This window comes from Peribacillus deserti (assembly GCF_002863585.1).
GTDB lineage: Bacteria > Bacillota > Bacilli > Bacillales > DSM-1321 > Paraperibacillus > Paraperibacillus deserti_A.
Genome location: NZ_PGUY01000051.1, coordinates 1 through 57,671 on the forward strand (window position 1 = coordinate 1; position 57,671 = coordinate 57,671).

Here is a 57,671-nt window from a genome sequence, read left to right on the forward strand (position 1 = left end):
GAACAATAATAAACAGTTGAAAACGAAGGTAGAGTATTTTACACAATATTGAGGACTTGACTTTTATTTCCAGAAAGATCAGCACTAAATCATGTTTATTAGCCTAATTCCAGTGAGATTAGCCAAAGTTCTTTAGCATAACTCCAGTGAGAACTGCATTAGCCAATGTTCTTTAGTATAACTCCAGCGAGATCAGCATAAATCAAATTACTTAAGATAACTCCTGTGTGATCAGCATAAACCAAATTTCTTAAGCATAACTCAAGGGATATCAGCATAACTAACCTTCCATAAGCATAACTCCTGTGGAATCAGCATTGCTCTTTTTCCCTTAAGCATAAACTTCTTATACTTAAGCATAAGTTCCTAAATCATAAGCATAAACGTTTAAAACTCAAGCATAAAACTCTAAAAGATAATCATAAAGCTTTCTTCACTAGTGTGGTTTTGATATTTCAAGCTGTTAATCGGTATAATTAGCATATTTCTCTAGTTTTTTGCAGCTATCGAGTAATCAGCTTCATAAAAGTATCTTCTCAGGGGCTAAAATCCACGAAAAGAAGCAAATTTTTCTGCTAGTCCTTATTCTTCAGAATCGACTGCCGGCACGTATGCCTTGTAACCTTCGAAAGCTCATAAATTTGAATTCCTTAAGTATCCCGCTCCCATAACAAGCAGCTTATTTCCATTCTAGCACAACACCTTCAAAGTTTTACAAATACTCAGATAATATAAGCTGTCACTTTGAAAACTGGCACAGGACAAAAACCGCAGCTGATCTTATGATTACTGCGGTTCCAATAATTTATTTATTGGATAAGGCTACATCATCCACATATACGGAGGCTTTTCCGTTGCCGTTTACAGCTTCACCTTGATTCCGATGGATTTCATCTGTCAAGGCCCCAAGAGGAGTCCATTCCCAAGGAGCTTTTCTTAACCCCGCTGGAGTCCGCCACTGTCACCCCGCTGTCATGACATTCCCAATTGTTCCCTGTCTTAATGTACAAGCGCACATTCGCGGTTCCTAAAGATAGCTTTACCTTTGTGCTGATTGTATCAGCTGCAGAGAGATCGGCCGCCTGTACCTTTATTAATTCAAAGCCGGCTGTTTTCGTTTTCGAATGTGGATTGAAGTGACGCTATTGCCTCGGCGGCTTCCTCAGAAGAAATGATAGGTGCCGAAGCCCCAGCCTGATTCTGCTCGAGTACCCATCCTATCTTATCATTAATTAATATTAAACTATTTCTTTCACCTGCTATCCCGGCCCTATTTAGGCGCTGAAATAATTATAACTTTAAAATATAACTATTAAATTTCACCACTAATTACTCCTGTAATAGACCCATATTACTTAACTTATAAATTTATTTAACTTATAAACTCTCAGTATTAAAGTAAATGATTTTTCTCAATTATAATTTTAGAAATGGTGTAATCTAACGATTGTTTCGATATAATTAGACATTTAAATAGAATGTTTAGGAAAGCAGGTTTCATGTGAGAATCCAGAAATACATGAGTGAAATAGGATACTATTCAAGGAATGAAACAGATAGATTAATCAAGAATCATAGAATTTTGGTAAACGGTTCAATATGTGAGCATAATACGCTTGTAAATCCAGGTGACTCTGTATTAATAGATAATCATCCCCTGCCTGAAAAAGAAAGACCAGTGTATCTCGCACTGAATAAGCCAATCGGAATAACCTGTACAGCTGCAAAGGAAGTTTCAAACAATATCATAGATTTCGTAAACTATCCCACACGTATTTTCCCGGTTGGAAGATTAGATAAAGCATCTGAAGGATTAATTCTCATGACAAATAATGGTGATATCGTAAATAAGATCCTGCGTTCAGAAAATGGCCATGAAAAGGAATACCTGGTGACAGTAGACAGGCCTGTTACAGAGGAGTTTATTCAAAGGATGGCAAATGGGGTTGATATCCTGGGAATAACAACTAAGAGATGTGAAGTTTCTCAAATAAACGAATACGAGTTTCGAATAATTTTAAAACAAGGACTTAACCGCCAAATTCGCAGGATGTCCAAGGCACTGGGGTACAGAGTGGTAAGACTCGAGCGTGTCAGGATCATGAATATTATGCTTCAAGGAATTGCTAAGGGCGATTGGAGGGAGCTTTCTAAAGGTGAACTTGAGGAGTTGCTTACACAATTGAAGTAGTTTTTCCTCCTCTTTACGCTAGAAGGAGGTGCCTTCCTGGCGCAAAAAGCCGATAGGATCTCCCATGATTTATGATGGGACTTTTATATGCGGTTGAAATACTTTAATAAAAATATAAAAAACAAACGGCTTTCACATGGAAGCCGCTTGTATCCGGAGCAGCCCTGCTGCTCTTTATTTAATTGACCCGTTTAAGATTTCTTCAATACTTCGCAATTCTTCATCTGTAAATTCCAGGTTATTTAACGCTGCCACGTTTTCTTCAATCTGACTGACTTTGCTTGCACCTATTAGGGCTGAAGTTACCCGGCCGCCTCGCAGTACCCAGGCTAGGGCCATTTGCGGCAGGCTTTGTCCTCTTTCGGCTGCGATTTTGTTTAACTTTTGGACCCGTTCAATTACTTCAGGTGTTACCCGCTCTTCCCCAAGAGCTCCGGTTGATTTGGCAGCTCTTGAATCTGCAGGTACGCCTCCCGCATATTTATTTGTCAGCAAGCCCTGCTCTAATGGGCAGAAGGCAATAGAGCCGACACCATTGTCCTCTAATACGTCCTGGAGACCGTCTTCGATCCAGCGGTTCAGCATGGAGTAGCTTGGCTGATGGATCACAAGCGGGGTGCCTAAACGGTTGAGGATTTCAACTGCTTTTGCCGTTTGTCCAGCACTATAGCTGGATATTCCTACATAAAGGGCTTTTCCCTGGCGGACAATTGAATCAAGTGCTCCCATTGTTTCTTCAAGAGGTGTATTTGGATCGGGACGGTGTGAGTAGAAGATGTCTACATAATCCAGCCCCATACGTTTAAGGCTCTGATCAAGGCTCGCTGTTAAGTATTTTTTAGAACCCCATTCCCCGTATGGACCGGGCCACATATAGTATCCTGCTTTGGTAGATATAATCATTTCATCCCGGTATGGAGCAAAATCCGTTTTTAACATTTCCCCAAACATCCGTTCAGCGGAGCCTGCCGGAGGTCCATAATTATTAGCCAGGTCAAAATGGGTTATTCCCAAATCAAAAGCTTTTCTTAACATGGCGCGGCCATTTTCAAACGTGTCCACACCGCCAAAATTATGCCAGAGCCCAAGAGAAATGGCTGGCAGCTGCAGTCCTGAGCGCCCGCTTCTATTATACTTCATTGTTTTATAACGATTATCAGCTGCTAGATAAACCATATAGATTTCCCCATTTCCAATCATTTTTACCTGCGAGAATTTTGCCTACACCTCAAAATGCTTTTCATTTGAATTCCTGGTTCCCGTTTCTAACCCGTGCCAGCCATTCAGACCTTCAGTATGACTTACATGTTCCACCCGCAGAAGCTGCAGGCCATTACCCTCCTAAACACTCATACCTTTATTCTTTGAATCTCCCAGTCTTTCTTTACCGTAGACAGCTATGAATAAGCAGCCAATGGCAGCAAAAATGGTGTAGATTGTAATAAGCTGTCCGTAACTGATCATGGATGATATGAATCCGAAAAGCAGATAACCGGTGGTCGATCCGATTTGTGTAGTATTCATATAGAGTGTTGTTGCGGTACCGGGTGCTTCAGGGATGAAATCTTGAAAATAAGCGATGGCGATCCCTGCTGTAATAGATATTTGAGCAGCACTTAGGATCTGCAGCGGATAAATCTGCCACGGTTCAGACACGAATCCGAATATTAAAAAGTAAATAAAGGCCAGGAAGTAGCCCACTTTTATTAATACGGAATTGTCCATTCTGGTTGCCAATATCCCAATGATTATCATCATGGGCACTTCAAAGATCGGTGCCACACTGAAGATGATCCCCACTTGCATTTCTGTTCCGTCAAGAACTTTGGTTACAAATTGAGGAACGTTCAGCATGTGAATGGATGACGCGGAGTATAGAAGAAAAGCAGCGGCCAGATTTGCAAGTATATGCGGCTTACCGATATACTTTTTAACCTTAATGGCTTCTTGACTGGGCAGTTCCTGCCGCGCAATATCTTTTAGTAGAAAAATAGCCGTTATGGAGCCGAGCAAATAACAGGCCGCCACAAAAAAGAATAAACCTTTGAAATCAAACACCATCACAAGCCAGGCTCCAAGTGCCGGCCCCCCAACCCATGAAAGAGCAAAAAACATCCGGAAAATATTCATGATCAGCGGTGTTTCTTCGTTGGGAACTTTAGCATGAGTAAGTGCATCCCTTGCATAGGCCCATAGCTGCGGAACGGTCGCTGCGGCACTGCCCAGCACGAAAAATCCCGTTAATGCAAGCGCATAGTAATTCCGCAGATAGGCAAAAAGGATATAGCCGATGGCTCCGGCTAGTGACGAATAAATCAGGATCTTTCTCCTGCTGAGCGTCGTATCAGACTTCTTAGCGATATAGCTGCTGATCACCACTCCGCCGACCGCCATGATTGTCATGAATAGACCAAATCCCATATTGCTCATCCCTACTTCATCGATGCCAAAGATTGAAGAAAAAGGGGCAAAGAAAGACATGCCAAGACCATAAATGATATTTAACAGAAACAGGACCGGAAGGGTGGGGATCCTCCAGATAAAAAGCAGTCTTTCTTTGAGAGCTGACAGGACATTTTTATTTTTCATTTTTTATCAATCCTAACTTTTTGGTAATCTATGAAATCCAGTCGCATAAATAGTAACATCGGTCATCCCGGTTAACATGGAAGCCTTTTTAGTGTGCAGGAATTCAATAGTTCCCAATATCCCCGAACCCTTTAATGCTAGGGCGATTGATTTTTTTCACGTTTTTAGAACCTACCGTTTCTCGCCATTCGTTTCAATTACTTCTTTATACCAGTAAAAGCTTTTCTTCTTTATTCGTCGGAGATCATGGTCTCCTTCTTCATGCTGGTTGACATAAACGAATCCATAACGTTTCTGGAAACCATTGAGCCAGCTGAGCAGATCAGTGAATGACCATACACAATACCCCATCAGTTCTACCCCGTCAGAAATCGCTTCCTGCATAGCTTCAACGTGAGAGCGGATAAAGTTGATCCGGTAATCATCATTCACTGTATCATTTTCTTCTAATTTGTCATATTCCCCTAAACCATTCTCACTGATCAGTATAGGAAGATTATAACGGCCGGTAATTCTGCGCAGGGCAATTCTGAGCCCTTCCGGATCGATATTCCAATCCCAGTTTGTTTTTTCAAGATTCGGATTCGACACCGTCTTGAATACTCCAGGAATTCCCCCATCCTTCGAAGTCCCTTTTTTTCCGGATGTATTCATTTCTCCGGAAGTTACGCCGCCTTCTAAAGGGTTTACTTCGAATGTAGTGGTCTGATAGTAATTCAGCCCCATGAAATCCGGTTTTCCTTCTTTTAATAACTCGAAATCCCCTTCTGCTACAACTGGTGCCAGATTGTTTTTTTCCAGGTAGCTCCATGCAGCCCGCGGATATTTGCCCCATGCATAGATATCCATCCACCAGTGGCTGTTCAGTTCTTCTGCATTTTCAGCCGCGATGATATCTTTTGGATTGGAAGATGCAGCATAAGCAGGTGAATACGCAAAGCTCGGTCCGATCTTCCCGTCTGGCACATACTTGCGGAATTCTTTTATAACACTTGCATTTGCTAAATTCGCATGATGGTTTACCTGGTAAAACAGTTTGTCATCTTTAACTCCTGGCGGGTGGGCTGCCATGCGGTAGCCGAGTCCTGTAAAAATATTCTGCTCATTTAAGCTGACCCAATATTTGACTCTGTCACCAAACTGTTTGAATAATTCCACACTGTAGTTCGTGAAGTCTTCGATGATGTTCCTGGATTCCCAGCCGCCGTATTCTTCCTGAAGCGCCTGTGGAAGATCCCAGTGATAAAGCGTAAGAATCGGCTCCACATTATTTGCCTTTAGCTCATCAATTAAAGAATGATAAAACTCGAGGCCTTTTTGATTGATTTCTCCTTTTCCATTCGGGAAGATCCGTGTCCAGGCAACTGAAAAACGATAAGCCTTCATCCCCATTTCAGCCATTAAACGTACATCTTCCTTGTAGCGGTGATAATGATCAACAGCCACATCCCCTGTTGTACCTTTAAAGGTTTTACCGGGAATCCGTACAAACCGGTCCCAGTTTGACACCCCTTTTCCATCTTCATTCCAGGCTCCTTCTACCTGATAGGCTGCAGAAGCTGCCCCCCATAAAAAATCACTTGGGAATGGGGTAAGTTTGTTATGTATCATATGTATCTCTCCTTAAATTTTAGTACCAAGGTATGCTGTCCTGCACTTTTTAGTTTAAGATTCAAAATATCTGACATCGTTTTCAAAAGGGAGCTGTCTAAGCGCTTCCACAAATAATTATATATGTTTAGTTTTAAATGCATATACATTTAATTTACAAGATAAAGAAAATACTTTATCCTTTTTCTCCAAATGGCCTGCGATAAACCTTATTTGTATATTTCATCATTTTTAACGGACATTTCTCGTTTGTGGTTGATTTCTTTATACCAATAAGCGGATTTTTTCATTCTGCGGTTCCTTCCTTCCTCCAAATCAATTTCGACCAGACCGTATCTATTTTTAAAAGCATTCATCGGGGATACATTATCCGTAAATGCCCACAGCATGTAACCAGTGCAATTTGAGCCCTCTTCCACCCCTTTTAGCAGCCATTTCAAATGCTCACTGATGAACTCAATCCTGTAATCATCCTGGATGATTCCTTCTTCATCTTTATTCGTGAATTCATTTTCTACTCCCATTCCATTTTCGGCGATAAACCATTCAATATTTCCGTATTCACCCCTCATGCGAAGGGCCATATCCAGCATGATCTGAGGATAGATCTCCCAGCCGCGGAAAGGATTCATTTTTCTCCCTGGGAGTTCGAACATTTCATAATAATAAGCGGGATGGAAAGGTACCGAATCATTCCAGGCTGTTGTTCTTGCCTTTACCCGGTGCGGGAAGTATAAATTAAGTCCTACATAATCTACCGTATGTTCTTTAATGATCTGCAGCTCCGAATCTGCAGCATCAAACGCTATGTCATGTTTCTCCATTAACTCGAAAAGCTCGGAAGGATATTCCCCTTTTATAGAGGGATCTAAGAACATTTTGTTAAAGAACAAATCATGTTTCCGTGCAGCATCCTGATCGTGCTTAGCACTTGAACGCGCATAAGTGACTTCAGGGTTTAAAATCACGCCAATCTTTGAGCCGGACTTTTCTTTGTATCCTTTTTTTCTAAACAACTGTACAACCTTTGCTGTTGCAAGCGCTTTGTTGAAGTTCCACTGCATCCACTTTTGAGTATTCTGTTCAAACGGATATCGGATGGCATCTAAGTACATCCTTGTTTGTACAACAATCGGCTCGTTAAAGGTAAACCAGTTCTTTACACGGTCACCATAACGCTCAAATACCTTTTCTGCATATTTTACAAACAATTCAATTACATGCTTCGATCCCCAGCCGCCGTATGTTTCAAACAAAACGGCCGGCAGCTCGTAGTGCTCCAGACAGATCATCGGCTCGACACCGTTTTGGATCAATTCATCGATCAAGGAGTCCAAGTAGGCTGCATATTCTTCATCGACTATTGCATCTTCATAGTCCGTAAGAAATCGGGACCAGTTAATAGAAGTCCGGTAATGCGTCAAGCCTATTTCTTTCATTAAAGCCACGTCCTCTTTATAGCGATTGTAAAAATCAGTCGCTATAGCAGGACCATACCCGTTATGCCAGACATGTTTATTGTTTTTGTACCAGAGATCGATATATGAATCCTGTGTTTCTTTCTTGCCGCTCCACCCTTCAGTCTGCCAGGCGGAAGAAGCGGCTCCCAGAATAAAATCGTTTGGCAAAGCCATTTTACGTGTTTCCACTAACTTTCCTCCACTTCTAAAACTATGCTCTTTTAAACCTGCCTGTTAGTTCTGCGAGAGGCACTCGCTTTCCCCGTGCGGTCCGGGCTTCTCTGTGCGAGAAGATGCAAGGTCTTCCTTAATAGAAAAGCAAGGGAATAGCCAAAATAAAAAATGGAGATTAGGTGTAATACTAATCTCCATTTCTATCTATACCTATACCCAAAGATTAGCCTGCATGAAATTATTTAACAGAAATACTTTCCTTGTATGAAAGATCGGCTCCGTTTGTGGCAATCACGTTCTTATACCAGTCAAAGCTCTTTTTCTTATATCTCTTCAAATCTCTCAAATCAGTTTCGCCCCTGTTAACAAACACGAAACCGTAGCGCTTTTCAAAAGACCCTCCAGAGCTGATAAGATCGGTTGAACCCCATGTAAGGTAGCCGAAGACATTTACGCCCTCTTCAATCGCAATCTTCACTTGTTTAATGTGTTCACTTAGATATTCAATGCGGTAGTCATCTTCAACCGTATTATTTTCATTTAATACTTCACGTACACCAATGCCATTTTCGGTAATGAAAATCGGGAGTCTGTAACGGGCATACATATCCTTCAGGCATACCCTTAATCCGATTGGGTCGATTGCCCAGCCCCATTCATTTGTCTTTAGTCCCGGATTAGGCGTAACTCCCGAGATCAGCCAATTACCATCCGCTTTTTCCGCGCTGACTGTCTGGCTCTGATAGTAGCTGATGCTTAAATAATCCACTGTATTATCTTTTAACAGTTCAGCATCTCCTTCTTCGAATACAGGCATAATCCCTTTTCGCTTCAGATCACTCGTTATATAGGAAGGATATTCGCCGTGTGCAAAAACATCAAAATAGAAATCTACTAAAAGTTCCTTAGCTTTCATGTTTGCGATGGCGTCCTCTGGCTTGCACGTATTTGGGTATGTCGCCATGTAAGTAACCATTCCAGCCATCTGCCCGCCTGGAACTAGTTCATGAAGGGATTTAACCGCCTTCGCATGGGCAACAAACGCATTATGGGTAACCTGATATCTTAAAGCCTCTTCATTTTCCGCACCCTCAAGCTTTACTCCCCAGAAATCCGGATTTGTCAGTACTAAATTCTGTTCATTAAATGTCAGCCAATATTTAACCTTATGGCCATAGCGCTTGAAAACCGTCCTTGCATACCGGTCAAATAAATCAATCACTTCACGTGAAGCAAAACCATTGTATTTCTCCCTTAAAGCAAGCGGTAAATCGAAATGATAAAGAGTTATTACAGGCTGAATTCCATTAGCAATCATTTCATCAAATAAATCATCATAGAACTGAAGGCCTTCTTCATTTACTTCCCCTTCACCATCAGGGAAAATTCTTGACCAGGAAATGCTTGTCCGATATGCATTAAAACCCATCTCTTTAAACAGAGCGATGTCTTCCTTATAACGATGATAAAAATCAACGGCTGTTTTCCAGTCAGACTGACCTTCCTTTACTGGCCGGGCATCAACAATAGATGGACCTTTTCCGCCTTCGTTCCAGGCACCCTCTGTTTGGAATGAAGTTACAGCCCCTCCCCGGAAAAATCCTTCTGGAAATGCCTTTTCATTATTCTTTACCATGATTTATTCCCCTCTCGCTTTTTAGGTTAGTGTATAAATTTTAGGGTTTTCACCCTGAATACCCATTTCCAAGATTTCCATAACGGTAAGAATTTCTTGATCGCTTACCAGCTTCTTTTTGCCATATATGACAGCGTCGTAGAGATGATCATATACACGTCCATAATTACCGATGGGAGTTGGAATGATCTCTTCAACATGTTTTCCATCATCGTCTTCAAATTGAACTTGTCCATAAGACTCTTCAGAATCCATCCCAAACCCCTTCTGATCTGGAGTCATCCCGGCTTTCAGGCATTCTTCCTGCCTGTCGATTCCATATTTAATGAAGCTTCCTTTTGTTCCGTGGAGAGTGAACTTCGGGTACGGAATCTTGACTAAGTGATTTGTTTTCACAATGGCTTTGAAATTAGGATAAAATAGCTCTACATGATAATAATCATCCGGATTATTAGGATTTCGAACCGGTCTGATATCTGTGTAAACCTTATCCGGTCTGCCGAATAATGATATGATCTGGTCGATGGTGTGAACACCAAGGCCATAAAAAGCCCCGTCCGTTTTCTTTCCGTGATTATCCGGATAATCCGGCCTGAAGTAATCGAAATGGGATTCCATTTCAACTATGTCCCCGATATCCCCGCTTGAAAGCACTTGTTTCAAAGCGAGAAAATCGCTGTCAAATCTTCTATTTTGAAAAGGCATAATAATTAAGCCCTTTTCGTTTGCAAGATTGATTAGATCCCGCGCCTCAGCCAGTGTTGTGACAAATGGTTTCTCCACCAATACATGTTTATTGTTCTCAAGGCTCCTTCTGGCAAACTCGTAATGGGACGCATGTGATGTGCAAATGGATACAAGCTGTATATCCGGATCATGCAGTACGTCGTTTATCTCAGAAGTGAATTCAATGCCATATGGCTTATACTGTTCCTCTAACTCTGGTTTTCTGGTTCTTGAGTAAATTTTACAGACCTCAAGCTTTTCCCACTGCCATACATAGGGAAGGTGATACCGATTTGTGCTCTTTCCAAAACCAATAAATCCTATTTTTAATTTCATACGTTCCCTCCAGATTTAAGGGTTACCCGCCTGCCAAACCCAGTAATCACATTACCAGATTGGGACGAAGCCGCTGATTTCTTCTAAGACAATATCAATTTCATCCAGGGCGTTTTGAGGAATTTCAAGTCCGGATGCCTTAACATTTTGTTCTACCTGTTCAGGCCGGCTGGCACCGATGATCGCTGAGCTGACGCCTGGCTGCCTCAGCACCCATGCAAGTGCTAGCTGCGACAATTCCACATCAAGGCTGTGAGCAATTTCTCCAAGCTTCGCTACACGGGTTAACACATCATCGTTCAGATAGCTGTTAATCCAGGTATTCGTTCCTTCATTTGCCGCCCTGCTTGCTGCAGGCACTTCATGGCCCGACTTATACTTACCAGTCAGGATCCCCTGTGCCAGCGGCGAGAATACAACCTGGCCAAGTCCTTCCTTCCCGCTTACCGGCAGCACCTCTTTCTCAATATACCGGACCAGCATATTATAGATCGGCTGGTTTGAAATAAGCGGTCTTAAATTTCGTGCTTTTGCTATATGTACTGCATCTGTAATCTGAGAGGCCGACCACTCGCTCACGCCGGCATACAGGATTTTTCCTTGTGACACTAAATCGTCTAATGCTCTCAATGTTTCATCCACAGGTGTTTCAGGATCGTAACGATGGCATTGATATAGGTCGATATAATCTACCCCAAGGCGTTTTAAGCTTGCTTCACATTGCTCCATAATATGTTTTCTGGATAATCCGCGATCGTTTGGACCCTTGCCCATTGAAAAAAAGACCTTTGTTGCCAGCACATAGCTTGAGCGCTGATATTCTTTTAACGCCTTGCCAAGAACCAGCTCTGCCGCTCCCTTGTTATACGCATTAGCCGTATCAAAAAAGTTGATGCCCAGTTCATACGCCTTATGAATACAGGCCGCTGATAAATCTTCTTCGACTGCAGTTCCGTATGTCAGCCAGCTCCCTAACCCGATCTCACTTACCTTCAGGCCCGATCTTCCTAACCTCCGATACTTCATTCCGATACCTCCATTTTTTTAAGGAGACTCTTCCATCTAGTCTTTTATTAGACAAAGAGCCTCCGAAACCGGGATTTCTTTTTTTAAAATAGCTTAGTTATTGGTCGTGGATCTAAGTTGTATTTCTAAAACGCTTTCATCTACTATTATAAATCTATTTTTCAATATGTCTATTCTTTTAATATATAAGTATAGACATTTATTGATTTTCTTCTTAACTAACCTCTAAGGAGTGATGCTGGGAGTTGTGAAGCTTCGAATAGCGTCCTTTTTGGTTCATTAATTCCTGGTGTGTCCCTTCCTCTATAATTCTCCCTTTTTCAATAAACAGAATGCGTGTTGCATTTTGGATCGTTGAAAGACGGTGAGCGATGATAAAGGAAGTTCTATCTGAAAGCAGGGTTTCCAGACCCTTCTGAAGCGCAAGTTCCGTTTCTGTATCAATGGATGATGTAGCTTCGTCTAAGATAAGAATCTTTGGATCCGCAAGCAGTGCCCTTGCAAAGGAGATAAGCTGCCTCTGCCCGGTAGACAGCCTGGTCCCCCGTTCATTTACCTCGGTTTGGTATCCGTCTTTCAATTCACTGATAAACAGGTCTGCCTGAACCGCTTTCGCAGCTTCCATGACTTCTGCATCTGTTGCGTCTAATCGCCCATAGCGGATATTGTCCATGATCGTTCCTGAAAAAATGAAAGGATCCTGAAGCATAACCCCCATTTGTTTCCTAAGAGAGGGGATCGTAACATTCTTAATATCTACGTCGTCTATTTTGATGGTTCCGCTGTCAATGTCATAAAAGCGGCTGATAAGGCTGACGATCGTCGTTTTTCCTGATCCGGTTGCTCCGACCAGGGCGATGGTATCTCCAGGATTTACTTTAAAATTGATTCCTTTAAGGATCCGCCCTTCGCCTTCATACCCAAACAATACATCATCGAATTCTACCTTCCCTTTGATCACGCTCAGATCTTTGCTTCCTGGGTCACTTGTAACAGCCGGCTTTTCATCCATCATCTCGAAGATTCGTTCTAAATAGGCCATGGCATTAATAATGGCATTATAAAAATTGCCGATATTAGCGAGCGGTGTCCAGAACATCCAGATATAGCCGATGAACGCTATCAGCGACCCCACTGTCACACCGTCGCCAATCATGGAGATCCCCATCACATAGATAAAGGAAACGGTAAGAACAGAAATGTTTTCAATGGATGGCCACAGAAGGAACTGAATATATACAGCCTTCATCCATGACCTTCGATACTCGCCAGAAACCTCCTGGAAGATTCTTTTATTCTCCCTCTCACGTGTAAAGGCCTGCGTCACTTTGATCCCATTAATGCTTTCATGAATATATGCGTTCATATTCGATTGTTTATTGCTAAGATCCTGCCAGGCTTTACGCTGTGCATTTTTTATAAGGAAGATAATTCCTGCAAGAACCGGGAAGCCAAGCATGGCGAGAAGTGTCAGCTTCACATCAATCACGAGCATAAACCCGATAATTACCGCGAGACTGAACATATCAGTGATTAGATTGATCAAGCCATTAGAGAGCAAATCACTCAACGAATTCACATAATTCACAACGCGGACCAGGATCTTCCCGTGCGGCCTGCTGTCATAAAAGGAAAAGGAAAGACTCTGCAGATGTGTGAATAGATCCTTACGGATATTTTGGATAATGCTCTGGCCAATTTGGGACATGATCCTGATCCGATATTTCATACAGATTCCTGTTATAATCAGTGCACATAAATAAATCCCCGACAAAAGAATTAGACCCGGAATATCTTTCCCTGGTATTTCTTCATCAATTGCCTGTTTTATTAAGTACGGGCCGATGAGGTTCGCACCGCTTGCGATCAGCATGATGAAGACAGTCAGGACGATTTTCTTTTTGTATGGCTTAATATAAACAAACAGCCTCTTTAGATGAGTGATACTAAATGGGGTTTCCAGCTCTTCTTCAACATCAAATTTATTACGTGCCATTTATATCACTTCCTTGCCATTCTGCTTATGATCAAAGTTCCCATACTGATTGTTATACACATTGTAGTAATACCCCTTCTTCTTCACCAGTTCCTCATGCTTTCCTTTTTCAATAATTCTGCCATTCTCCATGACGAGGATGAAATCCGCATCTTTCACAGAGGAAATTCTATGTGCAATAATGAAGCGGGTCTTACTCTGCTGAATAGATTGCAGGGTATTTTGGATCCGGAGTTCTGTCTCCATATCGACACTCGAAGTTGTATCATCCAAAATCAGGATGGCAGGATCCTTTAGAATCGCTCTGGCTAAAGCAATCCGCTGCCTCTGTCCTCCTGAAAGCCCCACACCCCGTTCGCCGATTATCGTGTCATAGCCTTCCGGCAGGCTTGAGATAAATTCATGAGCCTCGGCAAGCCTTGCAGCATGCTGGATAGATTCCAGAGAGGCATCAGGGCTTCCGTACGCGATATTCCCTTCGATCGTATCCGAGAATAGGAAAATATCCTGCATGACCATGGCCATCCCATCCCGAAGTCTTTCAATGTCCCAATCTTTGACGTTGATGCCACCCACTCTCACTTCACCGCCAGAAGCATCATAAAACCGGCTGAGCAGATTGACTAATGTTGATTTCCCGGAACCCGTAGGACCAATAATCGCGACGGACTGCCCCGGTTTTGTCTTAAAGCTGATGTCTTTTAGCACAGGTCCATCGCCATAGCTGAAGTTTACATGGTCGAATTCTACGACTCCGTTAAAGTTTTTAACCTTTGCAGCCGCTGATCGGTGATTCGTGATTTTCGGTTCCGTCTTTAAAAGCTCCTCCACTTTTTCAGCAGACGCAATGAACCGCTGCACATCATTGATCAGCCATCCGGCCATGCGCATTGGATTATTCAGCGCCCAGATCAGGGAATTGAACATTACCAGTTCGCCAAAAGTAAGCGAACCGCGGATAACCATAATCCCTCCCGCTAATATCATGACAACCGTCAGCACTCCTGCCAGCGAATCCAGAATCGGAAGGTATTTTTCCCAGATCTTCGCCGACTTCAGATTCTTTTCCTTAAAGGCGCCGTTTTCCGCTGAGAACTTTTGGATTTCGTAGTCTTCCTTTGCAAAAGCTTTGACAACCCGGTTCCCGCTGATGTTTTCCTGAACAACTGAATTCAGTCTTGCGAATTGGTTCCGGATTTCGGTAAACGTAGGACGGACATCCGCTGTAAGCCGAAAAGCAAAGAAACCAATAATAGGTGTTACCATCAGCATAGCAATCGCCAAAGGAGGATGGATATAAAACATAAACCCAATGGCAAATAGCAGAATCATCGCATTCTCAAAAATCATATAAACCGTCCACGCAGTGAAGTGTCGGACGGCTTCCAGATCACCTGTCATCCTGGCCATAATATCGCCTGTCTTAGTTTGATCATAGAAACTGAAATCCAGTTTATGAAGGCGGTCATACAAATTCTCCCTCATCTTAAAGATGACATTCTGCGACAGTTTTTCGAACGTCATTTGATATCCATACCGTACGATGGTCCGAAAGAAAGTAAAACCAATCATTAATCCCAATAACGGCCCAAGCAAGTCCTTCTGCCCTCCATAAATTACATCATCCACGATCTTACCTGCTAAATATGGGTTCAGCATATTTAATGCCGAAACCACCAGCACGAGAAGCAAGCCAAGTGCAAACCTGCCTTTATATTCGCGTATGTAGCCCCAGGCCCATCGCAAGCTGTGCATAACTGCCTCCCTTCCCAAGCCCATGATCCAGACAGGTTTAATCAATTCCTTTATGAATCTACTGAGCCAGGACTCTTTTTAAAATCTGTATAAGAGCCTAAACCAATCATATTTTTTATATGGTCTTCTTATGATTGGCAATTAAAAATGAGCCGTTTATCACAAGTGCAGTTACTGCCTTACACTCGCAACATACTCTGTCTTCACAACATTGGAAGGGATAGACACTCCCACTGAATTAGACGCCATCATTCGATAATAATAAATTCCTTGAATGGGCGGCACATCATTATAAGGTTGAAATGGAACTGAATCCTCCATTATTTTGTCAGCAACGATACTCCAAGGGCCTTCTTCCCTCTGGGACCTTTCAAGTATGTACGATTCCGCCCCTGCCGCCCCCTTCCAGCTGATTTCCTCAGGAGTATGAATAGGAAGCAGAACAGGAGCCTCCGGTACTTCCGTTTCCGGAACCCGGCTTTTTCTGATTCGGTAAGCAGCATCTCGTAAACTCTGCAGTTTTTCCATTTCACCTGTAGCACTCCTCGAGGCAAAGCCAGGCCAATTAAAGCAAGGATTATTCGGCTCATTTATGCTGCCATGATAATAGAAGCCGCCATTTTTATTGTGATAACGCAGACTCCAGAGCAGTGCGCCCGCAGCTCCTTCTGCTGCAGCTGTATCAAGGACTTCCTTTACCAAATTGGAATCTTCATGGTTGAATTCACCAATGATAAAAGGTTTCCTGCCCCTTGATCTAAGGATGTCTGACGTAACCCTGCCAATAATGTCATGTCCCCGGTCCACATAATAATGGTTGGAAACAATGTCTATATCGGGATTTACAAGCGAGGCCTCAGCGACACCATATTTCCCGTCAATAATTAAATGATTGGGATCAAGGCTGCGAATAAATGACGAGATATTTGCAGTCCAGGAATCCGTACAGTCATCGAGTTCATTTCCTGTTTCCCACGCCATGATGGCCTTATCATCTTTATACGGAATTCCGGTATATGTATTTGTGCGATTTATAACAAACGTAATCAAATCTTTAAAATCCTGGATGATCTCTGGATCTGTCCAGAAACCGGACGCAGGTTTCCCTCTTAACCCGGCAAAGTGTTTGATTCCCCCAAACCAGTCCCACTGATCAATAAACGGAATAATCAGCCTGATATTATATTGATTCGCAAGCTGGATCACTTTATCCAGATCCCGAAACAACTCTTCATCAAACTGGCCAGGACCATATATATGCGCTTTGCCATTCTCCCCCGGACGGATTCCCCCTTTGATCGAAAAGGTATACATCCTGGTCACCTGGCCGCCCATCAAACGAATCGTCTTAAACGCATCCTCAATTTCCCAAGGATCGATCCGGTGCCAATCTGGGAGAGGATCCTCATTTACATGCAAATTCGGTATATTTATAGAAACAAACCTGAACTCATCCTGCCCATCCAACAATTTGTCATCCTTACGCGTAATAAAATGTTCCATGCGTACCTCCTATTTGATCTATTTCAGGAGAGTGCTGATTCCTGCCGTACGATTAGAGTTTTGTTCCCGCGGCATTTAGCCAAATGGCCCGTTTTCATATCCGCTTAGATTCTAAATTGATTAGGTAATTGTTTGATGTACATATATATGCATAAGACTAAATTCGTAAGCATAAAGCAAGCAACATAAGCATAATCTTTGCGAAATAAGCATACTTCTTTTGGTGTTAAGCATAAGCCGATTAATCATAAGCATAAATTCCGAAAACCTAAGCATAAACCTTCAAAATTTAAGCATAACTCTCCAGAATATAAGCATAAAAATTTTCTCCGCTGTATGGCCTCCATCTTTTTGCTCTTAAGCTGCTCATTTAGTCAGTTATTTGATGATTTATTGCAGCTGCAGGAGCCAACGAAGTTAAAATATCCATCGAGGAGCGAAATCCACTCGTTTTTTGGGACATTTTCGTCTGCTTCTGTTAATTCTCCATCCTGGCTGCCCGGAACTTTTTTTTACGCAGCGTACTCTCATCCTAGGTACCCGCTTTCAGGACAATCCGAATTTCCCCCCGCCCCTCATCAACCCGCCCGCAAAAGGACCAGGCTCCCCGTATCACCACATCTGCATGTTTCAGTACATTCGGCCGCTCAAACAAAAAGTCCCAAATCAATCGACCGAGCCATTGCCATTGCTCCTTCACTGCTTGGATGCAGATGGTCGCCAGAGTCATATACAGGCAGCAGTTCCAGGGGTTTCTCCGGATTTCGCAATACCCTGTCAAAGTCGATGACTGCATCAAACTCACCCGAATATCGGATCCAGTCATTTATGGCTTGACGCTTGTTTTCTTCGACAGAAGTGACTCCTTCATATCCGCCAAAAGGGAGCAGAGTGGCTCCGAAAATTTTGAGGTTCTCTTCATGTGTCCAGCAGATATATTGCTTTAAACCCGAAATAATTTGTTCTGCTTCCACTGGCTTCGAAATCGGCTGACTTCCCGCCGAATGGATAATATCATTCACACCGTGTAAAACAACGATATATTTAACACCTGCAAGGCTTAGGGCGTCCTGCCTGAAGCGTTTAATGCCAGCCATACCGTATTTCAAGGTATCCGGGCTGTCATTCAGCACTTTATTGCCGCCGATTCCCTGACGCAATATCCCTATCTTTATTGATTCCTGCGCTAATCTTTCAACAAAACAATCCGGCCAATCCATGGCGGTGATGGAATCTCCAAAAGTAACGACAGACAAGCTTTTTTCAGTCGTATACACCTCTACGTGTGATAGCAGCGGCAGCGCTTCTTCAGGATGCTCATCTTCTAACTGGATTTGAAAATCATTATTGATTCCAGCAATCGATGTAACACGGGAAGATCCCTGATAAGCTGATTCAACGGTCTCGTCTTTCTCGAAAAACATACTCACCTTTATTTCTTCCAAATCATTCGTATCCAGTTCCAACGGGTCACTTAAGAGGTTTTCCTGGTGTGGATGCATAACGACTGAAGTGTTTCCTTGAAATAAAACCGGACCGCCAATCCTATCTTTTTTGACGACGTTGACTTCCGTTAAAACGACGGATTTCGTGCCGTACCGATTTGAAAATCCCAGTCTTATTTGATTTCCGCCAATGGACAGCCTGATTGCTGCACGAATGGTCTTGTTATTCAACGAAAGCGGTGATGAACTAAAGTCAACGGGACTAACGCTCCATGAGCCCGCCCAGCCGCCTGCCGCAGATTGTTTTTCCATATTAAGTCCTCCATAAAAACTTATGAAACTATCATATCTTCCGTAATATAAACCTTACACACATCGCAAAAATACCAGGTGCAAAGAATAAGAAAAAGAGAAAGTTTATATCTGCGACATACGTGATAGCCACCATAATGATGATTAATAGAATGGATCTAAAAAATCTTTTGACCATTAAATAGAAACCGTACATAACAGCTTGTTTCACCGTTACATTCTTTGTTACAAGAATCCAAGAAATATAGGAAAAAAACAGAACACCTAGTAAAAGTAAATAAAGACAGCCGAATTTAATGATCGATGCATAGTAATTATTGAATGTTTTAGGAAAGGGGAGGATGATAAAGGCATAGACATATATAATAAGAAGAAACGCAACCAGGGAGAGCTTTTTATACGAATATTTAGTGCTGTTTTCACGGAAAAGTTCCCTGACAGGTTTCCCGCTTCCTTCAAAAAGTTCATTTACAGTCTCAAGCAGAGTGCAAAAAGACTTGGCTGCACCAAACACTACAAAATTCCTGATCAGATATTCCCAAAATAGCAGACTGGCTTTAACGAGACCATATGCGATATCCATTATTCCATGAAAACGGCTATCTATAAATTTGCTTTTATTCATTCCATTCACCTTCTTGGAAAAAGGGTACTTGCCGCCATTGGCCGACAAGTACCCCTCCCATATTATTTCAAGTTGTATTCTTTGCGAATCTGGTCGGCTATTTTCTTCAGCTGTTTCTCTGTGTCTTTGCCGCCTTTTAAGTTGATATTGTCAATGACCGGCTGAATTTTGTTAGCAATCTCAGCATATTCAGGGATGTATGGTGCATTCATGACCGTTTTACCATTTGCTAAGGAAGCTGCTAAAGATTTAGCGTTTTCTGGTGCGTTTTTCATCGTTTCAATTTTATCAGAGTTACGTTTTACTACAGGAACGGCAGAGATTGTATCGATCTGCATATCCTGGCCTTTACCAGAAGATAAGAAGGTTAGAAGTTTGAAAGCTTCTTCCGGATGTTTAGTGCCTTTACCGATTCCGATTGGAAGGTATGCAGCAGCGGAAACATTTCCTGCTTTTCCTGCCGGAAGAGGAACAACATCCCATTTGAACTTGGCATTTTTAGCGGTATCCGCCCAATCCCAAGGTCCCATCATTTTCATTGCTGCCTGGCCGGCAAGGAACATATTTGATAAACCTTGTGACTGCGCAGAAGTAGGCTGTACATGGTGTTTGTTAATGAGATCTGAACCGAATTGGATCGCTTCAATGGATTCTGGAGAGTCAACAATTACGCTATTTCCATCCTGGCTGACGAAACCGCCGCCATTTTCTACTAACAATTCATTTGTATAGAAGTTTTCCATACCAAATTGAACAGTCTTGCCATTTTTCTGCTTAGTTAATTTTTTAGCTGCAGCCAGGAAGTCATCCCAAGTCCAGTCATCTTTTGGATAAGGAACACCTGCTGCATCAAACATATCTTTGTTATATCCTAATTGGAAAGTAGAAGCATCGCGGATCAACGCATATTGCTTTCCTTTTACCTGCCCTAGTTCAAGAACGTTTGGCATATAAGCATCTTTATCAATTTTCTTATCAGAAAGATCCATCAATACGTTTTTGCCAACAAACTGTCCGAATGCAGCAGGCTGAATCCATACTAGGTCAGGCTGATCTCCGCCGGCAGACATCGTCAAGAATTTATCATTGAATTTATCATATGGAGCATATACTTGCTTCACTTTAATTCCAGGGTTTTCCTTTTCAAAAGCCTTGAAAATCTCCCCTTCTAATTTTGTTCCTTCAGGATTGTTATTCCATACCAGGATACGCAGTGTCACATCCTTGGAACCGCCGCCTCCCGCAGAATCAGAGCTTGACCCTGAACAGCCTGTCATGAAAGCAGAGAGAACTAGAATTAAAGATAAAACTAAAATTCCTAAGCCTTTTTTCTTTCCCATTAAATAGTTACCCCCCAGGTAATATAGTTTAAAAATATTTCAAATGGATAAATATCAATGTATGTATCCATTCAGAAACCTGCATTAGATAAAATTACCCTTTTCCTCCTGTTGTCGCGATTCCCTGGACAAAGTATTTTTGCCCTACGAAGAATAGAATGATCAACGGCAGGATGATCAGTACACTTGCAGCCATCATTGGGCCCCACTCGATTAGTAATGCACCCTTAAACTGCAGGATTCCAAGAGCAAGTGTATATTTGGCATCATCATTTAAATAGATCAGCGGATAGAGGAAATCATTCCAAGTCCACATAAAGCTTAAAAGTGCTACTGTTATAACGGATGGCACGGACAGCGGCAGGACGATTCTCCAAAAGATGCCGAATGTGCCGCATCCATCTAGATACGCAGATTCTTCTAGCTCTTTTGGTATGGTCTTAAAGAACTGGCGCAGCAAGAAAATGAAGTAAGCGCTGCCAAAGAAAGATGGAACTATTAATGGTAGAAAGGTATTGATCCAGCCAAGTTTTGAGAAGATCATATATACCGGAATCATCGTTACCTGCGGAGGAAGCATCATCGTTCCTAAGAGGATTACGAACCAGAAGTTTCTCCCTTTCCCTTTGATCCTGGCAAATCCGTACGCTACCACTGTAGAAGAAAGAACCGTACCCAGCACCACAAAGAACGAGACAATAATAGAGTTCAGATAATACTTACCGAAACTAACGATTGTAAATACATCTTTATAATTCGCAAAATCCCATACTTTTGGAATTAACGTGGGCGGAAATGTCATCGCCTCGTTTTCCGGCTTCAAGGAAGTTCCTATCAACCATAAAAATGGAAAGATGAAAACTGCGGATAAAACAATCAGCAGCGTATATGTAGAGATTCTCTCAATACGTTTTCCTACTTTTATACTGCGATTCTTCTTTTGCTTTACTGACGATGCTGCTTTTACCTCTGCGATTTCCATGCTCGTCCTCCTCCTTTCTCTTATTCATCGTATTCGTAGTAAACTTTTCTTCCGAATACTTTAAATTGAATTAAAGTAAAGATTAAGATAATGATAAATAGGATCCAGGCTAATGCTGAAGCGTAACCCATCTTAAAGAATTTAAATGCGTCCTGGTATAAGTAGAATACATAAAATAGAGATTTATAGTTCGGTCCGCCATTGCCGCTTGAGACAACATATGCCTGGGTAAAGATCTGAAAAGAACCGATAAGCCCCATAATTAAGTTGAAGAAGATTACATTAGATGTCATTGGAACAGTGATATGCCAGAACTTTTTGAACCTTCCAGCCCCATCTAATTCAGCGGCTTCATACAATGATGCAGGCACACTCTGCAGTCCGGCTAAATAAATGACCATACCCCCGCCGGCTCCCCAAAGACTCATAATAATCAGGGAAGGTTTAACCATTTCTTCACTCAGCAGCCAGTTGGATGTTGGAAGATGGAAAAAGTCCAGGATGGCATTCGCTATTCCAAAATCTGGCTGGAAGATAATGATCCAGAGCAAGGAGCTTGCAACTGTAGGCACTAAGGACGGCAAGTAAAAGATGGTTCTGAAAACTCCCATGAATTTTACATTTGCATTCAATAGGACTGCAAGCATATAACCCACTACCAGACCAAGCGGTACACCAAAAATGGTGTAAAAGATCGTATTCCATAATGACTGCCAGAACAACGGATCTTCTGTAAACAATTTTTTATAGTTTTCTAATCCTACCCAATTTGCTGTGCCCAGTCCTGAAAAATCTGTGAAAGACATATACAAAGAGTAAATCATGGGTCCAGCTGTAAAGATAAAGAACCCAATTAACCACGGTAAAATGAACATATAAAACAGAAATGTTCTAGATTTATTCATCTGCCTCCCCGCCTTCCCTGCTAGATAAACAAATAGTTCCTATATCATGAATACTGTACTGTAACCCTTTTCAATTCCCTCTAAATACAAACACCTCCAGCGTTTATATTATTAAGTTAAGATATTATTAAATTAGTTAATTGAAAGCTTCCTTATCCTAAGGAGAATATGTATGGAACATCTCAGAATATTTATGAAAGCCTTTTCAATTACACTTTAATCTTAACTCCATTTTTTTGCTTTGGCAATAAAAATTTAGGTTAAGTAATTAAAAATTCACTAAAATTGTAAACTATTTTTACTTAACAAAAGTAGTAACGTTACTTAATAAAATGATTATATATTCAAACTTTTCTAAATGTCTATACTTATTTTCTCTATTTATCCTAATTGCAATGTGTTTTTCTATTCGTTCACATGAGTGAATTCACCTATACCTCTTCCTGCATGAAGGAATAACAAACTTTTCACTTCCCTTAGGCAACTTCCTCCCACTTATCCGAAAGTAAAACATTAACTTGTTTTAATTTATCGATTACTTAATTATATCTTGTAAAGAATTCGTCATCTTGCTACAATTTAAAGTGAAATTAACTGTAAGGGCTTTCAATTGCAAGTCATATTATATGTATACGAGGTGAGTTCATTTGACCATTAAAGTTAATAAAGAAACTAATGAGTTTCACTTGTTTAATGAAAAGATCAGCTATATTTTCAGAGTGCTGGAAAAAAGCAGTCAGCTTGAACATTTATATTATGGAAAGAGGATTAAACACCGAGACTCATTTAAACACTTAATTGAACGTGAAATCAGGCCTTCCTGCAATTTGTTTGAAGGCGACCACACTTCTTCACTGGAGCACATTAAACAAGAGTACCCGAGCTTCGGCACTACGGATTATCGTTACCCTGCCCACATGATTTCTGATCAGAAAGGCAGCAAGGTGAGTAATTTTCAATTCCATTCATACGAACTCTTTACTGGAAAACCGGGACTTCCAAACCTGCCGGCCGTATATGTGGAGGATGACTCTGAAGCTGATACTTTAGAAATTACCTTAAGGGATGAAGTGCTTCGAAGCAGATTAATCCTAAGCTATACCATCTATGGGAATCGGAATGTTATCTGCCGGAATGCGAAATTTATCAATGAGGGCGATGATTCTTTTCATATAGAGAATGCTATGAGCATGAGCGTAGATTTCCCTGATGATCAGTTCGAAATGCTTCATCTTAACGGAGCCTGGGCACGCGAAACACAGGTTGAAGTCCAGAAGCTGTCTAAAGGGATCCAATCCATTTACAGCGCAAGAGGTGCAAGCAGCCATGCCCATAATCCATTTCTGGCTCTAAAAAGACCTGACGCAACGGAACATACAGGAGAAGTTTTTGGCTTCAGCCTTGTGTACAGCGGTAACTTTTTAGGCCAGGTAGAAGTCGATCCTTACGATGTGACGCGTGTATTGATGGGGATCAACCCCTTCCAATTTAAATGGAAGCTGAATCCGGGAGAATCGTTCCAAACACCAGAATGTGTTATGGTGTATTCTGATCAAGGGTTAAACGGAATGAGCCAGACATATCATCAGTTGTACCGGTCCCGCCTTGTGCGTGGATCTTGGCGTGATAAAGTCCGCCCCATCTTAATTAATAACTGGGAAGCTACATATTTTAATTTTAATGAAGAAAAGATTTTGACCATTGCGAGGTCAGCCAAAGAATTGGGAATCGAATTGTTCGTCCTGGACGATGGGTGGTTCGGGGAACGGCATGACGACACAAACTCGTTAGGTGACTGGTTCGAAAATAAGGAAAAACTTCCTAATGGGATCAAAGGCTTGTCTGAAAAAATTGAACAGATAGGCATGAGATTCGGCCTCTGGTTTGAGCCTGAAATGGTCTGTAAGGATACCCAATTATTCAAAGAGCACCCGGATTGGATACTTGCAGTTCCTGACCGCCGTGCTTCCCATGGCCGGAATCAATTTATCCTGGATTTCTCCCGTGAAGAAGTAGTCGATCATATCTTTACTTTAATGGATCATGTTATTTCCACTTCCAAAATATCCTATATCAAATGGGATATGAACCGATACATGACAGAAACCTATTCGAGAAGCCTTGAGCCTGACCGCCAGGGTGAAGCAGCACATCGTTATATATTAGGAGTATACAGGCTTTATGAAAGATTAATAGAAAAATATCCAGAGATTCTTTTTGAATCCTGTGCGGGAGGCGGCGCCCGTTTTGATCCAGGCATGCTCTACTATGCTCCACAGGCGTGGGCCAGTGATAACACAGACGCAGCGGAAAGGCTGAAAATTCAGTACGGTACTTCCATGGTTTATCCATTAAGTTCCATCGGAAGCCATGTTTCAGCAGTTCCAAACCATCAGGTAGGAAGAATCACACCTTTTGAGACGAGAGCGAACGTTGCATACTTTGGTACATTTGGATATGAACTTGATATCACTAAATTAAGTGACGAAGAAAAGGCAAAAATTAAAGAGCAGACATCATTTTTCAAAGAAAAAAGAAAACTCATCCGAAAGGGAGCGTTTTACCGTCTGTTGAATCCTTTTGTATCCAATGAAGTTTCCTGGATGGTCGTATCGGAAGATAAAACAGAAGCGCTTGTAGGGTATTATAAGGTTTTAGCAAAACCTAATGATAAATATTACCGCCTTAAGTTAACAGGACTGGATCCAGATAAGCTCTATGCCATACAAGGGCAGGAGACAACACACTACGGTGATGAATTGATGAATGTCGGAATCGTCCTCGCAGAAGATTTTACCGATAGGGCCTCTGAGTATTGGCAGAGGGAAAAACCAAGGGATTTTTCTTCTAAACTATTTGTTTTACAGGAAGTATAAGAAACAACTTACGAGATTAATCATTCAAGGAGGCTGCTTATGAAAAGTTATATGGTATTTGATGTCGGAGGCAGTAAGGTTAAATATGCAGTGATAAACGAAAATGGCGATTTCCTTTTTAAGGGGGATTATCCTTCATCACGGAATAATTTTGAACAATTCCGGGAAGATATACTAGAAATCACAATGAAAAATAAAAAACCGTTTCATATAGCGGGCATAGCGTTCAGCTGTCCCGGCGGAGTAGACAGTGAGGTGGGGATTATCGGTGGAGCAAGCGCCCTCCCCTGCATTCACGGCCCCAATTTCAAGGAAATTTTCAGTCAAGCAGCAGGGCTGCCCGTTGAAATTGAAAACGATGCCAACTGTGCTGCATTGGGAGAGGTATGGAAAGGTGCAGCCAGCGAAAACCAGAATGTCATGTTTACCGTGATCGGTACTGGAATTGGCGGGGCTGTTATCAAAGACCGCAAAATCCATAAAGGTGCAAACCTGCACGGCGGAGAAATTGGTTATATGGTCTTGAATGTTTTGGATGAAGAGGGTCATTATACGTTCAAGACATGGAGCGAATTAGCATCTACTGGGTCCCTTGTCCGGAAAGTAGCTAAAATGAAAGGTATACAGCAGCATGAATTAGACGGAAAAAAAATATTTAATGCAGCTGAAACAGGTGATGAGGATTGCAAAAAAGCTATTGATGATTTTTATTTATCGCTGGCCCAGGGGATTTTCAATATCCAATATGTATACGATCCAGAAAAAATTATCTTGGGCGGTGCCATCAGCAGCCGTGAAGATTTAATTGATGAAATTTATAAGAAGCTGGATATTATACTAAGCTCGGTAAGAATTGCAAAAGTGCGTCCGGTCATTGAATCCTGCCAATATAAGAACGATGCAAACCTCCTAGGTGCTTTGTATCATTTCCTTCAGCGCCAGGCCAGCTATGTTCCTAATATCTAATATCAGACAAAGGCAAAAATCAACTGCCTTGTTACTGGGCTGCCGGAATCCTCGGCAGCTTTTTTAGCATTACTAAAAGGCAGCCAGAGGCTGCCTTACTTAATAGGTTTTACCGAATCCCGAAACACGATATTCCCTTTGATGAACGTTCTTCCGTATTTCTTCTGCGGATTATTTAATTTCTCCATAATAAACTTCACAGCTACCTTTGACATTTCTTCCATATCAACTTCCACCGTTGTTAAAGGAGGATCTGTCAAGGTAGAATAAATGGAATTATCAAAGCCGACAACTGAACAATCATCAGGCACACTGATACCACTTTTCTGAAGCATATTGATCAGGTTATATGCTACTTCATCGTTGTTGCATACAAAGGCAGTCGGCATATCCTGTGGAACATCAATATCGATATATTTACCAAGATCATCCCGATCTTTGATCACATACTGATGGTTCAAATCAATCCGGTGCTCCAGTAATGATTTATAATAGCCCAGGAACCGATCCTGAATACTGCTGGTTGCATGAATATTGCCAACAAAAGCGATCTTGCGGTGTCCGTTCCGGATTAAATAATTCGTAACTTCATATACTCCGTAGAAATTATCCGACAGGACGGAATCAATTTCATTTTGATCTGTATAAAAGTCCAGGAATATAACAGGACTTTCAATTTTCTGGATTTGCTTAACATATTCCTTTCCAATCTGGCCAAGGATAATAAATCCATCAACTTTTTTTTCATTATAAATCCTCGGCAATACCAGCTGATCTTCATCTTCCTGGCTTAGTATATGCAGAATGCCTGAGTAATGAAAGCTGTCTAACACTTTTGAAAGCAGCTGATAGAATTGAAGATAAAATGCTTGAGTGGAGCCTGTAAACCGTTCAGGTATGACAATTCCAAGATTATAGGAAAGTCCTTCTTTCATCGATCTAGCATGCGTATTGAATCGGTAGCCCATATCGGCAGCCACTATCTTAATTTTTTCTTTTAATTCGTCGCTTACTCCTTCTTTATCATTAAGTGCCTTCGAAACAGTCACGCTGCTTACACCTAATTTATCTGCGATGTCACGCATCGTAACATTGCTTTTCACAATAATTCCTCCGATTCCTGTACATTCACCAAACATTATCTCTGACTTAACATTATTTTGCAATAACCATTTATTTATTCAAAAGTTCATAGAAAAAGGAGTGAACCCGGTCTCCAAAGGTACGAAGATGCTCGTGCCCATACTCATAAAACACCTCGAGCTGTTTTTGTGAAGTAATTTTGTTATAAGCCGCAAACTGAGTAGAAGGAGGGCAAATTTGATCCTCCATCCCTACTGCCCATAAAACTTCCGCTTCAATACGTCCGGCCAGATGCTGAATGTCGATATAGCCGAGTTTATTAAAGAGTTCAGCTTCTTTAGTATGAGTGGGATCAATGAACTTAAAATAGTAGTGTATTTCTTCATATGCTGAATTGCTGATGTCTAAATCCCAGGCTCTTCGATAATCAGACAGGAACGGATATGTAGCCACGGTTTTCTTGATTCTTGGCTCTAGAGCAGAACACACAATTGCAAGGGCTCCACCCTGGGATGCGCCTTGAACCCCTACTCTTTCCTCGTCAACATTGTCCATTGAAAGCAGGATCCTTGCCGCTTGAACCGTATCCAAAAACACATTCCGGTAATATAGCTTTTCAGGATCATCCTCCTCTATACCCCTGATGATATGGCCCTTTAACGTCGTCCCTCTTACCTGAGAATTATCCTCTGACAAGCCTCCCTGCCCGCGGCAGTCCATCGCTAAAACCGTAAATCCTTCAGCAGCATACCCCAGTTTATCAATCCAGTCCCCGCTCGAGACATGGTATCCATGAAACCAAATAAGCCCCGGGCCTTTTTCTTTTTGATTCTTAGGCTTCACCAGCTGACAGTGGACCCTGGCCCCGCCTACACCAGTAAAATAAAGATGGAAACAATCTGCAGCTCCACTCTTAAACTCAGCAGGAACCAGCTCATAATCCATAGACTGGATCTCTAAATCTCTTAACCCTTTATCCCAAAAGTCATCAAAATCCACGGGCTTCGGATTAGTCCCCATATATTCCTTCAATTGATCAAGCGGCATATCAAACTTCATACGAATCCCCCCAACAACAATATGTATGCGTTGCCATTTTTACTTTACCGATAACTTATTATATACTTTATGATTTTTACGGTCAATTGCGTTGTTAGCTTGTTGTGCTTGGAGCGGACCTTATGCACGATTATTGTTTTTTGCAGGAGTAGTGGTACATTTGCAGGATTATTTATATATTTGATTGATTATTTTAAGTACAAGATTACTAATATACTTTTGTAAAGATTAAAAGGTTAGTTTTGTGCCGAAGACTGACAATAAAAAAATGCAAGCTTTAAAATCGCCTGCATTCTAATCTATTATTTACTTCGTTTGAAAGAAAGGCCCTTACCCAGGTTTTAGCCAAGAGCATGTTCCCCGCTGAGGTCATGTGGACGCCGTCGGTGGTTAAGTTCGCTGGCCCGTGATGATTTAGGTATTCGATGAATGCTTGATGGGCGGGCACCAATATGGCTTTATATTCGCAAGCAAGCTTTTGAACGGTTTCTGCGTATGGCACCAGCATCTCGTTACCCCTGGAACGGACATCCTCTCCATGTATCGAAGGTTCCATTAAGATAATGGCAGCTTTTGTTTTGCTTTGTACCTCTTCTATCAGACTGCGGTATATTTCCTCATATTGGTCCGGATAAACAAGATCTTTTTCTGGATGATCAAGCCGCCTCCACACGTCGTTGATGCCGATAGATATAGAAAGATAATCCGGGTCCGCTTCAATCACATCACGGTCCCATCTTGTAACTAAATCGGTAATGTGATTGCCGCTTATACCCCGGTTAATGATGACAGGAGTTTGATCAGGAAATGTAACCTGTAAAAAATCTCGGATCAACCGGACGTAACCGAAGCCGATTCCCTCACTGTCTTCGAATCTTCCTGATTCTGTGATACTGTCGCCTATAAATAAAAGCTTCTCAGTTTTCTTCATCAGACTGCCCTCCTGCCTTATGCATGGGAAACAATTAACTGGCAGTTCCCTTCTATTTCAAACTCCCCCATTCCCACTGGAACAATCAGGTGGGTGCCTTTTTCCAACGAGTAGCTTTCATTTTGGTGAATGAGAGTTCCTTCTCCATGAATGACGCTTAGCAGCAGATATCTTTGATTAAAGGAAAAAGCCGCCTTGCCGCTTACATCCCATTTATATACGGAGAAGAATTGAGATTGGACAAACGTCGTAATACCTACATTTTCGCGCTTCTCCACAGAAGGAGTGCTTTCGGCATCACGGTGCGGAATGGTGGTCACATCGACTGCCTTTTCCAGATGAAGGTCTCGTAGTTCACCTTGGTCATCTCTACGGTCATAATCATATACTCGGTACGTTGTATCAGAGCTTTGCTGTGTTTCCAATACGAGTGTCCCTTCACATAATGCATGGATTGTTCCGCTAGGTACATAGAAGAAGTCCCCTGGCTTTATTTTCACTCTGCGCAGAAGTCCATTCCAATTGCCTTCATTCACCTGCTTTCGGAATTCTTCCTTTGATCCTGCATTATGGCCAAAAATCATATCTGCATCTTCTTTGCAATCAATAATATACCAGCATTCAGTTTTGCCAAGCTCCCCATTTTCATTCGCCTTTGCATAAGCATCGTCTGGATGAACCTGGACTGATAAATCCATATTAGCGTCCAGGATTTTAGTTAAAAGCGGGAACACTTCTTCTGCTGGACTGCCAAATAGCTCAGGATGTTCTTTCCATAGGCTGTCCAGTGTCATCCCTGCATACGGTCCGTTTTCAATCATAGACGGGCCATTTGGATGTGCGGAAATTGCCCAGCATTCGCCGGTCTTTTCATTTGGAATTTTATAGCCAAATTCCTCTCTCAAGGCTGTTCCGCCCCATATTCTTTCCTTGAATACCGGCTTTAATAGTAATGGCTGCAAAATAAACCCTCCATTTGCTTATTGTTGATCATCTTCCTGCAAGGCAAGGCTGGCCAGCATGAGCGATCCTGTAATCCCGGCACGATCTCCCAATCCAGGGCTTACAATATAATCTGTAAGCTCCGGTAAGGCAACATACTCATTTACTAATTCCGCTAAATACTTATTAATTGATGCAAAGATTGTTTCCTGTTTCATAACTCCGCCGCCGAGAATGATTTTTTTCGGAGAAAGAATCAATATATATTGCATAAGCGCCTGAGCAATATAGTATCCTTCCAGGTCCCACACTTCCGGACGGTTCACTAGGTGAAACCCTTTTTCACCCCAGCGCTCTTCAATGGCAGGCCCTGCTGCCAGGCCTTCCAGGCAATCCTTATGGTAGGGGCACTTTCCAGTGTATGAATCCTGAGGATGGCGGCGGACTAAGATATGCCCCATTTCCGGATGCGAGAGTCCCTGAACCAATTTGCCCTGAACGACGGCCCCTGCGCCAATACCTGTACCAACAGTGATATATAAACAACTGTCCAGGCCTTTTGCAGCTCCAAAGGCAGCTTCACCCAATGCAGCCGCATTCACATCTGTATTAAAACCAACTGGTACCGGAAATGCCTCCTTTATCGCCTGAACAAGAGGATAGTTCTTCCAGGCTGTTTTAGGAGTAGAGGTAATATAGCCGTAGGTCGGACTTTCTGTATCGACATCGATTGGTCCGAATGACCCGATTCCAATAGCTTCTAATTCATACTGTTTAAAGAAGTCGATTACCGCAGTCATGGTTTCTTCAGGTATCGTCGTTGGAATCGTGACTTGCTCAATGATCTGGCCGGATACGTCTCCTACTGCACACACAAATTTTGTTCCCCCTGCTTCAATAGCACCTAACATCTGTCATTCCCCCATTTATCCCCTTAAATTAACAGTTGTTACTTCAAATTTATCGTAACGGTGTCGTGAGAATGAATACTCAAATGGAACACCGTTATTTAGAAATCCTACATGTTCTACTTCAAGAATTGGATCATCTGACTGACAGACAAGATGTTCCTGGTCAAGCTTGTCTGACTTGCAGGCCCTCACTTTCCGGTGTGATCCGGCAATGGTAAGATCAAGCGTATTCATGATATAGTCGTAAACCGATCCATGAAGGATTTCGTCATTAATCCCTGGAATAAGAGTAGTCGGCATGTATGTTTTTTCAAGAACATATGGCTCGCCGTCAACCATACGCAGCCGGATAATAAAGTACACCGGCGTTTTGTTGTCAATGGCCAGATGCGCCGCTACTTCCTCTGATGGAAAATGAACTTCAAACTTAATAACCTTGCTTGTGATTTTGTCGTTGTTGATCAGCTTTGAAAACCCGAGGACCTCATTGCTCACCACATTTATGCGGCTGTCCTGGATGGCTGACTTAACAATGAATGTCCCATGGCCTCTTTTTCGAAAAAGGAGACCCTCCATGACTAATATATCCAGCGCGCGTTTCATTGTCATTCGGCTGCAATCAAATTCCTTTGAGAGAGATATTTCGTCGGGTATCGGCTGATCCAGAGGATAATGTTTTTCTTTTATTCGTTCTCTCATCTCTGCTGAAATTGCTTCATACTTGGTCATACCTGAACCACCCTGCTAACATTATAGATAACTTTATTATAATTGAAGTTTAAGATAATGATGTAATGCGCTTCCATATTTTTTAAAATCTCTTAAAAAGAAGATGGCCAAGCTGACCATCTCCCTTTTTAGAACCCGTTATTTTCAGAAACAGTCTTAATCCATTGTCCGCTCTTCTTAATGGTTCGTTCTCCATCTTTATTAAGATTAACAGAAACAAAACCATAACGGTTCTTATAAGCATTTGACCAAGACCAGTTGTCCATGAAAGTCCATAAATGATAGCCCTTCACACTTGAGCCTTCTTCAATAGCCTTATGCACCCATTTTAAATGTCCCTGGATAAATTCCATTCGATAGTCATCTTGAATGATTCCATTTTCATCGCGGAATTTTTCTTCACCTTCCACACCCATACCATTCTCGGAAATAAAGCATTCGATATTACCATAGTTTTCTCTTAGATTTGTAAGGATGTCATATATACCTTTTTCGTATATCTCCCAGCCACGGTGCGGATTCATCTTACGGCCTTGCATAACATAGTTATCAAAATAACGATCTGGCATAAATGGCGCTTCAGGGTTTGGCAGACTTTCTTTTGCTTTGACACGTCTAGGCTGATAATAGTTAACTCCTAAAATATCAACTGTATTGCCTTTAATAATATCTAAATCGCCGTCTTCCATTACAGGCATGAAGCCTTCTTCTTTTAGGATTTGAACCAGCTCCGCCGGGAACTCACCTTTAACTGAAGGATCTAGGAACGATCTGTTGAAAATCGCATCAGCAATGATTGATGCTTTAACATCTGCTGGATGCTGGCTTCTTGGATAGGAAGGAGTTAAGTTAAGCACGATACCAATTTTGCCATCCTGTCCTAATTCTCTATATCCTTTAATTGCTTTTGCACTCGCCAGCAGCGTATGATATCCAACCTGAACAGCTTTTTTAAAGTCAACCTCATTTGGATAATGGAAGTCATACAGATATCCGCCTTCAACCGGTACAATCGGCTCGTTATGAGTAAACCACTTTTTCACACGGTCCCCGAACAATTCAAAGCATGTTCTTGCATACTTCCCATACGCATCAACCACTTCTCTGTTAGCCCAGCCCCCGATTTTCTGCATTTCCATCGGCATATCAAAATGGAATAATCCAACAAAAGGCTCCACTTCGTTTTCGATGAATTCGTTAATAACATTATTATAGAATTCTACGGCTCTAGGATTCACTTCACCGATACCGTTTGGAATCAATCGTGACCAGGAAATTGACATACGGAACGAGTTGTGGCCGATTTCCTTCATCAATTTAATATCTTCTTTATATTTATAATAAAACTGAGAAGTATCCTTGGGACCGACTCCCTCAAAAAAGCGGTTTGGTTCTGTTTCATACCAGTGATCCCAAATGTTTTTACCTTTTCCATCTATATCAGCTGCACCTTCGGTTTGTGTAGCTGATGCAGCTGAGCCCCACCAGAAACCCTCTGGAAAGCGATATTGAATTTGATTAGACATGTTTATTTCCCCTCTCATGGCTGGTAGTTGACTAAAAAATGAAGAGCAGGGATTACGGTTCTGCAAATTCAGCGCTTTCTCCGTTTAACCGCCTGCCCATTACATTTTTATCGATGTTATGAAGCTTTGTTCATTTCGTCCTGTTCTTTTTTCACGTTCACACGGTCGATTACTTTCAGGAATGGGAACCAGATGACAAATACAATTGCCATATTCACCAGCTGCAGCAATCCGCCTGCAATGGAGTTTGTTGCCATCATACCATTGATGAATATAGGGACTGTCCATGGTACGGTTACACCTGTAGGCGGCGGTACAATTCCTGAAGACATTGCAAAGTAAGAAACCAGCGTCACAATCATCGGAGACAGAATCCAAGGAACAATGATTAATGGATTCATTACGATTGGAAGACCAAAGATAATCGGTTCGTTAACATTGAAGATACCAGGTCCGAGTCCAAGCTTAGCCACCTGCTTCATCTGCTTGCTCTTCATGAATAGAAGAATTGCGAACACTACCGCTAAAGTCATACCCGTTCCACCCATACCAACTGTATAGATTTCCATGAACGGCTTGGAAATGATGTGCGGGATCGCTTCCCCGTTTGTATAAGCGTTTAAGTTTTCAACCTGAAGCGTATTCCAGATCGGGTCCATTACTGAGTTGATGATAATTTGTCCGTGAAGCCCGAAAAACCATAGAATCTGGATGAAGAATACAGCAATTAACGTAGGGACGATGCCGCTTCCAAGGCCGACCAATGGAGCCTGAATCGCTTTGTAAATAACATCATGCATATTTGTATCAAATACAGCTGTAACAAAAACATTTATTAATAAGAAAACAGTTAGTGTAATAAGTGCTGGAATTAATGCTGCGAATGACTTTGCCACTGCTGGCGGAACACCAGGAGGCATTTTAATCGTAATGTTTTTCTGAACCACTTTCCGATAGATTTCAGCGGAAAGAAAAGCTGTAATCATCCCAAGGAACATCCCTTTAGCACCTAGACGGTCTAACGGAATAACATTCTGGATTGCTTCGCCTTTCTCCGGCTGAAGAACAAATGGAGTTAACAATAGGAATGATACGAGTGCAATGGCACCTCCAAATACCGCTTCAACATTGTAGCTTTTTGAAAGATAATACCCGATACCAAATACTACGAACACACTCATGATTCCCATTGTAGCAGGTGAAGCGTTTCCAAATAGTGTCCTGAACGTATTAAGCGATTGCTCACTCATGATCTTATCCAGGAACGGGAGGTTTGTTAATACAACGAAAATGGAACCAAAAATAGTCAGCGGGAACGCCAGCATAAAGGCGTCACGCAAAACAGCTAAATAACGATTGTTATTCAATTTCCCAGCTATAGGAACGAGGTATTGACTCAGCTTTTCAAACAATGTAGTTTCCCCCTTATATCTATCTAGCAATCTTATAAATTTTTTTGTTTAAATAGTTCAAGAAGCTCTTTTACTAGTTCTTTCATCGTCAAAGTGGACATTAAGTGATCTTCCGCATGCATGAGAAGTAAAGCAAAATCTACTTTTTCACCTGAAGCTTCTTTTTGAACCATTTTGAAATGGATCTCATGCGCCACCTTCAGGTCCTCTTCTGATTGTACTAATAACGCATCAGCTTCCTGTACATTTCCTTCACGGTACTCGCGGATTGCCTGGATAATCTTACTTCTCGCATTTCCGCTGTGAAGAATAAGCATAAAGTTGATTTGTTCGCCGGTTAATGTATCCAAGTCAATATTTTCCATCATTTATCCCCCATTAATTTTAAAGCCTGCTCATATGCCTTTTTGCCATCTGCCAAACCGTATGCCATCATATCGATTACATCCACGTTAATGCCGTATTGAGCAGCTTCTTTTTGGAATTCACCTTTCAAAAAGCTCATTTGCGGTCCGATTAATACCACATCAGCATCAGCCATTTCTTTTTTCGCTTGATCCTGTCCTACTGCCCAGATTTTTGCTTCCTCTCCAATAGATGCTGCGTGCGCTTCCATCTTTGTAACCAAAAGACTAGTTGACATTCCAGAACTGCAAGCTAATAGAATTTTTTTCATTATGATCAGGCCCCTTACAAGTTTTTAATATTTTAATATTTCGACTAAAAGCGTTTTCAAAATCCGCTTACATCCATTATTATAATCTTTTATTTTTAAATGTCTAGACATTTATATAATAAAAACCTTACAAACTTTTAGGCGCACGTTAAATTTAGCTAATTGGGTTAATAGTTTAAGATTCTTTGAAGATTATGGATTAAACTATGGTGATAAGCGTAAGGCCTAGTGCCTAGTTGCATAAATGTGATGCAGTTCCAGCATAAAGCTTGGCTGTTAAACATATTGTCATGAAGGTACATACTATTGCCTGCTGGCTGGCATGAGACTAGCTGTTAAGTCTTACGCTTGGCTGGTGGGCAAAATGTATACGGATGAGTGCTTGGCTGGATATGAATAATAACTTGCTGATCTACTAATGCCAAGCCGATAAACATAACGTTGCAGATGAGCATAGCGCGTTGCAGAGAATGGAATGTCATTCTAATGAATGCCTGGCTGATGAGCATAATGACTTGCTGATAACTTGCTGTTAAGCATATTCTTAAGTGCTTACAAGCATAACGCGTTGCTGATAATAATGTCATGCAGATGAACATAATGCCTGACTGATAAGAATAACGACTTACTAATAAGCATAATGAACTTCTGATAAGAATAACGCTTGCTGATAAGCATAATGAACTTCTGATAAGCATAACGACTTGCTGATAAGCATAAATTTTTGGCAATCAGCATAAAAGGGTAAAACTTAAGCATAAGACTTGAAAACTTGAGCATAAACCTAAGAAACATAAGCATAAATCTCTTAAAGCCAATCATAAAAAATAAAATAGCCAAATAAAAGTGAGTTAACACCCTTTATATCAACCCAAATCATAGGATTACATGCTCAAACCGGAGACAAATATCTTAAAGAGAAGATTTTGATCTAAAACATTAGTAAAATACATGAAAGTGCACCCGCCAGAGACCTCCCGCTCAAGTTTGAAATTATTTACTTTTGTAAAACAATACTTCGTATCACCTGATCTAGGCTGGGACATTAACTTTTTATTAGAACATCACAGCCCGCCTAAAATAATCCCCCACATTGAAAAGCCTAATAAACCTCTATAGGTAACTGTCTTTCCCGCCCGCTAAATTGCTTAAGGCTAGACCTCCCTCTTTAATCTTTATTTCCATTGATATTTCTATGTCCATAAAGAAGAATATAAAAATAAAGCTTCCTGCTAAGGATCCCTTTCATATCTTTCTATTAACTAACATCTGCTTTCTGCTCCATTCCCGGGCTTTCATTTCTTAGGCAGGTTGGACGTGAATAATAGATACCGATAAAAGGCTCCCGCTAATCCACCAAGGAGCATGATTTTATCTTCCTCTATCCCGCTCTCCCGACTCAAACAATCCGTGAGTAAGCGGCGATATATAAATAAAGCTCCCTGCCATCAAGCAAGGAGCCTTATCCTATCTTGCTATTTAACTGACAGTCCCTGCCGCTTTCCTGCTCATTTCCGGACTTTCATTTTTAATCAGGAATGAGGTCAACAGGGCTGCAATGCTGCCAATGAAGCCGTAAATAAATAAATGATGGATCCCTTCCATAGAGGTGGATCCGTTTGCTAGTAGAGCCCCCATAATGGTAACTCCTATAGCGGTACCCATGTTCCGGCAGAACATAAAGAAGGATGTGGAGATTCCTTTTTCATGGCCTCCCACTAACTGCTGTGAACCGATCATCCCTACTGTTGTAAGTAACCCAAAGGCGATTCCCTGAACTATCATGACCAGGAACACATAAACGAAGCCGTGGTTTTCATTTAATAACAGGAGCAATAATCCGGAAATAATCAAAAAGCTATTTCCGATAATTAATAATTTACGGTATCCGTACTTTAGAATCCATTTTCCAGCTGGAACCGAGACTGCCATCCAGCCAATAGCTGTTCCAAGGAGGGCCACTCCGGAGATGAATACTTTTAATCCTGCTATATCCTGCAGGAATAGTGGGATAAAGCTAGAAGTCCCAAATAGGGCTAGCGTGCCGATAAAAGCATTTATATTGATCCATGAAATGGTCTTATTTTTAAACATGGACAATGGAACAATCGGAGACGTCTGCTTTTTCTCGAAGAAATAAAAGATAACGATCAAGACGATTCCAAGCAGCCCATATAGGACCCTATTATCTTCAACAACCGTTACTAGAAGCAGGAAGGTAATCCCTGCTGCAAAGAGAATGGCGCCAATATAGTCCACTGAAGCTCGTTTCGGCTTGTAGCTTTCCTGATATGGCATCAGTGTTATAAAAGCAATGATACAGATAGGGAGATTGATAAAAAAGATCCATCGCCAGTTCATATATTCTACAAAAAATGCCCCAAGCATTGGAGCTAGAATAGCTGACAGCCCCCACATTCCTGTAAACAGCGCCTGAATCTTCCCTCTCTTTTCAATTGGAAAGAGGTCCCCCGCAATGATGGCCGGGAATGGCATCATAAAGCCTGCTCCAATTCCCTGAACGGCCCTGAAGATGACGAGCTGAATCATATTTGCGGACAATCCGCAAAGAAGCGAGCCTAGTAAAAATAAGATAATTCCAAATCCAAAGACCCGTTTTCTTCCAAACATGTCTGATAAACGGCCGGCAACCGGCGAAAGTATTGTCGTTGTGATCATATAAGAGGCAAACGACCAGGCATATAGGTCAAGCCTTCCTAATTCCTCAGCTATGATAGGCATGGTTGTATTCATGATCGTTGTATCGATGGATGCAACCAGCATAGCTAGGACAATACTGATCATGACAGTAGTTCTGCTTTTCATCTATTAATCTCCTTCATAAAAGATAAAATTTATAATAACAGGATTACACCGATATTTCATCCAAGACATTCTAGAGACAGGAAAGTTTTGAAAAGGCTTAAGCTAAACATAATAACGGGAACAGTTCATTTTGGTTCCTATTTTGGTTTTTTCCAGGGCGGGAATCATTTTCTAGAAACAGCCTGTCTTGTCCTGCACTAGTTTTTCTATTTCGTGTAAGACGCCCAGCCGGTATGGCGCTATACAGCTGTGCCCATCATTATGTTGGCGTTTCTATTGCATGTTTTCGATGGTGTAATGACTATGTATTTTTATAAAAGGCTGTTTTCTCAAACTTTGTTGCTATTGAACAAGAGGTTGATTTCCGCTCCAGGATGCTCGCTTTCCGCGGGGCGGGCGGTGAGCCTCCTCAGCTTCGCCTGCGGGGTCTCACCTGTCCCGCTGCTCCCGCAGGAGTCTCGCACCTTACGCTCCAATCGACCTGACTGAAGAATAGGATGACGTAACAAAACTTATTAAAAACAACAATCTTTTAGAAAAGAACCTTATAAAAGGAACTCGTTTAATAGAGCTCCTTCTATATATGCTACTCACAGACCAATATCTGTCTCGAAAATACTCCTTTTCTGGCCACACAGCGGTCCTTGATCTGAAACCCGGCTTCCTCCACCATGTCATCGATCGTATCAATAGTTACAACTACTAATTTTTTGGCAAAACGCCGCGCATGCTGAAGGATTGAAAGCTGGTCCTCTGGGGTGGCATGGGTATATAAATTGTAAGGCATATCTATGATGGCAGCATCGTAGTTTTCGGTTACTTCTGAAATCGGCCCTGTAGTAACCTCGCCTTTTAGTCCAAAGTAAGCAATATTTTCACGCGAGCCGTCAGTCACTAAGTAATTGATGTCCCGGCCCACTATGTCGATACCCATGGACAATGCTTCCACGAGAACAGTGCCAATCCCGCAGCATGGATCAATCGCTTTGATTCCCTCTGGATGCGGAACGGCAATATTGGCGGCAGCCCTCGCAACCCTTGTGCTCAGAGCCGTCGAATATTCCCGGGGCTTTTTTACATGATGCAGCCAAATCGGCTCACTTTTTTGCAGTTTCCCAAAATACCATTTTCCTTTAAGCGGCATAATGCACAGCATCTGGTCCGGGTTTTTCATGTCTGCTTCGCCGGCTATCTTCCACCCGATATCTCTTTCTATTTTCAAGCGCTCTTGGTACCCGATTTTTTCATTTGGAGCAGGCTCATAAATTTTAGCGAATTGCACCTTAAAGGTAGACTCACCCATATCTAATGTTGCAGCCTGCTCAAGGATATCTTCCACGCTGTTTCCTTCGTAAAGTACTTCAATTCGCTCTTTCATAAATGGACTTCTGTTCGGGTCGATCTTAATAGAACTTGTAAGAATGTTTGAAGCATCGTCTTTCCCAAAAAAAGAACGCATTTCCAATCGGCATAAAGAACGTTCCTCATCATTGCATACATACGTGTATATAAATGCCGGTTTTTGTTGGTTACTCAATGAAATTTCCATCCTTTAAATAAATCAATTTTATGTACGGAATATTTAGCTTAACATAGGCTTCTCGTATGCACTACTTTTTAGAAAAATATAGGCTCCTTAAAGTGCATGGATATATCAAATTTTCCCTGACCTCTGAAATATATACAACGATTGCGAAAATTAGTTTGTATACAAATTATATTTACACAAATAATTAATGAGAGTATAATCTATTAAGTTGATGAATGGAGATGAAACCTATGCTTAAGGATCATATAGGCTTTACGGCCTCTACCACCAGTAAAATGATGCGCGGATGTGTAAACCTGACACTCAAACCTTTTGGAATAACAGCTGAGCAGTGGACGGTATTAAAGCATTTGTCCTTCGTAAGCCATATAAATCAAAAGGACTTATCAAAACGCACAGACAAAGACCAAGCTACTTTAACGAAAATTCTGGATCTGCTGGAGCACCATAAACTCGCTGCACGGATGCCTAACCCGGATGACAGGCGTTCATTTTTTATCGAAATTACCGAGCAGGGAAAAAAGCTTGTCGATGAGGCAAAGCCATTAATTGAATGCTTGTATGATGACATTCTTCACGGCCTATCACAGAATCAAATCGATATGTTCATGGAGACACTTCATCACATCCAGAGCAACATCAAAAAGCTTAAATAATCATTTGCAGAAAGAAGGATTCACACTTGGAACATCAAGGAACATCAAAATTATGGACGTGGCAGTATTCAATTATTATTTTAACAACCTTCGTATTTTTCCTTAGTCTTCAAGCTTTATTAGGCGGCTTCCCCGCATTTGTCACCGGCATTACCGAAAACCCTTCAAAAGGCGGGCTTATGACCACTTCATTTATGCTTGCGGCCATCTTCACACGGCCTTTTATCGGCATTCTCATGCATAAACTGAACGTCAAGAAAACTTTGATCTTTACCATGATGTTTGTTCTGGCAACGATCGTACTCAGCTATGGCCAAGACATTTTTGCCGTGTTAATACTTGTAAGGATTGCACAAGGGGTTTCATTCGGTATCATTACCACTTTATTGGCAACACTTGCTACCAGCTTGATCCCTAATGATAAAATTGGGGAGGGAATTGGTTATTTTGGGATGGCTACAAGCCTTGGAACGACATTTGGCCCTATGGTTGCCTTAACACTTGTACATTCCTTTTCATTTAATAATCTGCTTTCTCTTACGTTCACGTTAATTTTACTTGCCATCGCTGGAAGTTCCTTTATTAAAAATAAAGAAAAAGCGCCAGAAGTTAAGCCTGTACAAAAGGGTTCTCTCCTGAATTATGCCTTTGAAAAGCGCGCGTTTTTACCATGCATCCTGGTTTGCCTGTTTTATATCACTTTTTCCGGCATTGTTAATTTCATTGACGGCCTTGGCAGCGCCAATCACTTTGGCGGCAAAGTTTCGCTATTCTTCCTTATTATTGCGGGTATGATGATCATTACACGCCCTATTTCAGGAAAAATATTTGATTCACTTGGCCATAAATTCCTAATTTATCCGGCCAGCATCTGCGGAATAATCGGCCTCATTATTTTGACTTTCACCCACAGCTTCGGCCTTTTATGTATGGCGGCCATTTTCTATGGAGTGGCTTACAGCGTCATGCAGCCAACCTTCCAGGCTTGGGCGGTAAGCCGTGTTACACCTGACAAAAAAGGTACAGCTAATGCGATGTCCCTTAGCTTTATGGATTTAGGCATGGCCATTGGGGCAGGTACACTTGGAAATGTCGTGCACCAATTTGGCTATAACGCAACATTTGGATATTCCAGCATTTTAATCATTATTCTGGGCATCATTTACCTGGCCAGCACCTTCATAGCCAGAGGAATAAACAAACCTATAAATCACAGTTTATAATAGATGAAGGCTCTCTTTTTTAGGGAGCCTTTTTTATGAAGGTCTCTACTTTTTGCGCCAATAAGGAATAAATTCCTTTACTCCTTCTGTGATTTCGCGCGCAGTGGTTAGCTTGGTTGACCCTTACCCGGTTTCCGCCGTTAAATATTTAATCCGCAGTCCCGTGCCATTATCCGTCGTAATATTCTACTCTTTCCACCACTTGCTTTTCTCGTAAAATATTTGCATCTACTAACTTATCTTTTCCCTTCTCATTTATAATAGTTTTATAAACACATAGGAGGCGTCCCCATGGAATCCCGATTGATTGCAGGAAGAACGGTAAGGGAATGGAAATCTGCCTATCCCTTAATAGAAGATTTGATGTTAATGAATGAAGTATTCTGGAACAATCCTAATTATCGTTCTTTTAAAGAAGGAATAAAGAATAAATCTATATCCGAAAAGGACGTGAGGGATGCTGAAGAAAGATTGCTGCGATTCGCTCCATATCTGGCAAAGGTTTTTCCGGAAACACAGAACGGAGTCATTGAGTCTCCTCTTGTAGAAATATCAAATTTTCATAGCAGGCTGGGTTCCACTTTTCATAAAAGCCTGGAAGGCACTCTCATGTTAAAATGCGACAATGAGCTCCCGATCTCCGGCTCTATAAAAGCAAGGGGAGGAATTTACGAGGTACTAAAACATGCTGAAGATTTAGCCCTCCAGCATGGAATGCTTGATTTTAAGGATGACTATTCTATTATTGCCGGCCACGAATTTAAGGAATTCTTCTCGCGCTATTCGATCGCCGTTGGGTCGACTGGAAATCTTGGGCTGAGCATTGGGATAATCAGTGCCCAACTAGGCTTTAAGGTGACCGTACATATGTCGGCGGATGCCAAACAGTGGAAAAAGGATCTGCTTAGGAGCAAAGGAGTCACTGTTGTTGAACATAACTCTGACTATAGCAAAGCTGTTGAAGAGGGACGGAAACAAAGTGATGCTGATCCAGCCAGCTATTTCGTGGACGATGAAAATTCTACGAACTTGTTTTTAGGATATGCGGTCGCTGCCTCCCGGTTTAAAAAGCAGCTGGATCAAAAGAAGATCAAGATCGATCAAGAGCATCCGCTTTTTGTTTATCTGCCCTGCGGTGTTGGCGGAGGCCCAGGCGGTGTAGCTTACGGGCTGAAACTGATTTTTAAAGATGCTGTTCATTGCTTTTTCGCTGAACCGACACATTCACCCTGCATGCTATTGGGACTTCTCACAGAGCTCCATGACCAAGTATCTGTCCAGGATTTTGGGATTGATAACCTGACAGCTGCGGACGGACTTGCCGTTGGGCGTCCTTCCGGTTTTGTGGGGAAAACACTTGAACAACTATTAAGCGGAGTATATACGATTGATGATTCTATGCTGTATATGCTCTTAAGCCTGTTGGCGGATTCTGAGAAAATCCGTGTGGAGCCTTCTGCTGCAGCGGGGCTTTATGGTCCTATCCAATTATGCAGCCAAGCAGGCCAGGATTATATCCTGGAAAAGGGACTCAGAGACAAAATGGATAACGCTGTTCATATTTCTTGGGCTACCGGGGGAAATATGGTGCCGGAAGAAATCATGGAAGAGTACTATACCCTTGGAAAAACGCAGCTTAAGCATTTTTTAGATGTGTAAGTCACCATAGATGAGTGGATAATATAATAAGGAACTGGGTATATAAAGAAAATACTCTGTGCGGAGGATTTGAAAATAATGACCATAGCAGGCATAGTACTGGCAGGCGGCCAGTCATCACGTTTTGGAAAGCCTAAGATGTTTGAAACGTATAAAGAGAAATGTTTTTATGAATATAGTGTGGAGGCTTTTAAGGCAAATTCCCTGTCACCCATTATCATCGCTACCAATCAAGGGCTGCTCCCCCATTTTAAACGGGACGACGAAGTAGAGTTTATCATTGAACAAAAATCTGAAAGCCACCAGGGTCCATTGTTTGCCATGCACCATGCCATGACGAAGGTTGATGCAGAATGGTACTTTATTTTGTCCTGCGATATACCCTTTGTCACTTCTGAATTTGTTAAGAAGATGATAAGCCTGGCACAAGGGAGCAGCTATGATGCCATTGTTCCCATTCAATCAGATAAAGTACACCCCCTGCTCGCTCTTTATCATCAGAGAAGCCTGCCTAAAATGAAGAAACTACTGGATCAGGATATTAGGAAAATACGCGTATTTCTAAATGAAATTAACGTACTTCAGGTTTCGTTTTCTGCAGACGCTGAGGTGTTTGTGAATATAAACAGACAGGAAGATATGCTTTATTTATAGGACTTAAAGGATCCTGGATCTTTTAAGTCTTTTTTTTATAAAACCTGACCATACTGAGGATAAAAAGATAAGAGGATGTTGAAAAATGCTGACAGTGGAACAAGTAATGCATGCTTTGCGTGATGTGCAGGACCCTGAGCTACATAAAAGCCTTGTAGAGTTAAATATGATCAGGAATATTAGAATTGATGGGCGTCATATTCAGCTAGAGGTGGTCCTTACCATCCAGGGCTGCCCGTTAAAGGCTAAAATTAAAGCAGATGTAGAACATGCTCTGCGGGAAATAGGGGCTTTAAGCGTGGATATCGTCTTTGGAGCTATGACACCTGAAGAAAGGGCTGCATTAACACAGTACTTGAAAAAGAATTCCACAACAGAAACCGGTATGCCTGCTTTACTCCGGCCGGATTCCGGAGTACGCTTTATTGCGGTAACGAGCGGAAAAGGCGGTGTTGGAAAATCCACAGTTACGATTAACCTGGCTGCCGCCCTTGCACGCATGGGGAAAAAAGTCGGCATTCTGGATGCGGATATCTATGGATTCAGCATTCCATCCATGATGCAGATCGCTGATAAGCCTACCATGATTGAAAAAACCGCAATCCCCGTTGTCAGCCATAATGTAAAAGTCATGAGCATGGGCTTTTTTGCCGACGATAACAGCCCAGTAATGTGGAGGGGACCGATGCTGAATAAATGGATCCAGAACTTCCTCGCCAACACACATTGGGGTGAATTGGACTATCTGCTGCTGGACCTCCCGCCTGGCACAGGCGATGTAGCCATCGATGTGGCAGCCATGATTCCACAGGCAAAAGAAGTGATCGTGACCACTCCCCATAATGTCGCTTCCCATGTTGCATCAAGAGCAGGCGTCATGGCAAAGCATACAAAACATGACATATTGGGCGTTATTGAAAATATGGCCTATTATGAAGAAAGTGATGGCTCCCGGAACTATCTTTTCGGAAGAGGCGGCGGCGAACGCCTAGCCGAGAGGCTGCAGACGGACGTCCTCGCAAGAGTCCCATTTGCCAGGCCTGAAGAAACAACCGGCTCTTCTGTATACGACGAAGATTCTGTGGTTGGGGAGCTGTTCCGGTCGCTTGCGGAGGATGTCCTGTATAAGGATGCTCAGTAGGTTGGAAGAGCTGGTATCACGGAAGTTGGACTTCTGTGTGTCGTCTCGACTTTTTAGTATACCTGGATTAAAAATCAGCATAAGAGAATTTAGATAAGCATATCCACAGTTACATAATCATTTTTGCCGTGGACAGAAGCATAAAGTGGAAAAACCTAAGCATAAATGGAAAAAACATAAGCATAAACCTTTAAGACACTAGTTAAAGTTAACTGCCAGCCATCAAAATCCTGTGTTTATGTGCCTCCGATACAGTTTTATGTGGCTTAACAGGCATTTTTTGTGGTTAAAAGAGAAATTTATGTGGCTGATTCGCTGTTATATGTGGCTGTGAATACCTGGCCAAGTAAAAACATACATGTAAAGGGGTGATATAGTGTCGACTATATCACCCTTTTATAATTGATAGAGCAACCTTCAGTATTTTGCATACGATAGGTAAAAAATTCTTTCGTTAATTAAAAAGTTGAGCACTCTAGGCTCATTGTTCTTACAAAAAACAAGTTATAAAACCACTTTTTTAATGGAAAGCCAGCCATACCTAGAATATAAGCGGCTCCAATCCGTTTTTATATACTTAAACAGCCTCACGTGACAATTTTATTTTTTGTGGATATTACAAGTTTTTATGCCCACTATAACTGAGTACAAATCAGGATCATCATGAATGATAAAACCTTCTCCCCAATCAAAAAGGGAATCCCTCACTCGGGATTCCCTTTTTATATACAAATTAAAGTTCAAAGTAGTTAAAGCTTCTGTCGTTCTGGCAGTTTTCACAGACGTGAAGGATTCTGGTTCTTTCTGATTCCGTTTCTTCAGTTTCTAATTCCTGCCGGCTGCCGCATAATTCACAAATCTGCATAATTCTTCCTCCCTTATTTCCCAGGTAAGTTCTGGTTATCGGTCTCTATGTCGTATCCTGAGTCCCTTATGGCCTGTTGAAAGTCCTGGATGGAAGCGGCGTTTTTATCGTAGCCGATTCGGGCTTCTCCGCTTTCTTGATTCACATCAGCCTTGAGAACGCCCCACACCCCATTTAATGATCGTACGATTTCATCCGTATCCTTTTGAGAAAGCGGTCCATGAATTTTAATCACATCTTGCTGTTCCATTTCCCTTTTCCTCCTTTAATGAAGTTCCTGTGAAGGATGCTGGGTAAATGATTCACCCATCCCATGCAGGAATTCTACCATGCTTGTCATGGCCGTTTTAATTTCTGGATCTCTCATGCTTTTTCCCAGCTTCCATAAGCCGTGCTGTTCCTGGTTCTTGATGCTTTCTCCCATTCGGTTAAGGCCCTGCGTTACACCGCCGAGCATGGACTGCAGCTGGTCCGGCTTTAATGTACCCATGAAATTGAACAGGTAGATCGCATTTTTTATGGTGTTATGCATGCCTGGCTGATTGATCTGCTGCATGGCTATGACACCTACGTCGGTACGATTTTCTAGAATGGCGTGGAGAGCATCGAGTATCCCGATTTCCTCCAGGTTCTTTATTATCGCAAGTGCAGAAAGGATTCCTTTTTTGTTATCTGCCAGGGCTGTTAAAATCTCCCCAACGGCCTGCGCTTGTTCTTCTATGGGGTTAGGGACCTGTTTATTAATTTGCCTGATTGCTTTCGCCATACGTATCCCCTCCATTTCCAAATAAGTCTTCGATTGCTTGGAAGTCTGGACGCTGCCACTTATCTTCAACACGTACACTGATCTGAGGCATTCTATTTCCGAAGCGGTGGTTGTGCTTAGGCAATGGCGGTTCGCCTGTTGCTTCCAAAATCTCCATTTTAACGTTGATTTCTTTATAAGCCGGCGTGTGTGTAACCAAGTCATGATAGCTGCTTGTTAAATAGTTGACCGCTTCATCATCCGCAAAGCTGTTCATCGGCAGGTACACTTCCTTGCCCTTTACCCTGTCGGTAACAAGCGTTCGTACTTTAACTTCGCCATATGGTGAAGTTAATTTCACTAATGTACCATCCGTGAGATTGCGCTCCTCCGCTAATTCGTGTGAAACCTCCAGCCAGATGCCAGGCACTTTGTGTGTTAGTCCTTCTGACCGGTATGTCATATTGCCTTCATGGAAGTGTTCAAGCAGACGTCCATTATTTAGATGGATATCATATTCTTCACCTGCTTCATACGGAGGCGTCCAATCAACAGCGAACAGCCGTGCTTTTCCATCAGGAAAGGCAAACTTCTCTTGATATAAAAGAGGTGAATCCGTACCATCCTTGTGTACCGGCCATACCTGGCTGTTAAAGCCCTCCAGACGGTCATAGCTGACACCCTCAAAAATGACGGCAAGACTCGCTGCCTCATCCATAATTTCACTAGGATGTGAATAGTTCCAGCCAGCGCCCATCCGGTTGGCCACTTCCTGAAAAATCTGCCAATCCGGCTTTGAATCTCCAAGCGGATCGAATACCTTATAAAATCTTTGGATCCTTCTTTCTGTATTAACAAATGTGCCGTCTTTCTCAAGAGAAGGTGCAGCTGGCAGCACGACATCAGCAAATTGCGCCGTTTTCGAGAAGAAAATATCCTGAACCACGAAAAAGTCCAGTTTTTCGAAACAGCTCTGTACATGATTGGAGTTGGCGTCTACAAGTCCCATTTCTTCTCCGAACAGATACAGTGACTTTAAGGTTCCTTTGTGAATTGCCTCAACCATGTGATGGTTGTCCATTCCAGGGTCCTTTGGAATTTCAACTCCCCATGCTTTTTCATACTTTTCCCTGATCTCTGAATTCCCGACAGGTTCATATCCAGGGAACCAGGAAGGCATGGTTCCGAAATCGCAGGCACCCTGTACATTGTTATGTCCTCTCAGCGGATAAGCACCTGTTCCAGGACGGCCATAATTTCCTGTAATCAATAATAAATTTGAAATGGCTGTACTTGCATCAGTAGCTCCGGAGTGCTGGGTTATTCCCATAGCCCAGAGAATACAGACCGAATTCGCTTCATGAATCATAGTGGCTGCTTTAATTAAGTCTTCCTTCGATAGTCCTGTCATTTCTTCAGCGTACTCTAATGTGAATTTATCAAGTGTTTTGATATAACCATCTACGTTACTTACTCGTTTGGCTAAAAACTCTTTATCATGCCAATCTTGGTCAATGATGTACTTTGTTACAGCGGATATCCAGATTAAATCTGTGCTCGGTTTTGGATGCATAAGGAAATCTGCACGCTGAGCCAGCTCATGTTCCCTGATATCAGCTACAATTAATTTTTGTCCAAACAGTTTGTGAGCCCGTTTAACACGCGTTGCTAGAACAGGATGAGATTCTGCTGGATTTGCTCCAATTACAAAAACCAAGTCAGACGTTTCGATATCCTGCATGGTGCCAGAGTCACCTCCAAGTCCTACTGTTCTTAACAGCCCTGCTGTAGCCGGTGATTGGCAGTATCTAGAGCAGTTGTCAATATTGTTTGTTCCGATAACAGCACGTGCAAATTTTTGCGCCAGGAAGTTTTCTTCATTGGAACACTTGGAAGAAGCGATCACCCCAATGGACTCAGGTCCATGCTCTTCCTTGATTTCCGTAAGCTTGCTTGCAATGAGATCTAACGCTTCATCCCAGGTTGCCTCTTCAAATGCGCCATTTTTACGGATTAAAGGCTTTGTAAGCCGCTGATCGCTGTTAACGAAGTCCCAGCCCCATTTTCCTTTCACACAAGTGGATATACCGTTGACCGGTGCTTCATGCGTCGGCTCAATTTTTAAAATTTGACGGTCCTTGGTCCAGACTTCAAAGCTGCATCCCACGCCGCAATACGTGCAGACGGTCTTTGTCCGCTCAATACGCGCTTTTCTCATAGCTGCTTCCACTTCTGATATTGCAAATATTTCTTTATAGCCTGGTTCGACTTCTTTAATCAGATCAACCATCGGCTCTAGAATTGGCGGCGGAAGCTTTGTTAGGAAGCCCGCCTCGCCAAGCATTGATTTTTCCATTAGCGCATTACACGGACATACGTTTACACAGTGTCCGCATGAAACACATGAGGATTCATCGATTGGAACGTCATTATCCCAGATGACTCTCGGTCTCTCTCTGTCCCAATCAATCGTTAAGGTTTCATTGACCTGTAAATCCTGGCAGGCCTCTACGCACCGGCCGCACAATATACACTGGTCCGGTTCATACCTATAGAATGGATGTGAATTATCCGGCGGATAAGGTTTTTCTCTAAATTCATATTTTTGATGCTCAATTTCTAGATATTCTGCGGTATTATGTACAGTACAATTTCCGTTGTTGTTATCACACACCGTACAATAGAGTTCATGATTTTCGAGGATCCGCGACATCGCTTCATACTGGGCATCCTTCACCGGCTTTGACAGTGTATCCACTGTCATACCCGGAGCTGCCTTCGTCGCACATGCACGGACCAATTCTCCCCCTGACTGTACAAAACATGTGTCACAGGTTTGAATGGTGCCAAGATTCGGGTGGTAACAAATACTTGGAATATACAGGTCATGGCTCTGGGCGACTTGTAAAATCGTTTGTCCAGGCTGAACTGTAAATTCTTTTTCATTAATACGGATGGAAAAAGAATGATCAGACATAGAATCTCCTCCTATCTTGCTAGCGATTGGCTCACAAATTTATTGCCAAACACAGCTAATTGCTGCTGATTTACCCTAGTATTCCCAAAAAAGGAATGAATAAAATAAAAAACCTTAACTGCCTTTTAAATTATTTACTATTCCTTTTGTATTAATTCCCTCTTTATTGGCAAATTTATAGGAGGAGATTACGAGCGGGCTGATTTGGATAAAATCTCCCATTAATATAATGAAACTAACAAGAAGGCAGGGAACCCCAGCTATGGAAAAAGAAATACTCTTTCAGCTAATTGAATCAATGATCATTTCCTCATCCAAAAAACCAAAATACATGAGCATTTCTACCGTCAAAGTTGCCGATCTCCTGGAAAGATCACTCTCCGAAATCGAAAAAGGACTGGGAGAACTCGTACAAGAAGGAAGACTGCGTACATCCAAACTCGAAAAACCGCCATACAACACCATATACATGCTGCCCTGACATGGGGACTGTCCCCCATTTCCCGGATTATTTCCCAGATGGGTAAAGCAGCCGAACACACGCCAGCTGAGCTTTTGTCCAGATAAAAACCCCCTCTCTGATTAGAGAAAGGGGGTTCCTTTAGTCTTATTGTTGATAGATTGCGTTTGATAATAGTCTGAATAGGTAATCGGTATGATCACGGAATCCAGGTTCCAGACCGATCAGTGTTACGTCTTTATCTTTTTCCTGAACAATGACAGGCTGGCCTTGTGCACTGCTGTTATTCTTCCAGTGGCCGGCCAGGAAGAAGTCTGCTGAATCATTGTAAGTAGCGAGCACTTTATCATTGGCGGCACCTTCACCGCTGTACCATGCCGGACGGTAAACGAAGCCGATATCATCCGCTTTGTAGCCGGCCGTTACACCTTCTCCAGTGTAATCAACTTGGACGATTCCGTTGCTGTTGGACCCGCCGAAAGAAATATCATCATCGGTGAGACCAAGTGTTTTCGTTGCACGTGATGCACCCGTACCGATTGCAATATACTTTCCTCCTTGATCTACAAAGCTATCGAGATTTGCTTGAAAGGCTGTGTATTGAGAAGCATCCTGGAAACCGAATTCCTTATTTGCAGCGCTTAAATTAGTAGAAATTAAGCTTTCAGTACCACTGTAAACAAAAACATCATAATCATTAAGGCCTTTTTGTGAAACCTCTACCGGAGTAACTTCTGTAACCTCAAAGCCAAGGCGTCTTAAAGCGAGCTTTGTTCCTGAATGTGACTGCTGTTTACCCATGCCGCCATCCTTTAGAATAGCCACTTTTAGTTTTGTAAGTGCAGCCGCATCAGCAGGTATAGACGATGTTTCTATGTTTAGACCTGACTTTTTCACTTCTGCTTCAATCGCTTTGACAGGGCCTTGGGCATAGAAGTTCCCTTGGGTGTCGCGCTTTACCGTAATCCCCTTCTGCAGAAGGCTGTTTGCAAGTTCGACTGCTTTGACTGAAGAGTTTGGAATCAGGAACGGACCATTTCCTGCTAGTGAACCAGAAGAATCCGCTTCTTTTGCTGCCTGCCCCTTTACTTCTACTTCGGTTTTTACTGGAACCGCTTCAAAGCCCCATAATTCTGGCAGGCTCCACGCTGAAATGTCATACATCGCAGGTGTGTCATTGGTGATGTCTTCCCCATCCCAAAGCATCGTATTAGCAAGACCCGCTTTTGCCTGGTTCATTTGAACAATATATGTTCCCGCTGGATACGTTTTTCCTTCAGCTGTAAATGCTTTTGAGGCCTTTATCACTTCAATATCATTCTTTAACAGATGATTCACCGCTTTTTCAGTTACGGTCGGATCTTCTTCATTCACCGGAAGTACATACGCATGCGGGAAGAAACCATCCTCGTGGAATGGATGATCAAAATTTATGCCGCGCTTAAAGACTTCAATTTGATCAGTAATCATATCCTGCTTGTGTTCTACAGAGTATTTCAAGGCTCCCATAATCGCATCATACTGCCAGCGGACGCCATCTAAATCATTCGTAGGTGCTTCCAATGTATGTCCGTAAGCGCCATGATACATAGCGTACATCGGAGTGAAAATCGGCGGATAGTCATCCCATCCAGCTGAATCATCGCGCTGTGGAATGTACGCGCCTTCCATGCTTTGATAAAGGCTGCCTTTATATTCTCCTTTATTTTTAAGGATTTCGCTTTCCATAGCACGTGCCTGGCCATTAGCCCATTTATTATACAGGTCATATTCGTAATTAGGGTTATGCGGCGGTGTACAAGGCTCGATAAGCCCCTGCTTATTTGGCGCATAATTCTTCACATACCCATGGGTATCTAAAAATACCATTGGATTCCATTCTTTTATCAAAGCTACGGTTTCCTGTGTTTCAGGCTGTGACTGTGTGATAAAATCACGGTTTAAATCGATGCCTTCCCCGTTAAAGCGAGTTGCATTGATTCTGCCGTCAGGGTTCTGCACAACATTAAAGATCAAGATGCTGCTGTCTAGTATCTTGGCAGTTTCAGTATCATTTTTAGTTGCAAAACGTTCGATAAGCTGCAATACCGCATCCGTTCCAACAAATTCAGTCCCATGAATCGATCCGTTTATCATAACAGGAACCTTGAAATCAGGATTTTGTTTAATCCAATCCTGAGCCTTTTGAGGGTTTTTAAACATTTGTTTTCTTAAAGCCTTGTTCTTACCGAATTTTCCTTGCGCCTTCGGATCAGCAATGGTTACTACATAAAGAGGGTTCCCATCTGCAGACTTCCCTTTAATTTCTACCTTAACACGATTGGATTGTTTAGCAATCTCCTGAAGCTTTGATCCAACTTTTGAAAATTTCATAAAGTCATAGTTTTCACTATTGAACTTGGAACCGTCCTGTTCTTCGTATACATTTACATTTGTCCATTTTGCTGAATCGGCATAGGAGCTTGTCCCAGGAACGGCCGTGAGCAGGCTGGCAGCTAGGATACCAGCAGTGAGTGCTTTTTTCTTCAAGTTTATTCCTCCCGATAATATGTATAAATATTAATATTTATTTATATTAATGCATACTTATCGATTGAACAATCGTGCTAATTACCTATCTGCTAAACTGCTGAATAGAACAATAGTCTAATATTTTGAAGAAGCAATCAATCGTTGATATAAGGAAGACGAGGTTTTGCGGTAAGGGTAAGTGGACTGCCCTTTTTAACATAAAAAGATATTCCCTCCTTTACCCATATCATCCTAAATTAAACATTCTTTGCATAAAAAAACACACTGCCCTTTTTAGTGAACAGTGGTGTGTGTTTTCTATCTATAATCCTTTGTCTCTTAAATAATCCTCAAGCCGGATGCCGCTCTTCTGGGCTGTACTCGGGCAGCCCAAGTTGTAATCCATAACTTTTTTATTGATCATCTTGACTGAGCGCTCAATATTATATCTGTCATCAAACATCCGCAGTTCTTGCTTTAAATGATCGATTTCCCTGCTAAGCTCTACCCATCTGGGAAGGATCCCATTATCTTTCAAAACCTTATTGAATTGCTTATCTGGGTTATATGCCATATCTGGGTCTAGGACAAGATCTTTTCCTTTTATCAAATCAAACTGTCCTTCCCGTTCGGCTCTCCTGACGATGCTTGTTATGTGATCTTCATAGTACCAATTAAATTGGCTTGTGGACTGATCACCCATTGCGATACGTTTGGCACGCTCAGAATCCATGTTTTCATTTCTGTTTTTCATCCTTTATCCCCCTTATACGAGTTAGAGTAAAAGAACCATATATACTTTGTATAGTCATTTATTTTTCTTTAAAGTGCTATATAAAAATGAAGTAAATAAAAGAAACAGCGGGGAGTCCGCTGCTTATTATCATAATTTATTCATTTTTCAGTTATATGGAAGATGTTTTCTCATTCTTTTTATATCCGCCTTGATAAGTGAAATAATTATTGAATACCTTATCCCATTTATCTTTTTCTTTCTTGTTCGTATACAGAAGTCCACCCAGTTTTATTGAAGTTAATTTTAATTTCAAGGGGATCAACTCTCTTCGCTTTTTATAGCATTATTACCCAATTTATTGAAGAAGTTACCCTCTTACAAAATATTTTTATATTTCTAAGCTTCCGCCAGTTCTTTCTCAAACAGCATAGACATTCCAATTGTTCATGCCTCGTTATTAAACAAAGGGGCGATCAAATAGATATTCTGTATGATACGAGTATCAGTCCACTTAGTCCCCTACAGCTATTTCTTTAAGACTATAAATATTTTGAGGGAATATGCCGTAAGAACCAATTTTAACCAGTGCTCATGTTATGCTTTGACGCAGTCTCTAAGGGGATGCTAATCTGACGGTGAAAGCGAATACATAAAAAGTAAAGGAGGATAAGTCCATCCCATTTCACCTGACAGAGAAATTAAAAGGAGGAAGTTATGAAAAAATTACAAGCTGTTGTAAGTTCTATCGTGTTAGCATCCACACTCCTGCTCCCTGCTGCCGCCAACGCCCATTCTTCTAAAGATGACCACCAGCGATACAACAACTCAGATAAAATGAAAAACATCGTTTTAAACAAAATGATCTCTAAACTGTCTGATGAAGAAAAAATTGGACAGCTTGTCATGCCATCTACCCATGATAATTCAAATGCCATGCCAAATGAACAAACACGCGAACTGATCCAAAAGTACAAGGCTGGATCTGTTATCGTATATGGCGAGAGAGATGCCAAGAAGACGGCCGCATACAATAACCAGCTGCAAAAATGGGCAGCCGCTGCCAAACCGAACCTTCCCTTATTCGTGTCTGCCGACCTTGAGTACGGTACAGCCCAGCATGTGACCGACGGCACGATTTTTCCAAGGCAGATGGGTATCGGTGCCACCAGAGACCTGAAAGCCGCCGAACAGGTTGCAAAGATTACGGCAATAGAATCCAGAGCAACCGGTTTTAACTGGAATTACTCGCCTTTGGCAGATGTGAACACCAATCCAGCAAACCCTGTCATCGGCGTCCGCTCCTTCGGGGAAAATACCGATCTGGTCACCCAAATGACCGTGGCGCAAATTAAGGGATATCAAAAGAATGGAGTCATTGCTACGGCCAAGCACTTCCCGGGTCATGGAGATACAAGCGTTGATTCCCACCTCGGGCTTGCCGCTGTTACCTATGACCGCAAGACTCTTGAGGATGTTCACCTTCCTCCATTTAAAGCAGCCATCGCTGCCGGGGTAGATTCCATTATGACAGCCCATGTTATTATCAATGCTATTGATCCTGAGCTTCCTGCAACTTTATCAAAAAAAGGTCCTTACTGGACTCCTTCGTGAAGAAATGGGCTTTAAAGGATTAATCGTTACAGACGCGATGAGCATGCATGCCATTTCTGAGAAATGGGGAGCAGGCCATGCAGCTGTTATGGCTGTAAATGCCGGAGCAGATATCGTCATGGCAACGGGCACCTTACCCGAACAGCTTGATACATTCAATGCCTTAACTCAGGCTCTTAAGTCTGGAGAACTCTCTGAAAAACGAGTGGACGAGTCACTAAAGCGTATACTGGACGCGAAGCTTTTTAAATATAAGCTGTACAAAGATCGCTATACCAATCCTGATAAAGCAGCAAAAATCGTTAATACCGCTGCTTACAAACAGACTGCTACTGAAGTGGCAAGAAAATCTATTACTCTCCTAAAAAACAACAATGTGCTGCCATTTAATGCAGAAGACAATAAAACGACTCTTGTGGTGGGTCCGAAAATTTACGGTTCCTCTTCATATATTGAAGACATCGCCAAAGCTGCTGACTATAACTCTGCTGGTTCTGTAACTAGCTTCGTAACAGCAACAGATTCCACAGATGCTGAAATAAACCAGGCACTTCAGCTTGCAGCTGGAGCAGATCGAATCATTGTTCCTACCTTTTCAGCAAGCGGACTGCCAGCTGGACAGGCAAAACTGGTCAAAGCCTTACAGCAGAGTGGAAAACCTGTAGTCGCAGTCTCCCTGGGGCTGCCTTACGATATTCAGAGCTATCCTGAAGCTGGCGCTTACATTGCCTCCTACGCCGTTGAAAGATGGGGTTCACCTGTACCAACTTCCTGGAATGCCGCTGTTGAAGTCATCTTTGGCAAGCAGCCTGGCGGAAAACTGCCGGTTACGATAGATGGACTTTATCCATATGGAGTTGGACTGACATATTAGGAAAATATATAACTTTAAAACCATAGCTCTTTAAACGGGAGCTATGGTTTTTTATTTTTGCTCTTTTCTTAAAAAAAGTTGTTTTTTAATGAGTTCTGTGAGGCAATCCCATTGTTAAATCAGGTTAATTGGAGCGTAAGGTGCGTGACTCCTCGGGACAGGTGAGACCCCGCAGGCGGAGCTGAGGAGGCTCACTGCCCGCCCCTAAGGTCCGCGAGCATCCTGGAGCGGAAATCAACCACCATGTTCCATAGCAACAAAGTTTACGAAAACAGCCTTTATTTTTGTAAACCCCTAACATTTAAGTTGCAGCATTTTTATAAGCGAACAGTATATGAAATAAAAGAAGGAAAAGCTCTTTAATTTCCCTCCGGGGCTGATGCACTTCACCAAAGGGTGCTAAACCAATATATTCTTCTGACGAGAATAAAAAAGCCCGGTAAATGACACCTCTTATTAGTGGCGTCATTTACCGGGCATACGCATTCTCTATTAAACCTTAGTTAATAGAAGAGATCCATTTGTATATCAGTGTTAGAATCTATCTAACAGATTGAATCTGTCGGCTTTGGATTTTTCAGTCCGAATAGCGGGCGGATAAATAAGGCAAGGAAAGTACCAAGCATGGCCATAATCATCCAAACCCAGCCATGAAGACTGAATGATGCAATACCGCCAAAATAAGCACCGATGTTACAGCCAAATGCCAGGCGGGCTCCATAACCCATCAATAATCCGCCTACAATCGCTGCTCCTGCTACACCGGGCTTTATTTTGCCGGGTTTGAATGTACCCTGAGAAGCGGCTGAAATAAATGCACCCAGCATAATACCAAAATTCATTACACTTGTAGAATCAGCAAATACCGTATTTGTTAATGCTGCCCCGTTTGGACCTGTAAAATAACTCCAGCTTGAAACATCTACGCCGGCTGCCATAAGTGCTTTTCCTCCCCAGAGGGCAAAAGCTGATGTGATTCCCCAAGGATTTCCCCGGATTGTCAGAGTTAGAGCGTTAAGCAGTGCTAAAACGATTGCTGCTGCAAAAAGAGGCCATGAACCGCGTAATATCTTCTTCCACCCTGTCGTGGTCGGCAGCGGCTTCATCATTGGAGGGTTTTTCTTTTTCGCAATCATAACTGTTATCCAATAGATAAGGGCAAATGCCACCATTTGCACGGCCCATGCACCAAAATAGCCTAGACCGGTAGATTCAGCAAGTGAAATTGGCGGAAGTGAAGGAGTGTCTTCCATCCAGAATTTAAAGTGATAAGCTCCCAGAACAGATCCGGCAATAAAGGAAATGAGAGTTAGAATCATGGACGACGAACCGCCGCCAACTGAATATAACGTTCCAGACGCACAGCCGTTACCCAGCTGCATGCCGATTCCGAAGATAAAGGCACCGAACAATACACTCACTCCAACTGGTGACACATATCCCTTTGGAGTTATACCGGTA

Annotated in this window: 45 protein-coding genes and 1 pseudogene (1 of these 46 running past the window's edge); 11 read left to right on the top strand and 35 right to left on the bottom strand. The window is 42.1% G+C overall.

Annotated features, from left to right (window positions below):
- Positions 1 to 890: 890 nt before the first annotated feature.
- A pseudogene (locus CUU66_RS25465) lies at positions 891 to 1,097 on the bottom strand (hypothetical protein); the annotation flags it as partial.
- 404 nt (positions 1,098 to 1,501) lie between these two features.
- Between CUU66_RS25465 and CUU66_RS16335 the strand changes: the two are divergent.
- Positions 1,502 to 2,191: a pseudouridine synthase gene (locus CUU66_RS16335; protein WP_101644076.1), complete on the top strand. Its 690-nt coding sequence runs from the start codon at positions 1,502 to 1,504 to the stop codon at positions 2,189 to 2,191.
- Positions 2,192 to 2,365: 174 nt separating this feature from the next.
- Here the strand turns inward: CUU66_RS16335 and mgrA are convergent, their stop codons facing one another.
- The 15 genes from mgrA to CUU66_RS16410 form a co-directional block, all read right to left on the bottom strand.
- Complete coding sequence (gene mgrA / locus CUU66_RS16340; RefSeq protein WP_101644204.1) at positions 2,366 to 3,367, bottom strand: L-glyceraldehyde 3-phosphate reductase; 1,002 nt, start codon at positions 3,365 to 3,367, stop codon at positions 2,366 to 2,368.
- Between the two features lie 165 nt (positions 3,368 to 3,532).
- Positions 3,533 to 4,780 carry a sugar efflux transporter gene (locus CUU66_RS16345; protein ID WP_101644078.1) on the bottom strand — a complete coding sequence of 416 codons (1,248 nt, stop codon included), beginning with the start codon at positions 4,778 to 4,780 and terminating at the stop codon, positions 3,533 to 3,535.
- 171 nt (positions 4,781 to 4,951) lie between these two features.
- A complete protein-coding gene (locus CUU66_RS16350; protein WP_101644080.1) occupies positions 4,952 to 6,391 on the bottom strand; it encodes a glycoside hydrolase family 1 protein in 1,440 nt (479 codons plus the stop codon).
- Between the two features lie 209 nt (positions 6,392 to 6,600).
- Positions 6,601 to 8,025: a glycoside hydrolase family 1 protein gene (locus CUU66_RS16355; protein WP_101644206.1), complete on the bottom strand. Its 1,425-nt coding sequence runs from the start codon at positions 8,023 to 8,025 to the stop codon at positions 6,601 to 6,603.
- A 238-nt stretch (positions 8,026 to 8,263) separates the two neighbouring features.
- A complete protein-coding gene (locus CUU66_RS16360; protein WP_101644083.1) occupies positions 8,264 to 9,661 on the bottom strand; it encodes a glycoside hydrolase family 1 protein in 1,398 nt (465 codons plus the stop codon).
- 21 nt (positions 9,662 to 9,682) lie between these two features.
- Positions 9,683 to 10,723 (bottom strand): oxidoreductase, encoded by a 1,041-nt coding sequence (locus CUU66_RS16365; protein ID WP_101644085.1) that lies wholly within the window; start codon positions 10,721 to 10,723, stop codon positions 9,683 to 9,685.
- A 51-nt stretch (positions 10,724 to 10,774) separates the two neighbouring features.
- Positions 10,775 to 11,749: an aldo/keto reductase family protein gene (locus CUU66_RS16370; RefSeq protein WP_101644088.1), complete on the bottom strand. Its 975-nt coding sequence runs from the start codon at positions 11,747 to 11,749 to the stop codon at positions 10,775 to 10,777.
- Positions 11,750 to 11,963: 214 nt separating this feature from the next.
- Positions 11,964 to 13,745 (bottom strand): ABC transporter ATP-binding protein, encoded by a 1,782-nt coding sequence (locus CUU66_RS16375; protein ID WP_101644090.1) that lies wholly within the window; start codon positions 13,743 to 13,745, stop codon positions 11,964 to 11,966.
- On the bottom strand, positions 13,746 to 15,500 hold the full coding sequence (locus CUU66_RS16380; protein WP_101644092.1) for an ABC transporter ATP-binding protein: 1,755 nt from the start codon (positions 15,498 to 15,500) through the stop codon (positions 13,746 to 13,748).
- 171 nt (positions 15,501 to 15,671) lie between these two features.
- On the bottom strand, positions 15,672 to 17,003 hold the full coding sequence (locus CUU66_RS16385; protein ID WP_101644094.1) for a cellulase family glycosylhydrolase: 1,332 nt from the start codon (positions 17,001 to 17,003) through the stop codon (positions 15,672 to 15,674).
- Positions 17,004 to 17,650: 647 nt separating this feature from the next.
- Positions 17,651 to 18,760 carry a GDSL-type esterase/lipase family protein gene (locus tag CUU66_RS16390; protein WP_101644096.1) on the bottom strand — a complete coding sequence of 370 codons (1,110 nt, stop codon included), beginning with the start codon at positions 18,758 to 18,760 and terminating at the stop codon, positions 17,651 to 17,653.
- 31 nt (positions 18,761 to 18,791) lie between these two features.
- A complete protein-coding gene (locus CUU66_RS16395) occupies positions 18,792 to 19,385 on the bottom strand; it encodes a hypothetical protein (RefSeq protein WP_142383740.1) in 594 nt (197 codons plus the stop codon).
- A gap of 62 nt (positions 19,386 to 19,447) precedes the next feature.
- Positions 19,448 to 20,725, bottom strand: a complete 1,278-nt coding sequence (locus tag CUU66_RS16400; protein WP_101644101.1) for an ABC transporter substrate-binding protein — start codon at positions 20,723 to 20,725, stop codon at positions 19,448 to 19,450.
- 94 nt (positions 20,726 to 20,819) lie between these two features.
- Entirely contained in the window at positions 20,820 to 21,707 is an 888-nt protein-coding gene (locus CUU66_RS16405; RefSeq protein WP_101644103.1) for a carbohydrate ABC transporter permease, read from the bottom strand.
- A gap of 20 nt (positions 21,708 to 21,727) precedes the next feature.
- Positions 21,728 to 22,612 (bottom strand): carbohydrate ABC transporter permease, encoded by an 885-nt coding sequence (locus CUU66_RS16410; protein WP_101644105.1) that lies wholly within the window; start codon positions 22,610 to 22,612, stop codon positions 21,728 to 21,730.
- Between the two features lie 647 nt (positions 22,613 to 23,259).
- On the opposite strand from CUU66_RS16410, the gene CUU66_RS16415 reads away from it, so the two are divergent.
- Positions 23,260 to 25,488, top strand: a complete 2,229-nt coding sequence (locus tag CUU66_RS16415; RefSeq protein ID WP_101644107.1) for an alpha-galactosidase — start codon at positions 23,260 to 23,262, stop codon at positions 25,486 to 25,488.
- Positions 25,489 to 25,527: 39 nt separating this feature from the next.
- Positions 25,528 to 26,454: an ROK family protein gene (locus tag CUU66_RS16420; protein WP_101644109.1), complete on the top strand. Its 927-nt coding sequence runs from the start codon at positions 25,528 to 25,530 to the stop codon at positions 26,452 to 26,454.
- Between the two features lie 95 nt (positions 26,455 to 26,549).
- On the opposite strand, the gene CUU66_RS16425 is transcribed toward CUU66_RS16420, so the two are convergent.
- The 12 genes from CUU66_RS16425 to CUU66_RS16480 all read right to left on the bottom strand — a co-directional run bounded on the left by CUU66_RS16425 (position 26,550) and on the right by CUU66_RS16480 (position 40,086).
- Entirely contained in the window at positions 26,550 to 27,557 is a 1,008-nt protein-coding gene (locus tag CUU66_RS16425; protein ID WP_257968029.1) for a substrate-binding domain-containing protein, read from the bottom strand.
- Between the two features lie 70 nt (positions 27,558 to 27,627).
- On the bottom strand, positions 27,628 to 28,596 hold the full coding sequence (locus CUU66_RS16430; protein WP_101644113.1) for an acetylxylan esterase: 969 nt from the start codon (positions 28,594 to 28,596) through the stop codon (positions 27,628 to 27,630).
- A gap of 277 nt (positions 28,597 to 28,873) precedes the next feature.
- The gene (locus CUU66_RS16435) at positions 28,874 to 29,527 is read right to left on the bottom strand and encodes an SGNH/GDSL hydrolase family protein (RefSeq protein WP_101644115.1); all 654 of its coding nucleotides are present in this window, start codon (positions 29,525 to 29,527) and stop codon (positions 28,874 to 28,876) included.
- A 17-nt stretch (positions 29,528 to 29,544) separates the two neighbouring features.
- On the bottom strand, positions 29,545 to 30,492 hold the full coding sequence (manA, locus tag CUU66_RS16440; RefSeq protein ID WP_101644117.1) for a mannose-6-phosphate isomerase, class I: 948 nt from the start codon (positions 30,490 to 30,492) through the stop codon (positions 29,545 to 29,547).
- 15 nt (positions 30,493 to 30,507) lie between these two features.
- Positions 30,508 to 31,380, bottom strand: a complete 873-nt coding sequence (locus tag CUU66_RS16445) for an ROK family protein (RefSeq protein WP_101644119.1) — start codon at positions 31,378 to 31,380, stop codon at positions 30,508 to 30,510.
- 15 nt (positions 31,381 to 31,395) lie between these two features.
- Positions 31,396 to 32,109 carry a GntR family transcriptional regulator gene (locus CUU66_RS16450; RefSeq protein WP_101644121.1) on the bottom strand — a complete coding sequence of 238 codons (714 nt, stop codon included), beginning with the start codon at positions 32,107 to 32,109 and terminating at the stop codon, positions 31,396 to 31,398.
- A gap of 128 nt (positions 32,110 to 32,237) precedes the next feature.
- The gene (locus tag CUU66_RS16455) at positions 32,238 to 33,635 is read right to left on the bottom strand and encodes a glycoside hydrolase family 1 protein (protein ID WP_101644123.1); all 1,398 of its coding nucleotides are present in this window, start codon (positions 33,633 to 33,635) and stop codon (positions 32,238 to 32,240) included.
- Between the two features lie 116 nt (positions 33,636 to 33,751).
- On the bottom strand, positions 33,752 to 35,047 hold the full coding sequence (gene celB, locus CUU66_RS16460; RefSeq protein ID WP_101644124.1) for a PTS cellobiose transporter subunit IIC: 1,296 nt from the start codon (positions 35,045 to 35,047) through the stop codon (positions 33,752 to 33,754).
- 32 nt (positions 35,048 to 35,079) lie between these two features.
- Positions 35,080 to 35,412: a PTS lactose/cellobiose transporter subunit IIA gene (locus CUU66_RS16465; protein WP_101644126.1), complete on the bottom strand. Its 333-nt coding sequence runs from the start codon at positions 35,410 to 35,412 to the stop codon at positions 35,080 to 35,082.
- Positions 35,412 to 35,723 (bottom strand): PTS sugar transporter subunit IIB, encoded by a 312-nt coding sequence (locus CUU66_RS16470; RefSeq protein ID WP_101644128.1) that lies wholly within the window; start codon positions 35,721 to 35,723, stop codon positions 35,412 to 35,414. The genes CUU66_RS16465 and CUU66_RS16470 overlap by 1 nt, the downstream gene beginning before the upstream one ends.
- Before the next feature lie 1,479 nt (positions 35,724 to 37,202).
- Positions 37,203 to 38,549: an MFS transporter gene (locus CUU66_RS16475; protein WP_101644130.1), complete on the bottom strand. Its 1,347-nt coding sequence runs from the start codon at positions 38,547 to 38,549 to the stop codon at positions 37,203 to 37,205.
- 586 nt (positions 38,550 to 39,135) lie between these two features.
- The gene (locus CUU66_RS16480; protein WP_142383741.1) at positions 39,136 to 40,086 is read right to left on the bottom strand and encodes a TRM11 family SAM-dependent methyltransferase; all 951 of its coding nucleotides are present in this window, start codon (positions 40,084 to 40,086) and stop codon (positions 39,136 to 39,138) included.
- Positions 40,087 to 40,328: 242 nt separating this feature from the next.
- Here CUU66_RS16480 and CUU66_RS16485 point away from each other — a divergent pair, with 242 nt between their 5' ends.
- The 5 genes from CUU66_RS16485 to CUU66_RS16505 all read left to right on the top strand — a co-directional run bounded on the left by CUU66_RS16485 (position 40,329) and on the right by CUU66_RS16505 (position 45,431).
- A complete protein-coding gene (locus CUU66_RS16485; RefSeq protein WP_180955328.1) occupies positions 40,329 to 40,754 on the top strand; it encodes a MarR family winged helix-turn-helix transcriptional regulator in 426 nt (141 codons plus the stop codon).
- Positions 40,755 to 40,780: 26 nt separating this feature from the next.
- A complete protein-coding gene (locus CUU66_RS16490) occupies positions 40,781 to 41,977 on the top strand; it encodes an MFS transporter (RefSeq protein ID WP_101644137.1) in 1,197 nt (398 codons plus the stop codon).
- A gap of 291 nt (positions 41,978 to 42,268) precedes the next feature.
- Positions 42,269 to 43,636 carry a D-serine ammonia-lyase gene (dsdA, locus tag CUU66_RS16495; RefSeq protein ID WP_101644139.1) on the top strand — a complete coding sequence of 456 codons (1,368 nt, stop codon included), beginning with the start codon at positions 42,269 to 42,271 and terminating at the stop codon, positions 43,634 to 43,636.
- A gap of 78 nt (positions 43,637 to 43,714) precedes the next feature.
- A complete protein-coding gene (locus CUU66_RS16500) occupies positions 43,715 to 44,290 on the top strand; it encodes a molybdenum cofactor guanylyltransferase (protein WP_101644141.1) in 576 nt (191 codons plus the stop codon).
- Positions 44,291 to 44,375: 85 nt separating this feature from the next.
- The gene (locus CUU66_RS16505) at positions 44,376 to 45,431 is read left to right on the top strand and encodes a P-loop NTPase (protein WP_101644143.1); all 1,056 of its coding nucleotides are present in this window, start codon (positions 44,376 to 44,378) and stop codon (positions 45,429 to 45,431) included.
- 733 nt (positions 45,432 to 46,164) lie between these two features.
- Here the strand turns inward: CUU66_RS16505 and CUU66_RS24965 are convergent.
- The 4 genes from CUU66_RS24965 to fdhF are packed head-to-tail and all read right to left on the bottom strand — an operon-like array spanning position 46,165 to position 50,018.
- On the bottom strand, positions 46,165 to 46,296 hold the full coding sequence (locus CUU66_RS24965; RefSeq protein ID WP_257968030.1) for a hypothetical protein: 132 nt from the start codon (positions 46,294 to 46,296) through the stop codon (positions 46,165 to 46,167).
- Positions 46,297 to 46,309: 13 nt separating this feature from the next.
- Complete coding sequence (locus tag CUU66_RS16510; RefSeq protein WP_101644146.1) at positions 46,310 to 46,546, bottom strand: heavy-metal-associated domain-containing protein; 237 nt, start codon at positions 46,544 to 46,546, stop codon at positions 46,310 to 46,312.
- 15 nt (positions 46,547 to 46,561) lie between these two features.
- Positions 46,562 to 47,062 carry a DUF1641 domain-containing protein gene (locus CUU66_RS16515; RefSeq protein ID WP_180955329.1) on the bottom strand — a complete coding sequence of 167 codons (501 nt, stop codon included), beginning with the start codon at positions 47,060 to 47,062 and terminating at the stop codon, positions 46,562 to 46,564.
- Complete coding sequence (gene fdhF, locus CUU66_RS16520; RefSeq protein WP_101644150.1) at positions 47,037 to 50,018, bottom strand: formate dehydrogenase subunit alpha; 2,982 nt, start codon at positions 50,016 to 50,018, stop codon at positions 47,037 to 47,039. Before fdhF ends, CUU66_RS16515 begins: the two co-directional genes overlap by 26 nt.
- Before the next feature lie 262 nt (positions 50,019 to 50,280).
- Here fdhF and CUU66_RS16525 point away from each other — a divergent pair, with 262 nt between their 5' ends.
- Positions 50,281 to 50,499, top strand: coding sequence for a hypothetical protein (locus CUU66_RS16525; RefSeq protein WP_101644152.1), 219 nt, complete (start codon positions 50,281 to 50,283; stop codon positions 50,497 to 50,499).
- Between the two features lie 126 nt (positions 50,500 to 50,625).
- On the opposite strand, the gene CUU66_RS16530 is transcribed toward CUU66_RS16525, so the two are convergent.
- Together CUU66_RS16530 and CUU66_RS16535 are read right to left on the bottom strand one after the other, a co-directional pair.
- Complete coding sequence (locus CUU66_RS16530) at positions 50,626 to 53,007, bottom strand: M14 family zinc carboxypeptidase (protein ID WP_101644154.1); 2,382 nt, start codon at positions 53,005 to 53,007, stop codon at positions 50,626 to 50,628.
- A gap of 304 nt (positions 53,008 to 53,311) precedes the next feature.
- Complete coding sequence (locus tag CUU66_RS16535) at positions 53,312 to 53,743, bottom strand: J-domain-containing protein (RefSeq protein ID WP_101644156.1); 432 nt, start codon at positions 53,741 to 53,743, stop codon at positions 53,312 to 53,314.
- Positions 53,744 to 54,439: 696 nt separating this feature from the next.
- Here CUU66_RS16535 and CUU66_RS16540 point away from each other — a divergent pair.
- Positions 54,440 to 55,336, top strand: coding sequence for a glycoside hydrolase family 3 protein (locus tag CUU66_RS16540; protein WP_101644158.1), 897 nt, complete (start codon positions 54,440 to 54,442; stop codon positions 55,334 to 55,336).
- Positions 55,272 to 56,210, top strand: a complete 939-nt coding sequence (locus tag CUU66_RS16545; RefSeq protein ID WP_180955330.1) for a glycoside hydrolase family 3 N-terminal domain-containing protein — start codon at positions 55,272 to 55,274, stop codon at positions 56,208 to 56,210. The genes CUU66_RS16540 and CUU66_RS16545 overlap by 65 nt, the downstream gene beginning before the upstream one ends.
- A 545-nt stretch (positions 56,211 to 56,755) precedes the next feature.
- Here the strand turns inward: CUU66_RS16545 and CUU66_RS16550 are convergent.
- Positions 56,756 to 57,671: the 3' portion of a YeeE/YedE family protein gene (locus CUU66_RS16550; RefSeq protein ID WP_257968031.1), read on the bottom strand. It continues 341 nt past the right edge of the window; only the last 916 of its 1,257 coding nucleotides appear in the window; its start codon lies beyond the right edge, outside the window; it ends in the stop codon at positions 56,756 to 56,758.

What these genes read in the sequence shown, in the direction of transcription:
- CUU66_RS16465 (WP_101644126.1), bottom strand. Translation starts at nt 35,412, where the DNA reads ATGGAAAATATTGACTTGGATACATTAACCGGCGAACAAATCAACTTT.
- mgrA (WP_101644204.1), bottom strand. Translation starts at nt 3,367, where the DNA reads ATGGTTTATCTAGCAGCTGATAATCGTTATAAAACAATGAAGTATAAT.
- CUU66_RS16350 (WP_101644080.1), bottom strand. Translation starts at nt 6,391, where the DNA reads ATGATACATAACAAACTTACCCCATTCCCAAGTGATTTTTTATGGGGG.
- CUU66_RS16410 (WP_101644105.1), bottom strand. Translation starts at nt 22,612, where the DNA reads ATGAATAAATCTAGAACATTTCTGTTTTATATGTTCATTTTACCGTGG.
- CUU66_RS16535 (WP_101644156.1), bottom strand. Translation starts at nt 53,743, where the DNA reads ATGAAAAACAGAAATGAAAACATGGATTCTGAGCGTGCCAAACGTATC.
- CUU66_RS16525 (WP_101644152.1), top strand. Translation starts at nt 50,281, where the DNA reads ATGGAAAAAGAAATACTCTTTCAGCTAATTGAATCAATGATCATTTCC.
- CUU66_RS16500 (WP_101644141.1), top strand. Translation starts at nt 43,715, where the DNA reads ATGACCATAGCAGGCATAGTACTGGCAGGCGGCCAGTCATCACGTTTT.
- CUU66_RS16430 (WP_101644113.1), bottom strand. Translation starts at nt 28,596, where the DNA reads ATGAAGTTTGATATGCCGCTTGATCAATTGAAGGAATATATGGGGACT.
- CUU66_RS16375 (WP_101644090.1), bottom strand. Translation starts at nt 13,745, where the DNA reads ATGGCACGTAATAAATTTGATGTTGAAGAAGAGCTGGAAACCCCATTT.
- fdhF (WP_101644150.1), bottom strand. Translation starts at nt 50,018, where the DNA reads ATGTCTGATCATTCTTTTTCCATCCGTATTAATGAAAAAGAATTTACA.
- dsdA (WP_101644139.1), top strand. Translation starts at nt 42,269, where the DNA reads ATGGAATCCCGATTGATTGCAGGAAGAACGGTAAGGGAATGGAAATCT.
- CUU66_RS16435 (WP_101644115.1), bottom strand. Translation starts at nt 29,527, where the DNA reads ATGAAGAAAACTGAGAAGCTTTTATTTATAGGCGACAGTATCACAGAA.
- CUU66_RS16390 (WP_101644096.1), bottom strand. Translation starts at nt 18,760, where the DNA reads ATGGAAAAACAATCTGCGGCAGGCGGCTGGGCGGGCTCATGGAGCGTT.
- CUU66_RS16405 (WP_101644103.1), bottom strand. Translation starts at nt 21,707, where the DNA reads ATGGAAATCGCAGAGGTAAAAGCAGCATCGTCAGTAAAGCAAAAGAAG.
- CUU66_RS16370 (WP_101644088.1), bottom strand. Translation starts at nt 11,749, where the DNA reads ATGAAGTATCGGAGGTTAGGAAGATCGGGCCTGAAGGTAAGTGAGATC.
- CUU66_RS16345 (WP_101644078.1), bottom strand. Translation starts at nt 4,780, where the DNA reads ATGAAAAATAAAAATGTCCTGTCAGCTCTCAAAGAAAGACTGCTTTTT.
- CUU66_RS16380 (WP_101644092.1), bottom strand. Translation starts at nt 15,500, where the DNA reads ATGCACAGCTTGCGATGGGCCTGGGGCTACATACGCGAATATAAAGGC.
- CUU66_RS16485 (WP_180955328.1), top strand. Translation starts at nt 40,329, where the DNA reads ATGCTTAAGGATCATATAGGCTTTACGGCCTCTACCACCAGTAAAATG.
- CUU66_RS16420 (WP_101644109.1), top strand. Translation starts at nt 25,528, where the DNA reads ATGAAAAGTTATATGGTATTTGATGTCGGAGGCAGTAAGGTTAAATAT.
- CUU66_RS16400 (WP_101644101.1), bottom strand. Translation starts at nt 20,725, where the DNA reads ATGGGAAAGAAAAAAGGCTTAGGAATTTTAGTTTTATCTTTAATTCTA.
- CUU66_RS16450 (WP_101644121.1), bottom strand. Translation starts at nt 32,109, where the DNA reads ATGACCAAGTATGAAGCAATTTCAGCAGAGATGAGAGAACGAATAAAA.
- CUU66_RS16360 (WP_101644083.1), bottom strand. Translation starts at nt 9,661, where the DNA reads ATGGTAAAGAATAATGAAAAGGCATTTCCAGAAGGATTTTTCCGGGGA.
- CUU66_RS16355 (WP_101644206.1), bottom strand. Translation starts at nt 8,025, where the DNA reads ATGGCTTTGCCAAACGATTTTATTCTGGGAGCCGCTTCTTCCGCCTGG.
- CUU66_RS16385 (WP_101644094.1), bottom strand. Translation starts at nt 17,003, where the DNA reads ATGGAACATTTTATTACGCGTAAGGATGACAAATTGTTGGATGGGCAG.
- CUU66_RS16545 (WP_180955330.1), top strand. Translation starts at nt 55,272, where the DNA reads ATGCTATTGATCCTGAGCTTCCTGCAACTTTATCAAAAAAAGGTCCTT.
- CUU66_RS16365 (WP_101644085.1), bottom strand. Translation starts at nt 10,723, where the DNA reads ATGAAATTAAAAATAGGATTTATTGGTTTTGGAAAGAGCACAAATCGG.
- CUU66_RS16475 (WP_101644130.1), bottom strand. Translation starts at nt 38,549, where the DNA reads ATGAAAAGCAGAACTACTGTCATGATCAGTATTGTCCTAGCTATGCTG.
- CUU66_RS16445 (WP_101644119.1), bottom strand. Translation starts at nt 31,380, where the DNA reads ATGTTAGGTGCTATTGAAGCAGGGGGAACAAAATTTGTGTGTGCAGTA.
- CUU66_RS16515 (WP_180955329.1), bottom strand. Translation starts at nt 47,062, where the DNA reads ATGGCGAAAGCAATCAGGCAAATTAATAAACAGGTCCCTAACCCCATA.
- CUU66_RS16470 (WP_101644128.1), bottom strand. Translation starts at nt 35,723, where the DNA reads ATGAAAAAAATTCTATTAGCTTGCAGTTCTGGAATGTCAACTAGTCTT.
- CUU66_RS16540 (WP_101644158.1), top strand. Translation starts at nt 54,440, where the DNA reads ATGAAAAAATTACAAGCTGTTGTAAGTTCTATCGTGTTAGCATCCACA.
- CUU66_RS16455 (WP_101644123.1), bottom strand. Translation starts at nt 33,635, where the DNA reads ATGTCTAATCAAATTCAATATCGCTTTCCAGAGGGTTTCTGGTGGGGC.
- CUU66_RS16505 (WP_101644143.1), top strand. Translation starts at nt 44,376, where the DNA reads ATGCTGACAGTGGAACAAGTAATGCATGCTTTGCGTGATGTGCAGGAC.
- CUU66_RS24965 (WP_257968030.1), bottom strand. Translation starts at nt 46,296, where the DNA reads ATGCAGATTTGTGAATTATGCGGCAGCCGGCAGGAATTAGAAACTGAA.
- CUU66_RS16395 (WP_142383740.1), bottom strand. Translation starts at nt 19,385, where the DNA reads ATGAATAAAAGCAAATTTATAGATAGCCGTTTTCATGGAATAATGGAT.
- CUU66_RS16510 (WP_101644146.1), bottom strand. Translation starts at nt 46,546, where the DNA reads ATGGAACAGCAAGATGTGATTAAAATTCATGGACCGCTTTCTCAAAAG.